The organism is Sutcliffiella tianshenii (genome assembly GCF_016908565.1).
In the GTDB taxonomy this organism is placed as follows: Bacteria; Bacillota; Bacilli; order Bacillales; family Bacillaceae_I; genus Sutcliffiella_A; species Sutcliffiella_A tianshenii.
Genome location: NZ_JAFBED010000003.1, coordinates 173015 through 230685, shown reverse-complemented (window position 1 = coordinate 230685; position 57671 = coordinate 173015). Strand labels below are relative to the sequence as shown.

54 protein-coding genes (2 of these 54 running past the window's edge) are annotated in these 57671 nt (G+C 43.0%); 32 read left to right on the top strand and 22 right to left on the bottom strand.

Features of this window, described 5'->3' with window-relative positions; genetic code table 11:
• The 3 genes in view from JOC95_RS08115 to JOC95_RS08105 are tightly spaced (at most 27 nt apart) and all read left to right on the top strand, a layout consistent with a single transcriptional unit that may run on beyond the window.
• On the top strand, positions 1-1007 hold the 3' portion of the coding sequence (locus JOC95_RS08115; protein WP_338083080.1) for an exo-beta-N-acetylmuramidase NamZ family protein. The gene continues 148 nt to the left of window position 1, outside the view; the window shows 1007 of its 1155 coding nt (coding positions 149-1155); its start codon lies off the left edge, out of view; it ends in the stop codon at positions 1005-1007.
• A 27-nt stretch (positions 1008-1034) separates the two neighbouring features.
• A complete protein-coding gene (gene nagZ / locus JOC95_RS08110) occupies positions 1035-2645 on the top strand; it encodes a beta-N-acetylhexosaminidase (RefSeq protein WP_204415059.1) in 1611 nt (536 codons plus the stop codon).
• Entirely contained in the window at positions 2642-3817 is a 1176-nt protein-coding gene (locus JOC95_RS08105) for an anhydro-N-acetylmuramic acid kinase (RefSeq protein WP_204415058.1), read from the top strand. Before nagZ ends, JOC95_RS08105 begins: the two co-directional genes overlap by 4 nt.
• Before the next feature lie 52 nt (positions 3818-3869).
• Here JOC95_RS08105 and JOC95_RS08100 read toward each other — a convergent pair whose 3' ends face one another.
• The 9 genes from JOC95_RS08100 to JOC95_RS08060 all read right to left on the bottom strand — a co-directional run bounded on the left by JOC95_RS08100 (position 3870) and on the right by JOC95_RS08060 (position 15975).
• Positions 3870-4718 carry a protein-glutamine gamma-glutamyltransferase gene (locus tag JOC95_RS08100; RefSeq protein ID WP_204415057.1) on the bottom strand — a complete coding sequence of 283 codons (849 nt, stop codon included), beginning with the start codon at positions 4716-4718 and terminating at the stop codon, positions 3870-3872.
• A 101-nt stretch (positions 4719-4819) separates the two neighbouring features.
• Complete coding sequence (locus JOC95_RS08095; RefSeq protein WP_204415056.1) at positions 4820-5536, bottom strand: DUF459 domain-containing protein; 717 nt, start codon at positions 5534-5536, stop codon at positions 4820-4822.
• A 494-nt stretch (positions 5537-6030) separates the two neighbouring features.
• Positions 6031-6960: a nuclease-related domain-containing protein gene (locus JOC95_RS08090; protein WP_204415055.1), complete on the bottom strand. Its 930-nt coding sequence runs from the start codon at positions 6958-6960 to the stop codon at positions 6031-6033.
• Between the two features lie 23 nt (positions 6961-6983).
• The gene (locus tag JOC95_RS08085; protein ID WP_204415054.1) at positions 6984-7751 is read right to left on the bottom strand and encodes a hypothetical protein; all 768 of its coding nucleotides are present in this window, start codon (positions 7749-7751) and stop codon (positions 6984-6986) included.
• A gap of 299 nt (positions 7752-8050) precedes the next feature.
• A complete protein-coding gene (locus JOC95_RS08080; protein ID WP_204415052.1) occupies positions 8051-9760 on the bottom strand; it encodes a transglutaminase-like domain-containing protein in 1710 nt (569 codons plus the stop codon).
• Positions 9761-9935: 175 nt separating this feature from the next.
• Positions 9936-11273: a (Fe-S)-binding protein gene (locus tag JOC95_RS08075; RefSeq protein WP_204415051.1), complete on the bottom strand. Its 1338-nt coding sequence runs from the start codon at positions 11271-11273 to the stop codon at positions 9936-9938.
• Positions 11270-12682: a glycolate oxidase subunit GlcD gene (gene glcD / locus JOC95_RS08070; protein ID WP_204415050.1), complete on the bottom strand. Its 1413-nt coding sequence runs from the start codon at positions 12680-12682 to the stop codon at positions 11270-11272. Before glcD ends, JOC95_RS08075 begins: the two co-directional genes overlap by 4 nt.
• A gap of 102 nt (positions 12683-12784) precedes the next feature.
• The gene (locus JOC95_RS08065) at positions 12785-13885 is read right to left on the bottom strand and encodes a CdaR family transcriptional regulator (RefSeq protein WP_204415049.1); all 1101 of its coding nucleotides are present in this window, start codon (positions 13883-13885) and stop codon (positions 12785-12787) included.
• Between the two features lie 260 nt (positions 13886-14145).
• Positions 14146-15975, bottom strand: coding sequence for an L-lactate permease (locus JOC95_RS08060; protein WP_204415048.1), 1830 nt, complete (start codon positions 15973-15975; stop codon positions 14146-14148).
• 243 nt (positions 15976-16218) lie between these two features.
• Between JOC95_RS08060 and JOC95_RS08055 the strand changes: the two genes are divergently transcribed.
• From JOC95_RS08055 to JOC95_RS08040, 4 genes are all read left to right on the top strand, one after another.
• Positions 16219-16938 (top strand): FadR/GntR family transcriptional regulator, encoded by a 720-nt coding sequence (locus tag JOC95_RS08055; protein WP_204415047.1) that lies wholly within the window; start codon positions 16219-16221, stop codon positions 16936-16938.
• 172 nt (positions 16939-17110) lie between these two features.
• Complete coding sequence (locus tag JOC95_RS08050; RefSeq protein WP_204415046.1) at positions 17111-17827, top strand: (Fe-S)-binding protein; 717 nt, start codon at positions 17111-17113, stop codon at positions 17825-17827.
• Positions 17828-17847: 20 nt separating this feature from the next.
• Positions 17848-19293 (top strand): LutB/LldF family L-lactate oxidation iron-sulfur protein, encoded by a 1446-nt coding sequence (locus JOC95_RS08045; protein ID WP_204415044.1) that lies wholly within the window; start codon positions 17848-17850, stop codon positions 19291-19293.
• Entirely contained in the window at positions 19274-19981 is a 708-nt protein-coding gene (locus JOC95_RS08040; protein ID WP_204415042.1) for a LutC/YkgG family protein, read from the top strand. Before JOC95_RS08045 ends, JOC95_RS08040 begins: the two co-directional genes overlap by 20 nt.
• A gap of 56 nt (positions 19982-20037) precedes the next feature.
• Here the strand turns inward: JOC95_RS08040 and JOC95_RS08035 are convergent, their stop codons facing one another.
• The gene (locus tag JOC95_RS08035) at positions 20038-20457 is read right to left on the bottom strand and encodes a pyridoxamine 5'-phosphate oxidase family protein (RefSeq protein WP_204415040.1); all 420 of its coding nucleotides are present in this window, start codon (positions 20455-20457) and stop codon (positions 20038-20040) included.
• A 146-nt stretch (positions 20458-20603) separates the two neighbouring features.
• Between JOC95_RS08035 and cax the strand changes: the two genes are divergently transcribed.
• The 4 genes from cax to JOC95_RS08015 all read left to right on the top strand — a co-directional run bounded on the left by cax (position 20604) and on the right by JOC95_RS08015 (position 24365).
• Complete coding sequence (gene cax, locus JOC95_RS08030) at positions 20604-21665, top strand: calcium/proton exchanger (RefSeq protein WP_204415525.1); 1062 nt, start codon at positions 20604-20606, stop codon at positions 21663-21665.
• A 332-nt stretch (positions 21666-21997) separates the two neighbouring features.
• Positions 21998-22606 carry a YczE/YyaS/YitT family protein gene (locus tag JOC95_RS08025; RefSeq protein WP_204415038.1) on the top strand — a complete coding sequence of 203 codons (609 nt, stop codon included), beginning with the start codon at positions 21998-22000 and terminating at the stop codon, positions 22604-22606.
• 353 nt (positions 22607-22959) lie between these two features.
• On the top strand, positions 22960-23772 hold the full coding sequence (locus JOC95_RS08020; protein ID WP_204415036.1) for a YfkD famly protein: 813 nt from the start codon (positions 22960-22962) through the stop codon (positions 23770-23772).
• A gap of 209 nt (positions 23773-23981) precedes the next feature.
• Positions 23982-24365 (top strand): hypothetical protein, encoded by a 384-nt coding sequence (locus JOC95_RS08015; protein ID WP_204415034.1) that lies wholly within the window; start codon positions 23982-23984, stop codon positions 24363-24365.
• Between the two features lie 35 nt (positions 24366-24400).
• Here JOC95_RS08015 and JOC95_RS08010 read toward each other — a convergent pair whose 3' ends face one another.
• Positions 24401-24889: a hypothetical protein gene (locus JOC95_RS08010; protein WP_204415032.1), complete on the bottom strand. Its 489-nt coding sequence runs from the start codon at positions 24887-24889 to the stop codon at positions 24401-24403.
• 110 nt (positions 24890-24999) lie between these two features.
• Complete coding sequence (gene yfkAB, locus JOC95_RS08005; protein WP_204415030.1) at positions 25000-26124, bottom strand: radical SAM/CxCxxxxC motif protein YfkAB; 1125 nt, start codon at positions 26122-26124, stop codon at positions 25000-25002.
• 150 nt (positions 26125-26274) lie between these two features.
• On the opposite strand from yfkAB, the gene JOC95_RS08000 reads away from it, so the two are divergent.
• Positions 26275-26457: an SE1561 family protein gene (locus tag JOC95_RS08000; protein WP_204415028.1), complete on the top strand. Its 183-nt coding sequence runs from the start codon at positions 26275-26277 to the stop codon at positions 26455-26457.
• A gap of 119 nt (positions 26458-26576) precedes the next feature.
• Complete coding sequence (locus tag JOC95_RS07995) at positions 26577-26930, top strand: hypothetical protein (protein WP_204415026.1); 354 nt, start codon at positions 26577-26579, stop codon at positions 26928-26930.
• A gap of 653 nt (positions 26931-27583) precedes the next feature.
• Here JOC95_RS07995 and JOC95_RS07990 read toward each other — a convergent pair.
• Positions 27584-28090: a VanZ family protein gene (locus JOC95_RS07990; protein WP_204415025.1), complete on the bottom strand. Its 507-nt coding sequence runs from the start codon at positions 28088-28090 to the stop codon at positions 27584-27586.
• 68 nt (positions 28091-28158) lie between these two features.
• Complete coding sequence (locus tag JOC95_RS21515) at positions 28159-28287, bottom strand: hypothetical protein (protein ID WP_275580528.1); 129 nt, start codon at positions 28285-28287, stop codon at positions 28159-28161.
• A 199-nt stretch (positions 28288-28486) separates the two neighbouring features.
• Here JOC95_RS21515 and JOC95_RS07985 point away from each other — a divergent pair, with 199 nt between their 5' ends.
• Positions 28487-30028, top strand: a complete 1542-nt coding sequence (locus tag JOC95_RS07985; RefSeq protein WP_204415024.1) for a fumarate hydratase — start codon at positions 28487-28489, stop codon at positions 30026-30028.
• Positions 30029-30660: 632 nt separating this feature from the next.
• Here JOC95_RS07985 and JOC95_RS07980 read toward each other — a convergent pair.
• Positions 30661-31494 (bottom strand): undecaprenyl-diphosphate phosphatase, encoded by an 834-nt coding sequence (locus JOC95_RS07980; protein WP_204415023.1) that lies wholly within the window; start codon positions 31492-31494, stop codon positions 30661-30663.
• Between the two features lie 107 nt (positions 31495-31601).
• On the opposite strand from JOC95_RS07980, the gene JOC95_RS07975 reads away from it, so the two are divergent.
• From JOC95_RS07975 to JOC95_RS07955, 5 genes are all read left to right on the top strand, one after another.
• Positions 31602-31739: a hypothetical protein gene (locus JOC95_RS07975; RefSeq protein ID WP_204415022.1), complete on the top strand. Its 138-nt coding sequence runs from the start codon at positions 31602-31604 to the stop codon at positions 31737-31739.
• Positions 31740-31850: 111 nt separating this feature from the next.
• A complete protein-coding gene (gene pdaA, locus JOC95_RS07970) occupies positions 31851-32669 on the top strand; it encodes a delta-lactam-biosynthetic de-N-acetylase (protein ID WP_204415021.1) in 819 nt (272 codons plus the stop codon).
• Positions 32670-32798: 129 nt separating this feature from the next.
• A complete protein-coding gene (locus JOC95_RS07965) occupies positions 32799-33680 on the top strand; it encodes a DNA-3-methyladenine glycosylase family protein (protein WP_204415020.1) in 882 nt (293 codons plus the stop codon).
• Positions 33677-35092, top strand: coding sequence for a 23S rRNA (uracil(1939)-C(5))-methyltransferase RlmD (gene rlmD, locus JOC95_RS07960; protein ID WP_204415018.1), 1416 nt, complete (start codon positions 33677-33679; stop codon positions 35090-35092). The genes JOC95_RS07965 and rlmD overlap by 4 nt, the downstream gene beginning before the upstream one ends.
• An 859-nt stretch (positions 35093-35951) precedes the next feature.
• Positions 35952-36380 carry a hypothetical protein gene (locus tag JOC95_RS07955; RefSeq protein ID WP_204415016.1) on the top strand — a complete coding sequence of 143 codons (429 nt, stop codon included), beginning with the start codon at positions 35952-35954 and terminating at the stop codon, positions 36378-36380.
• Positions 36381-36856: 476 nt separating this feature from the next.
• Here the strand turns inward: JOC95_RS07955 and JOC95_RS07950 are convergent, their stop codons facing one another.
• Complete coding sequence (locus tag JOC95_RS07950; protein ID WP_204415014.1) at positions 36857-37060, bottom strand: hypothetical protein; 204 nt, start codon at positions 37058-37060, stop codon at positions 36857-36859.
• Between the two features lie 162 nt (positions 37061-37222).
• Here JOC95_RS07950 and JOC95_RS07945 point away from each other — a divergent pair, with 162 nt between their 5' ends.
• The 3 genes from JOC95_RS07945 (at position 37223) to JOC95_RS07935 (ending at position 40713) form a co-directional block, all read left to right on the top strand.
• Entirely contained in the window at positions 37223-37819 is a 597-nt protein-coding gene (locus JOC95_RS07945; RefSeq protein WP_204415012.1) for a hypothetical protein, read from the top strand.
• A gap of 349 nt (positions 37820-38168) precedes the next feature.
• Positions 38169-39368, top strand: a complete 1200-nt coding sequence (locus tag JOC95_RS07940; protein WP_204415010.1) for a type I restriction enzyme HsdR N-terminal domain-containing protein — start codon at positions 38169-38171, stop codon at positions 39366-39368.
• 16 nt (positions 39369-39384) lie between these two features.
• Positions 39385-40713 carry a hypothetical protein gene (locus JOC95_RS07935; protein ID WP_204415009.1) on the top strand — a complete coding sequence of 443 codons (1329 nt, stop codon included), beginning with the start codon at positions 39385-39387 and terminating at the stop codon, positions 40711-40713.
• Positions 40714-40875: 162 nt separating this feature from the next.
• Here the strand turns inward: JOC95_RS07935 and JOC95_RS07930 are convergent, their stop codons facing one another.
• Positions 40876-42069, bottom strand: a complete 1194-nt coding sequence (locus JOC95_RS07930; RefSeq protein ID WP_204415007.1) for a DUF3800 domain-containing protein — start codon at positions 42067-42069, stop codon at positions 40876-40878.
• Between the two features lie 164 nt (positions 42070-42233).
• On the opposite strand from JOC95_RS07930, the gene JOC95_RS07925 reads away from it, so the two are divergent.
• Together JOC95_RS07925 and JOC95_RS07920 are read left to right on the top strand one after the other, a co-directional pair.
• On the top strand, positions 42234-44321 hold the full coding sequence (locus tag JOC95_RS07925) for a DUF262 and DUF1524 domain-containing protein (protein WP_204415005.1): 2088 nt from the start codon (positions 42234-42236) through the stop codon (positions 44319-44321).
• A gap of 594 nt (positions 44322-44915) precedes the next feature.
• The gene (locus JOC95_RS07920; protein ID WP_204415003.1) at positions 44916-45623 is read left to right on the top strand and encodes a M48 family metallopeptidase; all 708 of its coding nucleotides are present in this window, start codon (positions 44916-44918) and stop codon (positions 45621-45623) included.
• A 6-nt stretch (positions 45624-45629) separates the two neighbouring features.
• Here the strand turns inward: JOC95_RS07920 and JOC95_RS07915 are convergent, their stop codons facing one another.
• Complete coding sequence (locus JOC95_RS07915; protein ID WP_204415001.1) at positions 45630-46097, bottom strand: DUF2975 domain-containing protein; 468 nt, start codon at positions 46095-46097, stop codon at positions 45630-45632.
• 200 nt (positions 46098-46297) lie between these two features.
• Between JOC95_RS07915 and JOC95_RS07910 the strand changes: the two genes are divergently transcribed.
• The 4 genes from JOC95_RS07910 (at position 46298) to JOC95_RS07895 (ending at position 50190) form a co-directional block, all read left to right on the top strand.
• A complete protein-coding gene (locus JOC95_RS07910; RefSeq protein ID WP_204414999.1) occupies positions 46298-47152 on the top strand; it encodes an SDR family NAD(P)-dependent oxidoreductase in 855 nt (284 codons plus the stop codon).
• The gene (locus JOC95_RS07905) at positions 47149-48723 is read left to right on the top strand and encodes an AMP-binding protein (RefSeq protein WP_204414997.1); all 1575 of its coding nucleotides are present in this window, start codon (positions 47149-47151) and stop codon (positions 48721-48723) included. The genes JOC95_RS07910 and JOC95_RS07905 overlap by 4 nt, the downstream gene beginning before the upstream one ends.
• Positions 48710-49093 (top strand): nuclear transport factor 2 family protein, encoded by a 384-nt coding sequence (locus JOC95_RS07900; RefSeq protein ID WP_419096231.1) that lies wholly within the window; start codon positions 48710-48712, stop codon positions 49091-49093. Before JOC95_RS07905 ends, JOC95_RS07900 begins: the two co-directional genes overlap by 14 nt.
• A 128-nt stretch (positions 49094-49221) precedes the next feature.
• Positions 49222-50190 (top strand): NAD(P)-dependent alcohol dehydrogenase, encoded by a 969-nt coding sequence (locus JOC95_RS07895; RefSeq protein WP_204414995.1) that lies wholly within the window; start codon positions 49222-49224, stop codon positions 50188-50190.
• A gap of 78 nt (positions 50191-50268) precedes the next feature.
• On the opposite strand, the gene JOC95_RS07890 is transcribed toward JOC95_RS07895, so the two are convergent.
• From JOC95_RS07890 to JOC95_RS07880, 3 genes are all read right to left on the bottom strand, one after another.
• Positions 50269-50883: a TasA family protein gene (locus JOC95_RS07890; protein ID WP_204414993.1), complete on the bottom strand. Its 615-nt coding sequence runs from the start codon at positions 50881-50883 to the stop codon at positions 50269-50271.
• A gap of 74 nt (positions 50884-50957) precedes the next feature.
• Positions 50958-51500 (bottom strand): signal peptidase I SipW, encoded by a 543-nt coding sequence (gene sipW, locus JOC95_RS07885; protein ID WP_204415523.1) that lies wholly within the window; start codon positions 51498-51500, stop codon positions 50958-50960.
• Positions 51484-52023 carry a hypothetical protein gene (locus tag JOC95_RS07880; RefSeq protein WP_204414992.1) on the bottom strand — a complete coding sequence of 180 codons (540 nt, stop codon included), beginning with the start codon at positions 52021-52023 and terminating at the stop codon, positions 51484-51486. Before JOC95_RS07880 ends, sipW begins: the two co-directional genes overlap by 17 nt.
• A 281-nt stretch (positions 52024-52304) precedes the next feature.
• Here JOC95_RS07880 and JOC95_RS07875 point away from each other — a divergent pair, with 281 nt between their 5' ends.
• Both JOC95_RS07875 and JOC95_RS07870 read left to right on the top strand, forming a co-directional pair.
• Positions 52305-53963, top strand: a complete 1659-nt coding sequence (locus JOC95_RS07875; RefSeq protein ID WP_204415521.1) for a M4 family metallopeptidase — start codon at positions 52305-52307, stop codon at positions 53961-53963.
• A gap of 126 nt (positions 53964-54089) precedes the next feature.
• Positions 54090-55427, top strand: a complete 1338-nt coding sequence (locus JOC95_RS07870) for a helix-turn-helix domain-containing protein (protein ID WP_204414991.1) — start codon at positions 54090-54092, stop codon at positions 55425-55427.
• Here JOC95_RS07870 and JOC95_RS07865 read toward each other — a convergent pair whose 3' ends face one another.
• Positions 55428-56063: a lysoplasmalogenase gene (locus JOC95_RS07865; RefSeq protein WP_204414990.1), complete on the bottom strand. Its 636-nt coding sequence runs from the start codon at positions 56061-56063 to the stop codon at positions 55428-55430.
• Positions 56064-56255: 192 nt separating this feature from the next.
• Between JOC95_RS07865 and JOC95_RS07860 the strand changes: the two genes are divergently transcribed.
• A complete protein-coding gene (locus JOC95_RS07860) occupies positions 56256-56522 on the top strand; it encodes a hypothetical protein (protein ID WP_204414989.1) in 267 nt (88 codons plus the stop codon).
• Positions 56509-57671, top strand: the 5' portion of a protein-coding gene (locus JOC95_RS07855; protein WP_204414988.1) for a S8 family serine peptidase. Its footprint extends 2278 nt past the window's final position; 1163 of the gene's 3441 nt are visible here — the first part of the coding sequence; the start codon lies at positions 56509-56511; its stop codon lies off the right edge, out of view. Before JOC95_RS07860 ends, JOC95_RS07855 begins: the two co-directional genes overlap by 14 nt.

Sequence of the window (57671 nt, the reverse complement as noted above, 5' to 3'; positions counted from 1 at the left end):
CAAAGCTTTTCGCCTGTGAACACGGAATCAGGGGGGACGTCCAGGCAGGCGTCCATGTGGAGGATACCACTGACCCAAAAACCTTGCTTCCCGTGTACAGCTTATATGGACCAACCAAGAAGGTATCTACAGAATTGCTCGAGGATGTAGATGCCATTTTTTTTGATATTCAGGATGTCGGGGTGCGTTTTTATACGTTCCTTGCAACCGTAAAAAATGTGATGGAAGCATGTGTCGAGACAGGGACTTCCTTCGTCGTACTGGATCGGCCGAACCCGATTGCACCGCTCGTGTCCGGGAATGTGCTGGACATAGCTTACACCTCTTTTGTAGGACCGTACGAGCTACCGGTGAGCCTAGGGTTGACTGTTGGGGAATACGCACGATTGCTGCAGAAGGAACATTATCCTGATGCAGACCTTCATGTATATGAAGTGGGAAACTGGAACCGCTCGATGTGGGGCGAGGATTGGCAGCAGCCGTGGATCCCGCCATCACCGAATATCCCGCATTTTACCACAACACTCTATTATCCTATCAGCTGCTTCATTGAAGGAACGAACCTATCAGAAGGCCGCGGAACAACGAAGCCATTTGAATGGATCGGGGCTCCCTGGTTCAAGCAGGAAAAGGTGATGGAGCATTTCTCCCGTAAGGAGCTGCCTGGAATGGAGCTTGTGCCGGCATTTTTCACACCGAACATGAGCAAGCACCAGGGAGACTTATGCAGAGGGTTGCAATTGGTTATCACGGACAAAGAGGAGCTCGATGTTGCAAGGCTTGGTTATGAGCTTTTACATAGCATTTTTGCCGTTCACAGCGGGGAGGCACAGTGGCTTGAGCCGTTCAAGGAAGGCATGCATCCTTTCATCGACCTTCTGTGGGGTACGGATGAGGTGAGAAAGGGGATTGACCAGGGCCTTTCCTTTAGAGAGGTTGCTGTTGACTGGCAAGCCGGTTTGGAAGATTGGAAGAGAAGGACAGATTCAATTTTGCTTTATTCATAGACTTTTTTTAAAAGGGGAGAAAAGCGTATGAAAAAGATTCATGATATGACGCTTGAAGAAAAAGTAGGCCAGCTGTTCATGGCAGGTTTCCAAGGGACAGAGCCAAGTGAAAATATTACGAAGCTGATCCGCGACTACCATATAGGCGGAGTGATTTATTTTACCCGCAATGTGAAGAACACAAAGCAGGTATATGAGCTATCCCGTGATCTGCAGAAGGTGGCTGTGGACGCAGGCAAGCTGCCCTTGTTCATTTCGATTGATCAAGAGGGCGGCATGGTTGCGCGCATTACCGAGGGTGTAACATTAAGCCCCGGCAATATGGCAATGGGCGCAGCAGGCGATAAAGATGCAGCATACAGGTTGAGTGAAATTGTCGGGAAAGAGCTGCGTGCACTTGGAGTGAACATGAACTTTGCACCTTGTGTGGACGTGAACAACAATCCGTTGAATCCAGTGATCGGCGTCAGGTCTTATGGCGAGGACCCCCGCGTGGTTGCACAGTATGGGGTGGAAGCGGTAAAAGGGCTGCAGGCTGAGCATGTGTCAGCGGTAAGCAAGCACTTCCCGGGGCATGGTGATACCAATGTCGATTCCCACTTGGACCTGCCAGTGATTGCACATGACCTCGATAGATTGGAAAGCCTGGAGCTAGTCCCTTTCAAGGAAACATTTGCTCATGACGTGGATGGCGTGATGGTTGCACATATCAACTTCAAATCCATTGAACCCGATAATGTTCCTTCTACTCTATCCAAGCGCATCGTAAGCGGGTTGCTGCGTGAAAAGCTTGGCTATGAAGGTGTGGCGATGACCGACTGCATGGAAATGAACGCGATCATCGAGTATTACGGAATCGAAGAAGCATCAGTCATGGCGATTGAAGCGGGCATTGATATTGTGTTGATCAGCCATACATTCGAGCGCCAGTACAAAGCGATCGAGGCTGTGAAAAAGGCTGTGGAAAGCGGCCGGTTGACACTGGAGCAGGTGGATCGTTCAGTGGTGCGGGTGTTGAAGCTGAAAGAAAAGAGGAAGCTTGCGGAATCAGTGGCTACTTGGGAAGAGACAGCGGCGCTTGTCGGGCAGGATGAGGACTTGGCGGTTGCCCGTAGTGTGAGCGAAAAGAGCATGACGCTTGTAAAGGATAGCGGGACGTTTTTGCCTTTGAGTGCTTCTGAAAAAGTGTTGGTGATAGCGGTCGATCCGAATGTGGCGACAGAGGTAGATGAGACGTTGGCTACAAAGGTGACGGTCGGAACGTATTTGAAGGCGGCTTTGCCATATGCTAAGGAAGTGTCCGTGACGGTGGCACCTACTGAAGAAGAAATCGCCCGGATTCTTATGCAGGCTGGGAGTTTTGATAAAGTGTTGGTTGCGACATATCAGGCAGTTGCGAACCCTTCACAGGCGGACTTGGTTCGAAAGCTTGTTGCATCCCTTGGCGATCAGGTTGGCGTTGTGGCCATGCGCAGTCCTTACGATATCGGAAAATTCCCTGAGGTGGCGACGTATCTTGTCACTTATGAAAGTCGCGCGCTTGCATTGGAATCTGCAAGCAAGGTGCTGCTAGGTCGGATTGAGGCGACCGGCAAACTGCCTATCACTCTGCTCGATGCCAAGGTGAACAACGGATGATCCAGCTTTTACAGAAGCTTGCTGAAAAAGAGGAAAGAATCGGGATCGGCCTGATGTCCGGTACCTCGGTCGACGGTGTGGATGTTGCGATTGTGTCGGTAAAAGGTGCCGGGGAAACGATGTCTTATCGTGAGCTGGCGTTTGAAAATATTGAGATACCTGGGGAATTGCGCGAGCGTATCTTCCGGCAGTTCGACCCCGGGGCAAGCTCGGTGGACGCCTTGTGCAGCCTTAATTTTGAGCTTGGGGAGATGTTCTGCAAAGCGGCAGAATCAGTTGTGAAAAAACATGGTTTCCGGCTTGCGGATATTGATTTTATCGGATCTCACGGCCAGACTTTATATCACATTCCTGTGGCGGAGCCTGGCTTGGTGCGTTCAACCTTGCAGCTCGGGGAGGCCTCCGTTATGGCCGAAATGTTTGGCTGCCCGGTAGTTTCGGATTTCCGTGTGCGTGATATGGCTGCAGGCGGAGGCGGTGCACCGCTCGTTCCTTATGTGGACTATCTGCTTTTCAGGTCAGAATTCGAGAGCATCGCCCTGCAGAATATCGGCGGCATCGGAAATGTCACATATTTGCCTGCGGGATGCAGCCCTAGTGAGGTGGTCGCTTTTGATACAGGGCCCGGGAATATGATCATGGACGAAGCGATTTCGATCCTGACGAAGGGCCAGGCCCATTATGATGATGGAGGCCGGGTGGCTTCAAAGGGAAGTGCGGATGAAGAAGTGTTGCGCGAATTACTTGCGAATCCGTACTTCAGTATGTCGACTCCGAAAAGTACGGGACGTGAGCTGTTTGGCGTTGCGTATACACGTGAACTTGTCGGGCGGTTGCAGTTGAAGGGACTACCTGATGCGGATATCATGGCGACGGTGACTAAGTTCACTGCGTTGACGATTGTGGATCAGTACAGTCGATTCTTAGGCGGTCCTGTTGATACGCTGATTGTCAGCGGCGGAGGGGCTTATAATGAGACTCTTCTTGGATATTTGCGTGAGTTGGGTTCTTTTGAGGTGAAGACACAGGAGGATTACGGGTTTTCCAGTGATTCGAAGGAAGCGGTGGCATTTGCCCTGCTTGCGAACGAGACGCTATTTGGAGTGCCGAACAATTTGCCATCAGCGACCGGGGCGAGGAAGCCTGTGGTGCTTGGGAAGTTGACGATGTAAAAATGATTGTTGGATCGATTTCCCTTTTTGATGGAGGAAATCGATCCTTTTTTTACCTGTAATAAGGTTTATACAAATAACACAGATATCGATAAAACGAAATGGACGTCTTATTATGGTGAATGATGAAATGTTGAGCCTTATAGCCCCGGTTGAAACCTCGTGGCAGCTTCGAAAGTTCGTACAGATGTTTAATGGACGGTCTTGCCACAAGATTGATCAAAGCCGCAGGGGTAGTACTGTCCGGCTGCCTCACGCTGTTTAAAAAGTCAGTGATTTCTTGTGCGGTCTTAATCCCGATTCCGTGTCCAAAATACATCCCATCCCCCATCACAATGGCATTTTCCCCTCTCCACCAAGGAGTCTCCGGATGATAGTCGGGATTATTAAAATAAGCAACATCCCCAGGGATAAGGTGCTTGGTCAGAAGGGATTGGACGCCAAGGTCGACGTCAGTGTGCCAGCTGTATAGGTAGAGATTTTCGAATAACTGATTAAACAGCTTTTCACCGATAGTCATCAGTGCCGCGTGATAATAGATCATTATCATTGCAGTGGCACATTCATACGCATATAGGGAACTATTCTTAAAAATATCTTGAATGGCTGCAGCCGGCTCCGCATCATCTCTCAACTGGAAGGCACCCCTAGTGGTCATCCCCCAATAATCCGGGTTCCCAACTGATCCGGCGAAGGTCTCAAACCGGGCCTCTCCCTGACTCATCAGCTCCGCACTCGAAATGATATTCTTCCTGAACGTAAGCTCAAATTGCAGTTCTTCCATTGAATCATAGGAATGGGTTTCCGGGTCATCCATCAAGGATTGGACAATTGTTGCATCCATGCTTCCGGGTGGCCACAGGTCGGTTTGGTCAAATGGCTTTCCTGATAGTTGAATCATGGTATTCCTCTTTTCTTAGTGGCGTTGTATTTAGGGTATTCGAGAGGTGGGCTGATGGGAACAAAAAAACCACATCTCCTAAATGGAAATGCGGTCCCTGCTTAAAAATCGTATTCATCTAATATTTTCTTTGTTATGAGGTCATATCCCTTTTCATTTGGATGAAGGGAATCACTGAAATAATCGGTTGATTTCTTTTTGAAAAGATCGTTCGTGGAAATGAATTTTACTTTCTCATAGTCATCCACAATTGTTTGGCTTTTCTCGTTCCATTCGACGATTTCTTCCTCTATTCTCTGCGAATCCGGATAAGGATTATAAAGTCCGAGGAACAGTATAGGTACATCCTTATTCTCATTGCGGATGATATCCAGGATTTCTCTTAGGTTTCGCTCATAATCGGCCTGACCCTTTGCAATCTTCTCTTCATTGATTTCCTTCAGGTCGCCACCGTTACTCTCTATCAGGTCGTTGGTTCCTATAAATAAAGTGACATAATCTGCATCCTGCAAATCACTTCTTACTTTTGATTTCTTTACCTGCTGCAAGAGCCCGTCCGTCTGCTGGTCGGGGATCCCGTGATTTTCTACAGTGATAATGGCATTCTTTTCTTCCTTCAGCTGCTTTTCCAGGTTTTCTACAAAGCCCTCGCCTGATTCATCCCCGACCCCATGGGTGAGGGAATCTCCAAGCGAGACCATTTTCTCCGATTCATTTGGAACAGATAAGGCTTTGTTTTGTTGGGTTAAATTTAAAACACCGACAGCAATCAGGATGACTACTGCCAAGGCGGTGGCAATGATGATTGTTTTTTTCATGATGGACCTCCTTGTGATAGTGTAGTTTTCCCTGTGGGGTAGGTTGTTAAACTTTTTGGGGGAGTGTGGGAGGGGCAGGGGTGGGATGATAGCCTTACCCACAACTAATGGAGTGAGTGAGGGAATCAAAAAGGTGGAATGATACCCTCACTCACTTGAAAAGAAGGAAGGTAGGGAATCAAAAGGGTGGAATGATACCCTCATACACCTAAAAAGAAGGAGGCGAGGGAATCAAAAAGCGGTAATGATACCCTCACACACCCAAAAAGAAGGAGGCGAGGGAATCAAAAGGGTGGAATGATACCCTCACCCACCCAAAAAGAAGGAGGAGAGGGAATCAAAGGGTCGTAATGATACCCTCACTCACCCAAAAAGGAGGAGTAGAGGTAATCAAAAAATCGTAATGATACCCTCACTCCCCAGAGAAAAGGGAGTAAATGTCTTCAATCACAACAGCAGTATGTCCCTCTCTTAAACTCTCATCCCGTGATGGGTTAATTTGAATCAATATAGTAGGAAACTTTCCCTTGGTTTACCCGCTTAAAATTCTTGGCAAGTATCTTCCAAATTGTTTTTTTACTTTTAAACACCCCACACCACTCAAACACCAAATTTGTAGTGATCTTCACCCCAGGAAAAAGCATTCGAATCTCCGCGACACTCCGCAATACCGCAGTTTCATAAGGCTCCACCATACCACATCCATTACAAATCAAATGTGGCATTTTAAATGAACCAGCACCATAAAACCCCTGACAACCCGGACAAACAATCCCTTTCTCCAACCCATCATACCGATACTTCGGAACGCGGGCATACGGATTATCCTCCATATGCAAAGAGAGCAGCTGTTTGGCCAGTTTCCTATTTGAAGCCTTCAGAACCGCAGATCTGCTTTTCAATTTTTCCCTAAACCGACTCAGCTGTGATGGGTAAATGATAGGTTGATCGGCTGGTGCCTTATATAGATGGAAATTCGGGTTTATAAAGACTAGGTGGGCTTCTATGGGGAAGGGGGACCCGAGTTCTTGAAGCAGTTGTCGCAATAAGGATTCGGTTCTTTTTAATTGTAGTAAGGGATTTTTAATTTCTTTTCGCATGATTCCGATTGAATACCATTTCTCGTCATCGATGATAAAATCGCCTTCAAAGTTTTTTACTTCGAAAAGGTGGAGGCTGTTAGAGAATTGAAACAAGGAGTCTATTTGAAAGATTGTATTTTTATATTCCAAGAGTAGGTCGTTGAGGATCAGATTGTTTTCATTTGAGACTTCCTTCATGTATTCATCAAACATGATTTCTCCGCGATAGCCTTTATCAAGATTGTGGAAATGGACGGAATCGGTGGCATTCAAGAGCGAACGGGCATTCAATGTTTTTAAGATGGTTAATTCGAGTGGTTCACTTCGCTGCTTTATCAGCATGAGACATCCCCCTTCCAAAGGCATTAAACGAGTGTGCTAGTGTAAAGGTCTGTCTCAGAGGAAAGCAGGTACGATTTAGACTCATTCGGGTATACAGATGAAGTGAAAATCCAATCCCAAGTGTCCTGGCTGTAGTGTTTCCCTATGGTGCCCGATAGGAGGAGGTTTGGTTGAATGAGCTTTACGGGAAGACCTTTGAAGTAATAGTATTTTTCCGTTTCACAGCACTTGGCAACCGTATATTTCCCCATAACACCGGTGACTTCAAACAAGCCATCTTCGGTAACGGGATAGCTGTTCAGACGGTTTTCTGATTCAAAAAAAGAGCGTTTGTAGTCCCAGTCCTTATCATGAAAATCCCCCCAGTGGCTTTCATAAAGGGAATTAATCACTTCTTCACATAGCTTCAGTTCCGATTCATAGGCATGGATGCGTGACTGGATCTTTTTAAGAAAAGAACCTTTATGTTGTTTTTTCAGCCAGCCAGCAAACTTTTTCAGCTCATTACATAAAATCTCTACCTCATTTTTTTGTGGCGTTAAGCGGATGTAATGGATGAAATAGGTAGAGATCAATTCATCCCAGAAGCTGAATGTACAATCCTTCCAGGAATTTAATTTTCCTTGATCGTTCTTTTGGTATAGAAAAAGAGAGAAAGGCTGAAGGAATTTATAGGTGTCGTCACTTACTGATGAGGAATTCTTGACATATGAAACAAGATCCTTCCCATAAAAGAGGAGGTGCCCGCGCATCGGCATTTTAAATTTTGAGGCGATTTCCACGTTTTCCATGAAATCCTGTCGCTCTTTTTCATTGGAAAAGGGGGCAGTGAAGACTCGGACATGAGAAGAGTTTTGACAACAGGATATAAATGTTTTTCCGCTGCCACAGGGACAAATAAGTGTGTTTAGCATGAAATGATCAACCAACTTTCTCTTGAATTTTTTAGAGGTGAAGTAATTCAAGATTATAAGGAAGAGGTAGGTTTTTGTCACATGGACAAAATGATGTTTTAGTAGGAAAAAAACAGAAAATACCCCCAAAAACACACATTATATGGCGTTTTTGAGGGCAATCCCCTATTCAAAAATCAATATTTGACTCCTGTCCGGCTATGCGTTTTCTTAAACTCCGCAGGCTTAGGATCGAAGTATTCTTCTTTGAAAGCAGCGACGAACTTGTCGTCGTTATCAACATACCCTGCTCCCCATGTAGGATCCATGGTGATCCACTGGCCGTCGAGGTTGGCTTCGACCCAGGCATGCCGGCCAGGCCATGGACTTCCTGCCATCCCCTCGACGTATCTTGCTTCGATGCCGGAAGCACGAAGGAGGGCGATGGTGAGGTAGGCATAATCCTGACATACGCCTGTCTTCTTATCAAGGGTTTTCAGGGCACTGTCATCCCATTCAAAAAGATCATTATTGAATTTGTCCACATCATAAGTGACATTCTTGGCGACATAATCATAAATCGCCTTTCCTTGATCGCGCTGTGTGGTTTTTCCCTCAGTCAATTCCTGGGCAAGACTTATGATTTCTGGTGCATCGGATTGCACACCGCGGGAAGGGAGGAGGTCGCGCTTATCTTCCCCTGTGGATGTCACTTCGAACTTGGCAAATCCCCAGTAGCGGAACGTGTCGCTGTTCTCCTCCTTGATTTCCGGGACACTTAGTGTAACTTCATAGGTTCCGGGACCAAATCTCAGGTGGAAGGAACCATCAAATTGAAAGTCCTCGACTGGGATGACATCGAGCGCTTCATCGCCATCCTTTTTGCTTGAGATAAAGATATGGGAGGTTTCTGGTCCAAATTCGGCTTTCGGATCGATGCTACCTTTCACGGTGTAGATTCCATCCGTCTCATCTCCGCCAAATTGCGGCGTATCCAGGGTAACGCCCCGATCACGATATATATCGGAAAAGTCGATGGGACTCATCATGCGGTCGGACTCGTTATCGATGTAAAGGGTGGTGGCAGTCTGATAGTAATTCTCCCGCTCTGCATCAGGCACCATGACTTCTAGTTTATGGATCCCCTTTCCATATAGGAGCGGAATATCATAAGAGAATGCACCGTCTTCCACAGGAATCACATGGGTCCAGGATTCCGTGTCCTTGTTCAGGCGGATCATTATAGTCTCACTATTGTTTGCAAGATTACCAGCCTTGCCCTCTAAAAGGAACACTTCCTTTCCTTTTAAAAAGCCTTCCTGACTATCAAGCTCTAATTCTGCATCATAAGCAAAGGGCGTATAGGCCACCGGATATTCCGCATCAGGGTTCACATTATGCACCGTAAAAGTCGCGATGTCATAATAGTAGTTTTCCTGATCGGTGCTTGGAAGCTGGACGGTAACCCGGTATTCCCCCTCGCCGTTAAAGAAGGGAAGGGACTGCTTGAACTTTCCGTCCTTGATGGGGGTGTAGTATTCCATTTTGTTGCCTGTCGGGCCGTCTTCATCCGATTGGACCTTGATCCAGACGAAGTCCGATTTCAATTCAGAGTGCTTCTTTATGTTCCCTTCGATGTCGACTTTTCCGTTCGCATAAAACTCCTTATACACTGGGGCTTTCATGGTAGCGCCGACTTCCTCGCTGTAGGTGGTCAGCTGCAAGGGCTCAAGCTCGAGTTCTTTGTTCTTTTCTTTTACAAGCTTTTCGTATATATTTTCTTCCTTCTGTTCTGCCTGTGTTTCCTTTTTTGGGGTGCTGGCGTTCGTGTCACTGCATGCCGAAAGGATCAGCGTACTGCTGATGACAAGAAACAACGTGTGAAAATATCTTTTTTCTCGCTTCATTTTGTCCTCCTGTGTTTAAATTGCTTCAACTGTTATGTACGAATGTAGACGGAAATCGTTTCTGATGCCATTTTACTATTTTTATAGAATGGGAAGTATAAAAATGGCGAAATAAAACTTGGGACATTATTCCAAAAAGAAAAGCCTGGGCTATGCCCAAGCTCTTGAAAAAGACCTAAAGTTTATCAGTTTCCTCTACCGCCTCCAACAAAAAGTCTGCAATATGCACGGCCCTCATCAAACCTGAAAGTCCCTCACGCTCAATCCCGAGTTTCATCTGCAGGAGACAGCCGGGATTCGCTGTCACTATCGTTGTTGCCTGGCTTTCCTCGACTTTTTCCATCTTGTGGTCAAGGATCTTCATCGACATTTCCGATTCGACGATGTTGTAGATACCGGCGGATCCGCAGCAACGGTCGGCATCTTTCATCTCGATGAACGCCGCACCGTCGACAGCCTGAAGGAGCATCCGTGGTTGCAGGAACGTTCCCTGTACATTCTTCAAATGGCAGGAATCCTGATATGTCACCTTTTGAGGGCGAACGTGTAATTTCATTTTCTTATGAAACTCCAATTCTACCAAAATCGCGGACATATCCTTGATTTTTTCTTTAAAAGCCACCGCGCGGGGGTACCATTCCGCGTCATCCTTCAATAGATGGTCATAGTCGACTAGAAAAGCCCCACACCCACCCGCGTTGGTGATGATATAGTCGACCCCGATTTCTTCAAAGGCGGCAATATTGCGCTTTGCCAATTCCTTCGCGCCGTCCTTTTCACCGCTATGGCCATGAAGTGCGCCGCAGCAGGCCTGGCTTTTCGGAATCACGATTTCACAGCCGGCATGCTGCAGGAGTTTCATCGTTGCATTGTTGGTGTCGAGGAACATCGTATCCATCAGACAGCCGGAAAAGAAGGCGACCTTTTTCTTCTGCTCCGCAATCGAAGGCAGATAGGAGGGGCGGTCCTTCATTTTCTTCAGGCTCGGAACCTGTGGAAGCACTCTCTCCATCGTTGCCATACTCTCTGGTAAAAGCTTCATCATCCCGGAATTCTGCACTACCTTTTGAACCCCTGAACGCTGATAGATGCCAAGCATCCCAGTCATCATGCGCATCCGGTCCTGGTGGGGGAAGAGGCCGTTGAAAACGGTCTTTCGCAGCACCCTGACAGGTAGGGAATGCTTTTTGTGCTGGTTGATGATATCGCGTGCTTCTTCGAGGAGGTGCCCGTACTTCACACCGGAAGGACAGACAGGCTCACAGGCGCGGCAGCCAAGGCAAAGGTCCAGTGTGCGTTCGACATCCTCATCAGGCTCGATCAGCCCATCGACGACACCCTTCATTAACGCAATCCTTCCGCGAGGGGAGTGGGACTCCTTGAATCCTGATTCCACATAGGTGGGACAGGATGGGAGGCAAAATCCACAGCGCATGCAATTTAAAAGTTCGTCTTCATCCATTCGTTTTTGGAATTCAGATTGAATAACTTGCTTTTCTTTTGCGGTCGTCATCGGGAGATCACCACCCGTTTGCGGGATTCTTTTGCAAATACCTTGCCTGGATTCATGATGTTATTCGGATCAAATGCCTGCTTGACAAGCTTCATCGCCGCAATTCCTTCCGCCCCGAGCTTCCACTCCAAGTAGGGGGCCTTCATCACGCCGACGCCATGTTCGCCGGTAATCGTTCCGCCAAGGTCGATGGCAGCTGCAAAGATTTCTTCAAATGCTGCTTCGACGCGTTCCATTTCCTCGTGATCCCGTGCATCGGTCGGCACAGTAGGATGGAGGTTTCCGTCTCCGGCATGGCCGAACGTACAGATCTTGACGTTGTGGCGCACGGCGATTTCATTGATCGCCTTGACCATTTTCGCGATTTCGGAGCGTGGCACCGTGGCATCCTCTAAAATCGTCGTCGGCTTTAGGCGTGCAAGGGCGGAGAGGGCGGAGCGGCGGGCAGTCCGCAATGCTTCCGCTTCGATTTCCGTCTCTGCCACCTGAACGGAAACGGCCTGCTCCTGAAGACAGATGCCCTGGATCTTTTTCATGTCACGTTCCACGACTTCCAATGGTCCATCCTGCTCGATCAGGAGCACCGCTTTTACATCGGTAGGCAAGCCGATCTTAGCGAAATCCTCGACCACTTCCAAGGTTGGCTGATCCAGGAACTCGAGCGTCGCCGGAATGATCTGATTTGAAATGATCTTCGAAACGGTCTTCGCCGCCGCCTCGATATCCTGATACAACGCAAGCATCGTCTTTTTTGTCTCCGGCATCGGCACAAGCTTCAAGGTTGCCTCCGTTATGACACATAAAGTACCTTCTGAACCTACAAAAAGGCGGGTCAGGTCATAGCCTGCCACATCCTTTGCCAGCTTCCCGCCGGTCCGGATGATATCACCGTTCGGAAGGACCGCCTCCAGTGCAAGCACATAATCCCGTGTGACGCCATACTTCAGGCCGCGAAGCCCACCGGAGTTTTCGTTGATGTTTCCACCGATCGTCGAGATTTTCATCGAGCTCGGGTCAGGAGGATAGAAAAGGCCTTTAGCCTCCACGGCATGAATCATATCCAGCGTCACCACACCAGGCTGCACCGTCACGGTCAGGTTCTCTTCATCTATTTCCAGAATCTGATTCATGTGTGTAAAAAGTAGGACAATCCCGCCCTCTGTCGGACAGGTCCCTGCGCACAGGTTTGTTCCGGAGCCGCGCGGTACTAAAGGAATGCGATTTTCATTGCATAGCTTCACAATCATTGAGACTTCCTCCGCATTGCGGGGTACGATCACCGCATCCGGCATCGATTGGAAGTTCGGGGTGGCGTCGTAGGAGTATACGAGTTTCTCCGCTGCGCTATCACGGTAATTGTCCGCGCCGACTATTTGAATGAACTGATCTTTTAAGCTTTTTGAAATCATTGGAACGAGCCTCCTCATGGGTCAATTCTTTCTTCCATCATATAAAATAAAGAACCCTTTCTCTATGTGTATTTATCTAAAGAGAAAGGGTTTATATCCGTTTTATTTTGTATGTTCATCCAAAAAAAGAAGGGATAGATAGAGTGAAGTCACATCGCGGACTTCCTTCAGGTTTAAATTGGTGAGTGTTTCGAACTTTTTCAGCCTGTAGTGCAGCGTGTTGATATGAATATGCAGTTCGGCTGCAGTTTCTTTCAGGGAAGAATGCTTTTCCAGGTAGACATGTATCGTATCCATCAGTTCTTTTTCTCCTAGCACCTGACTGAGGATGCGTCCAGAGAATTCCTCCTTGATTGGCTTTGGGATGGATTGCAGGATCATTTCCAGCCGCAGGTTCTCTTCCAGGACGATGGGGAGGTCGCAATTGCAAACTCCCAAGGCTCTTTCTGCTTCCAGGTAAGACTCCTTTACAGATGACATGGTGCTGTCTTTCCCTGCACCAATAAATACTGAAGTGACAGCCAGCCTCTCCAATATTTTTCTCAATCTTTCCAAGAAAGGCAGGATGTTTTTCTCCCGTTTTTCCAATAAGAGAATCATCCGGTTATGTCCCCACTGCACCAGAATATCGTCTTCATTAAGGCCGATATTCTGTTCCGAGAAATTCCATCTCTTCGGCTGCAGGAGGGTGCTGTCGCCTTGAAATTCGATTAACACAACCTGACGGCTTACCTCCATATTGACCCCGAGGACCTCTGCCCGCTTTTGGAGGGCGGAAGATGGCCCGTCTTTTAGCAGCCAATCAAATACAAAGGTTTCAAGCGATCTTGCTTCCCATTCGAACTGGTCCTGGTAGTAGTTTTCCTGGATGAGAAGCTCGGTCATCTTCTTGATCAGTTCTCCGTAGGGCAATACTTTCTCCGGCGTTCCAGTGATGCCGATCACTCCAACTACCCTTTGCTGATGGAAAAGGGGTAGAGTGATCCCGGCCTTCACGCCTTCGAGCACCTTCTCGTCCGCTTGGGTGATTATTTTCATTTCCTTTTCGGAAGCAGCGATAAAAGCACCCTCATGATAGTTGCCGATTCTCGCAGGATCGGTGCTTGCAATAATGGTGCCTGATGTATCGACCATGATCAGGTCTTCTTTTATAAAACTCTTTACTTCTCGTATGATTTTTTTTGCAAGTGAAGTGCGCAGCATGTGGATCCTCCTGGTATAAGAATGCTGTTTTCGCATACATTGTTACTTATGACGTATTCAACGTAAACACGTTAAATTACTTTCATTCGTGCTCTTTTCCCATGTGACTGATTATTCCATTTTGAATATTACTTGGATAAATGCTATAAAAAATCCAAGTGCCGATTTTTTCGGACTTAAGCATCAAACTTTACGGAAAAGAGCTTAAAAGAAAGAAAACAACCTTGGAAAAGCTTCATCCAAAGTCGTTTTCTTCTTCATTAAGCTCCTATGTTACGTTCGACAGATAGAGAGCCTTTTCCTTTATAGCTTACCATATAATAGATGAAACTCATGAGAACAACCCCATAGATGATGAACCAGACATTCAGCCCACCATTGATGATTGCCATGCCTAGGGTTCCGCCGGCAAGAAGATAATAGCTTAGCGGGAACAGGACTCTGCGGATCAGTGCGCCTTCTTTTCCGACAAGCCCAACGGTAGCGGATGCGGCAACGACATTATGGACACAGATCATATTCCCGGCTGCACCACCGATTGCCTGAAGTGCCACTACCATCCCGGCCTGATGGACGTCCAGACCGACACTTTCTGCCGTTCCGAACTGGAAGAGGGAGAACATCATATTGCTGAAGGTGTTGCTTCCAGCCACAAATGCGCCAAGAGCCCCGATGACTGGTGCGATGACCGGCCAGAAGTCGCCCACCATATTGGATATTCCAGCTGCGAGGACAAGCGGCATGTTTTTTCCGACAAGTTCTTCAGCGGCGGCTGCCACTTTATCTGCACTCAGTGAAGTCAACAGGAAAATCTTGATCATCGGGACGGCAAAGATGAGTGCTGCACCTGCAGCGACGACTGTTTTAAATGAATCTTTCCAGGCTTTTTGATAGTTTGCCTTTTTCATAGAGTGAAGGAAAAAGGTCAGAACCGATATCGTGACAAAAATGAATCCTGGCAGGAAGAGAGGGCTCGTGGCAGAATCGATGCCGGAGCCAAAGACATTTTTGAGCTTGATGGTCACTGCAGGGTCTTTCAATAGAGTGCCCAACCAATCTACCGTTCTTGTTAACACCAAAAGTCCCGCAACAAGCACATATGGAAGCCAGGCCATCCAGATGCTGATGCTTTTCTTATCCTTTTGAACTTCCAAGGTCTGATGGTTGAGGGCTCCAAGCCATTCAGGCTCCCAACGATTTTTTGCCTCAAATTCAAAATGCTCTCCTTCTTTAGGAATCAAGAATCCAGCTTTTGCTGCCGGTACGACAATCAATAGTCCAATCAACGAACCGATCAGGGAAGGGAATTCCGGCCCTAAAAGAAGCGCAATCAAGTAATACGGAATCGTGAAAGCTGCCCCTGCAAAAAGAGCGAATTTCCAGACCTTCAAACCTTCACGGAAAGAGCGTTCTTTTCCAAAATAACGTGTCAGCATCGCGACCATGAATAATGGGATAAGCATTCCGATAATCATATGGAAGAATCCGACATTAGCAGCGATTTGCAGTAGATACTGATCAAAGGTCATTCCTGTTCCTTGCAAAGCGTTAGTTACAGCGGCCTGATCGCGAAGCCCTGTGTTTACGCCAACCTGTATCGGTGTCCCGATTGCCCCAAAGGAAACAGGGGTACTTTGGATAATCAGGGCAACCATGACAGCTGCAAGTGCAGGGAATCCGATGGCAACTAGCAGGGGTGCGGCAATTGCTGCCGGTGTTCCAAAACCGGCTGCACCTTCTATAAATGCCCCGAACAGCCAAGCGATGATGATGGCTTGAATGCGGCGGTCTGGCGAGATGCTGATGAAGCCCTGCCTGATGGTGTTGATTGCACCGCTTTCTTTTACCGTGTTAAGCAAAAGTACGGCCCCAAATACAATGAATAAAATATCCAGTGCAGTAAAAATACCATTTACAGCAGCTCCGGCCACCACATTCACCTTTGTGCCCCATAGGAAAATGGCGGAAAGAATAGTGACGATAAGTGCGACCGGCATGGCCCTGCTGGCTGGCCAGTTCAGGATCACGAGAAACAGCATGATGGTGATCACCGGTAAAATAGCGATAAGTGAAAGGATTCCTAAGCCCATTCGTGTACCTCCAGATAAAGTGACTTTTTTAAAAGCGTTTTCATTTTTTGTTAGTAAAGGATAAGTCTGTTAATCATTTGGTCATCTGATGATTATACGTATATGTTAGTGTAAGCGCAAACAATATTCAATCTATTTTTTCTATTCTTACGAATTTTCTATATCCGATCCGTAGAGATTCTTTTATTTTTCCGGGCATCATTGATACAATAGTACTAATGGAAGTAAGACATGAGGTGCAGGATGATATACAAAAAGATAAAACCGAAAAAGATATACGAAGAAGTGGCCGACAGCCTGCTTCAAATGATTAAACAAGGAGAATTTCACCCTGGAGACAGATTAAGCTCGGTTGAGCAGCTTTCAGAAAGCTTCCAGGTAAGCCGTTCTGCGGTCCGCGAAGCCCTATCCGCCTTGCGTGCAATGGGGATTCTGGATATACGCCAGGGTGAAGGGACATTTATAAAAGAGTTCCATGCCGATATGCTTTCCCTTCCCGTTTCCACAGCAGTCCTGATGAGGAAGGACGACTTGGCGCATCTTCTCGAGATCAGAAGGATCCTGGAAGTGGGGGCGGTGGCTGCTGCAGCACAACGGCGCAATGAATCCAATCTTGCTGACATGAAAAAATCCCTGCAGGAAATGAAAGATGCTTTCGGGAACGAGGAGCTCGGAGAACAGGCGGACTTCGCGTTTCACCTGGCAATCGCAGAAGCTTCGCAAAATCCTTTGCTGGTCAGCCTGATGAATAGCGTATCAGGCATCATGGTGGAAACGATGAGGGAAACAAGGCGATTATGGCTATACGGGAAGCAAGTCACATCCGAGAGATTGTACCATGATCACGAACAAATCTATGAAGCGATTGAACAGCAGGATGAGGTCCTGGCGCAAAAAAGAATCCTGGAGCATCTCGGAGCGGTCGAGCAGGTATTGAGCAAGTTTATCCGTCCAACTGAATAACAGAAAATCAGAAAGCAGCCTCCCCAGGAACGAAGACGACTCTAGGGGAGTTTTTTTTCTGGATTTAATACTTCTTAATCATCAGATGACCGGTTGACTAATTTAATGGATTGTAAGATGATAAGATTACTATAAAAGTAAACGCTTTCTGCAAAAGAGGGGAGTTTTCGGAATGAAAGTAAGTTTGTTCGCGACATGCCTTGTGGATATGTTCCAGACGAATGTAGGAAAGGCGACCGTTGAAGTGCTGGAGAGATTCGGCTGTGAGGTGGATTTTCCAGATGGGCAGATCTGTTGTGGACAGCCTGCCTACAATAGTGGATATGTGAATGAGTCCAAGGAAGCAATGAAAAGGATGATCCGCACATTCGAGAGGTCGGATTATGTGGTCACCCCATCAGGATCCTGTGCTGTGATGTTCAAGGAATATCCCCATGTTTTCAAGGATGATCCGGTCTGGAAGGAGAAGGCGGAGAAGCTCGCTGCCAAAACGTACGAATTCACGCAATTCATTGTAAGGGTGTTGAAGGTGGAGGATGTCGGTGCAAAGCTTTCGGGCCGCGCCACCTATCACACGAGCTGCCATATGACGAGATTGCTCGGCGTAAAAGATGAGCCGATGAAGCTGCTCGCAAATGTCGATGGATTGGAATTCACGCCACTTCCGAATGCCCATAATTGCTGTGGATTTGGCGGGACATTTTCTGTGAAGATGGGCAATATCTCCCAGCAGATGGTGGATGAAAAGGTTCACCATATCGAAGAAGTGCAGGCGGACTATCTCATCGGAGCGGATTGCGGCTGCCTCATGAATATCGGCGGACGTTCAAAGCGCCTGGAAAAGCCGGTAAAAGTGATGCATATTGCGGAAGTGTTGAATAGTCGTTAAGAAAGGAGGCGCAGAAGACAATGGCATTGAAAATCGGGAATGAATCTTTTAAAGACAGATCGAAAAAAGGCATAGAAGACCAGTTCATGCGCGGTGCTGTAGCAAGCGCACAGGAGCGGCTCCGGACGAGAAAGATAGAGTCGACCGTCGAGCTTGGCGACTGGGAGGAGTGGCGTTCGCATGGCGAGGAGATCCGTCAGCATGTACTTGATAACTTAGATTATTACTTGCATGAGCTAAGTGAAAACGTGGCAAAACGCGGTGGACATGTGTTTTTTGCGAAAACAGCCGAAGAGGCAAACACGTATATCCAGGACGTGGCGAAGCGAAAAAATGCCCGTAAAGTCGTGAAATCCAAGTCGATGGTGACAGAAGAGATCTCGATGAACGAAGCATTGGAAGCCATCGGGTGTGAAGTGATTGAAACGGACCTTGGGGAATACATCCTGCAAGTGGATGACCATGATCCGCCATCCCATATTGTGGCCCCTGCCTTGCACAAAAACAAGCAGCAGATCAGGGACGTTTTCAGGGTTAAGCTTGCCTATCAGAAAACAGAAAAACCGGAGGAGCTCGCCCTGCATGCCCGTGAAATGCTGCGAAAGGAATTTCTCACTGCAGACATCGGGATCACCGGCTGTAACTTTGCCGTTGCGGAATCCGGTTCTATCAGTCTTGTAACGAATGAAGGAAACGCAAGATTAGTGACAGCCCTGCCCAAAACGCAGATTACCGTGATGGGAATGGAGAGACTCGTTCCGACCTATGAGGAGCTCGAGGTGTTGGTCAGTCTTCTGACACGCAGTGCGGTTGGGCAGAAGCTTACGAGCTATGTGACTACTTTGACGGGACCTCGCGAAGAAGGAGATGTCGATGGGCCGGAGGAATTCCACCTCGTCATCATTGATAACGGCAGATCGAAAATTCTCGGTACGGAATTCCAATCCGTGCTGCAGTGCATCCGTTGTGCGGCCTGTATCAACGTCTGTCCGGTATACAGGCATATCGGTGGACATTCCTATGGCAGCATCTATCCCGGTCCGATCGGGGCGGTCTTGACTCCATTGCTTGACGGGTATGACGACCACAAGGAGCTTCCCTATGCTTCGACACTATGCGCAGCCTGTACGGAAGCATGTCCGGTAAAAATACCGTTGCATGAACTCTTGCACAAGCATCGTCAGAAAATAGTAGAAAAAGAAGGGCGCGCCCCCATTTCAGAAAAGCTAGCCATGAAAGCGTTCGGCCTTGGTGCTGCTTCGCCTCTCATGTATAAGGTTGGCTCCAAGCTGGCACCGTCCGCCCTCAACCCTTTTACAGTAGATGATTCGATTTCCAAGGGGCCTGGCCCCCTAAAAAGCTGGACGGCTATCAGGGAATTCCCGGCACCTGACAAAAAACGATTCCGTGACTGGTTCGATGAGCGTGACAAAGGAGGGAAATCCAATGAACGGAACGATTCATAACAGAGACGCCTTTTTATCGACCATCTCAACAAGCCTCGGCAGGCCGGTTCGAAAGGAGGGCGTGGTGCGTCCATCCTGGAAGCATCAGCCACAGTGGAAGGTGTTGAAGGACGCCACGCAGGATGAGCTCGTGGAGGTGCTGAAGAAGCAGTGTGCGCATATTCATACTGACATCGTGAAGACCGGGGTTGCGGGCTTGCCAGATACACTGAAAAAAGTGATCGACGGCTATGGTGGCGGTCAAGTCATCACTTGGGATGATCCGCGGTTTGAGGAGTTTGGCTTGAAGGGAGAAATGGCATCAGATGGGGTCGATGTTCATGTATGGGACCCGACAATCGGCAAGGGGAATATTGCAGTGGCAGAACGCTCCAATGTCGGCATCACCTTCAGCGACCAGACGCTCGCCGAATCAGGAACAGTGGTATTGTTCAGCGGAGCAGGAAAGGGCAGATCGGTGAGTTTATTGCCTGCCACCTACATTGCGATTATCCCGAAAAGCTCGATTGTCCCCCGGTTTACACAGGCGGCGCACGACATTCATAACCGTGTTGCGGACGGGGAGAAAATCCCAAGCTGCATCAACTTCATCAGTGGCCCGAGCAACTCGGCTGATATCGAGATGAATCTGGTGGTCGGGGTGCATGGCCCGATCAAGGCTACTTATATTGTGGTGGAAGATAAATAGAAACTGTTAGGGAAATATAAAGACCTGCTCGCAAAAGCAGGTCTTATCGTGTTATCTTATTCCGTCCAAATCTCCGCCTCACTGCCTGCCTTCTCGTAATAGCGAATCGATGTTGGCGAGAGCTTTAACAGGAGATACTCCGGGTCTTCAGGACTCTTGATCCATTCGGAAAGCTTATCGTCCCAAAATTTGTTTTTCAACTCCTGACTTTCTTCCACAATAGCCTCCGCCTCTATTTCCGCGTATGGCTCATTCCAGCTTGTGTTTTCCATCCCGAGCAGTATATGCACATGGGGATTGGCTTTGATGTCCTCGATTTTATGGGTGTGCTGATTGGTCGCGGTGTAGAGGGTCAGGCCCTCATGAAAAAAGATCATGAATCGGGAGTACGGACGGTTTTCCCTGATGGTTGCCAAGGTTCCTACTTTATGGTCACTGAACATTTTCGTTAGTTTGTTTTTCAAGCTTTCACTCATGGTTCTATCTCACCTTTCTTCATTCGTCTGCTCATGGTTAATGTGTCATGTTTTTATATTTTTTAATCAAGAATGTATTTGAAATAGGGCAATAAAAGTAGGAAGGTGGGTATATTATTAGAATCTGAACAGAAAAAGAGGGTGAGATCTTGTATAAGATATTTTTACTTATGATTGCAGTGGGGCTGCCGATGAGTATTCTCGGTAATGTCCTGCACTGGCCTGTTGTCATGATGTTCATCATCTTCAGCTTGACCATCGTTGCTTTGGCAGGCTATATGGGACGCGCCACAGAGAGCATCGCCATCCATACCGGGCCAAGGATAGGTGGACTCATCAATGCGACTTTTGGGAATGCAGTAGAACTTATCATTGCCTTTTTTGCCTTAAAAGCTGGGTTGATCACAGTGGTGCTGGCTTCTTTGACTGGATCTGTCCTTGGGAACCTGCTTCTTGTTATGGGATTGTCCTTTTTTGTTGGGGGATTAAAATTCAAACGGCAGAAGTTTAACGTTTTTGATGCGAGGCATAATTCCGGACTTCTAGTATTTGCTGTACTGGTCGCCTTCGTTATTCCGGAGGTTTTTGCCCAGGAGATGGGGGACAGGGATACCTTCACCTTCAGTGTGGGCATATCGGTAATTCTGATTCTCTTGTATTTGGCGGCACTGTTCTTTAAACTGGTGACCCATCGTGGGGTATATCAGAGTGACCATGCAGAAGGGTCCGGCCATGAAGATGAAGTGGCCGAATGGGGGAAAGGAAAAGCAATCCTTATCCTGTTGCTTGCCACCCTTGCTGTAGCGTATGTTTCTGAAAGTCTAGTCCACACCTTTGAAGAGGTGGGAGAAGCTTTCGGCTGGTCCGAGCTGTTCATCGGGGTCATTATCGTTGCCATCGTCGGTAACGCGGCGGAGCATGCTTCAGCCATCATCATGGCCTATAAAAATAAAATGGATATAGCAGTGGAAATTGCTGTTGGCTCCACATTACAGATAGCGATGTTTGTTGCACCTGTCCTAGTATTGGCATCCATCTTTTTTGAAACACAAATGCCTTTGGTGTTTACTTTGCCGGAACTCATTGCCATGGTCACTGCGGTGTTGCTTGCCATCGTCATATCAAATGACGGAGAGACGAACTGGTTTGAGGGTGCGACCATCCTGGCGGCGTACTTGATTATGGGGATTGGATTCTTCTTTCTATAAAAATGTACAAAAAAAAGACTCTGTGCTGGTAGGCTCTGCACAGAGTCTTTGACATGTAGGACAAACAAAAACCATTCTAAGTACGATTTTTAGGAGGTAAAACATAATAAACTAAGGAATGAAAAGCTTTGTAAGTAGGGGGAGATCCCTCCTTCACTCTTGGATGTAGGGGCTTTTATTCCCTCCTTCATTATAGGGTTAGTATACTATATAAGCGGAATGTTGTAAATATTCTGATTTATTTTATCTTTTTTTCTTTTTCATATTTAACGGGTTCTTGGATTACAATGGTAAGAGCAAGGACAAGTTTTTATTATGAAGGAGACATTGGTTTGATTACTCGGGTATTATTTTATTTAATTGGATTATTTATCCTTTCCTTTGGTGTAAGTTTAACCATAAAATCAAATCTTGGAGCGGGAGCTTGGGACGCCCTGAACGTTGGATTATCCGAGACAATCGGATTGACAGTAGGAAGCTGGGTATTTATCGTCGGAATCATTCTGATCATCGTGAACGCCTTTCTTGGTAAGAAAAAACCTGATTATTTGGCGGTCATTACGATATTTCTCGTTGGAACATTCATCGACTTTGTGCTTCTCTTTTTACTTAAGGCTTGGCTGCCGGTAGATATGATTGTTCGATTCATCGCTTTATTGGGTGGGGTTGTGGCTTTATCTTTAGGAATAGCCATCTATCTGCAAGCTAAATTCCCGCTCGTGCCGATTGATAATCTGATGGTATCGCTGCAGGAGCGCTTTCACATCAAGCTGATGACTGCAAAAACAATCGGTGAAATCTTGGCATTGATCTTTGCTTTTATCTTCAAAGGCCCAATTGGAATTGGTACGCTGATCATCACATTCGGTATCGGACCCATGATCCAAGTGTTCTTCCCTAGTGTGGAAAGAGTGTATAAAAAACTGCGACACGAGAGCTGATGAGCTTTCGTGTTTTTTTGTTCTTTACTTGGGAGAACCTTGGAACTGAAATTGAAAGCGTGAGGTTAATGAAGAGTTATGTGAGAATAGGTGCGAGTTACGTGAGAATAAAAAAGCACAACGTGAAGAATTACAGGAGTTACGTGAGAATAAAACCGAGTTATGTGAAGATATCCATTAAATTAAGTTCCAAAAAGTATATAACATCAAAGGGCACCACTAAATTAAGACGCTAAAATGTGAAATTCCCCCTCTTTTTCTAAAAAATATCCCTAAGCGTGGATAATCTCAAAAGGGTTCGAAAATGATAACAGTACAAAGATTATTTTAGTGACTGAAGGGAGTAAGACATCATGCGAATTCTTCAACTATTTTTTCTTCTGTTTCTTTCTTTTGGCCTTGTAACCACCGGTGCCCATGCGGAGCAGGCGGCGAAGGGGAAGAAAGATGATAAGGCAATTGTGGTACCGAATTCCGTTTTGGACATATCAAAGGATAATACGTACCCAAATCCTGCAGAAGATGTTCCGTATCTGCAACCAAGCGAATTGACGCAAGAACTAATTGATTCTTCCAATGTGAAAATTGAAAATCCGAACCTGATCAAAATCATGAACGAGTCCAGCATCAACCCATCTCCTGTTGCAATCGGATATCGTGCGACCATCTATCTCGGACAATGGCCGCTATACTATGAGTCCAATGAAACAAGTGTGAATTGGGAATACCAGAAAATCAATACCAACTATGCGGACAACCGCGGAGGGAATATCCCTCAGCAGATCTATTATCGTCAGGATGCACAGAAAAATGTAAAAGGCGGACTGACCTCCAAGGTCGCAAGCTCCGAGGAAGTAAAACAGATGATGATGCTGAAGGCGATGCAAAAAACGAAGTTGCCTCTATCCTTCCAAACGATTATCGGCGCAGGGACCAAAAAGGATCAGATCTACAACATACCGGTCAAAAAGCTCGGATACCTATATGCCTTCTCTCCGGCAGTCAACGAAAAAGGAAAAATCACCTACGGAGAAGTGTACCTCGTCCTTAAAGGCAAACAAATGAAAATCGTCGTCAAAAACGTAACCTCCCAAGGAATCGGCGCATGGATCCCAGTGCAGGACCACGTATCCTTCATCTTTGCGGCATCCGATCGACCACGATGATAAAAAGGTGCCTGACCCCCTCTGCGTTAGTGCGTTAATGCGGAAGGGGGCAGGCACCCTTTGCGTTAGTACGTTAATGTGGCAGGGGTCAGGCACCTTAAAAAGGCCCTTAAAATTTGTATAAAAAACCTCTAGGTATGTTCACCTAAATAGATTTATGCCGAAATAACTAGTAGTGCTAGTTTTTTCTGGGGGTAGGTGGATTCAAGGTGGGGGTACATTATATCTATTTTTTATTGGTTTTACTTGCTGTTGTGTTGTATTGGCTGGCCAAGCGGAATGCGAAGTCAAGTGTGGGTCGTACCATTTATAAATCAACGGGAATTCATACAGAGTACTTGAGCATTGATCTGGAAAAAGGACATGTAACAGGAAGGGTCTCCTATCAAGGGAAGGTCTATATGCTGGTATACGTGGATGTGGCAGCTGACACAGTCAAAGTAAAAGGAAGCATTCAAGACCTTATACACTTAACGGACAATATGAAAGAAGAAGACTACATAGAAGTAATTAGAACGACGGCAAAGTTCTATATAGAGAATGGAATCAACAACCCGGACGTCTATTACGAAGCTCAAGCAAAATCCAATTAAAAATGGAGCCAAGAGAGATTTCCCTCTCAAGGCTCCTATTTATTTCGTCCAGGATCAACATTCTGTCTGAATATCCCTTCCTGCCATTTGTAGAATCCATATAGCACAACAGAGAATATGACAAAGAGGAAAAACCGTTCCAATGCAGAGATGTTGATCAGTTTGTATATCCCTAGTATCTCCTGAAACACGTAGTGAATAGGAAAGACGGCAAACATGAAATCGATAACAATATTGGTTAGCAGATAAGAGCCAAACCTACCGTAAGTAAAATGAAAAACCCATAATGCGATAACAGGAAAGGCTCCAAAAACGCCAGAAACAAACAGCGGATCCAACCAAGGTAGGATGGAATCCTTGAGTTCCCAATGAGCTTGATTATACGCGAAGATGTTATAAATGGTCATGAGGAATGATGCGGAAATTGCAGCTGGCATATAGCGTTTGATTTCATCTTTTTTCAAAAAAAACAAGGTGAACCATGGAGCAATAAGTACAACCCAAAGAACAATCTTGTTTAGCATTCAATCCCACCTTTATGATGCCAATTTCTTAAACACTAGTTTTCTCCCCGACTAGATTCCCTATACACCAACAAAAAAACTTGAGGTATACTCCCCAAGTTTTTTAATGTCTATTTTGCCAACTTCGTTTCTCTTACCGTAAAATCCATTTTCGGATAGTAGGCATTCTTCACGAGAATATTCGGACCCAAGCATGCAACAGCCGGACAGTGACAATCCAATTCCTTTGCAATCGAGGTCTCTTTCCATTTTGCATATGCTGATGGAAGATCGGTGGTCTGGATATTGCCAAGCGGCGGCGTGTCGCCAAAGTCCGTCACGATGATGTCTCCGTTAAAAATGTTCACATTCAGACGGGAGCGGCCATCCGGATCATTTCGCATCGTCACGTTCTTCGCTTCATAAACCCTCTTCAACAGAGAAAGGTCTTCCGGGTTGTCGCTGCACGGATAGAATGGCAGCGTACCAAACAGCATCCACACATTTTCGTCGCGCATATCAAGCAGGCGGTGAATGGCAGAACGCATTTCATCCAGCGTGAGCACTTCCATGCCGCTGGCGAAATCACTAGGGTACATAGGGTGCACCTCATGTCTCTGGCAGTTCATCTCCTCGACAATCTGTTTATGGATATGCTCGATGTGAGGCAAGGTACGCTTATTCAGCATCGTTTCCGCCGAAACAATGACGCCAGCCTTCGTAATCGCCTTCGAGTTCTCGATCATTCTTTCAAAATACTTCGCACGCTGCGCATAGGTCGGTTTGCGTTCCATCATGGCGAAGCCGCCTTCGACGAAATCGTCCATCGTGCCCCAGTTATGCGAGATATGCAATACGTCCAAGTAAGGGATGATCTTTTCATATCGTGCCAAATCAAGCGTCAAATTCGAATTGATCTGTGTACGAACTCCCCGTTCGTGGGCATACTTAAGTAAAGGCACCACATATTCATTGACCGATTTCAACGACATCATCGGCTCGCCGCCGGTGATGCTGATCGAACGCAGACGTGGAATCTCCTCCAAGCGCTGCAAAAGCAAGTCCAAAGGAAGGGCCTGCGGATCCTTTGGCTGGAGCGTATATCCGACTGCACAGTGCTCGCAGCGCATATTGCAGAGCGTGGTTGTGGTGAACTCCACATTCGTCAGGTCCATCTGGCCATATTCTTGAACATCTAAATAAGCTTCCCATGGGTCATAGGAAGGCGTAATTGGCATTAAGGTTGTTGTTTTCATCTTTACTCCTCTTTCCATAAAAACCTACCCAACATTGTATCACGATTTCGGGGCGGAGAGCTTGGAAAATTCATATTTGGTTGAATGTATGCATGGAGTAAGGTACGATAGAATCAAAACTTTGAGGAAATAAGGAAAGGTGAGGAAATAATGGGTAAAGCAACAGAGAATAAGGATTCACAAGTAGATTACCTGAAAAACCGCTTGAACATGTTCTTGGAGGTAGTGGATTCCCTGGATCCAGAATCAACAGACCTAGAGGACATCGACCGCTTGATCCAGATGCTTGATGACTTGGAAGGTAAATATAATCAGTTTAAGAAGGATTGGTAATAGATATTACCTGTCCAGAATATATGAATGAAAGAACCTGGGGATTCCTAGGTTCTTTTTTAATATGTAACGTTCTTCTCCTGGGTGAATATCATGAGCTGAAAGGAGATGAGTTCAAAATGAGTTTGGAAAGTCATAATTATAATTATCAATTCAGGAATTTACAGGAAAAATGCAGACAACACATGTATTATCTTGTTACGATGACGATGATAGATGGAAGTTCAATGGATGGAGTCATTGAAAAAGTAGATAGTGATAGTATCTCCATGTTGGTTGGCGAGGATGTGGTTGAACAAGAAAGTGGAAATCAAATGGACAGTCGGGAATTTGGTGCTTATGGTCGTCCTAGAAGACGTTTCCGACGTTTTCGACGTCGTACTTTTCCAATAGCTACGATAGCAGCTTTAGCACTATTACCTTATATCTCTCCGTATTCATATTATCAGTATCCTTACTATCCCTATTATTAAGGAATACATTTATATAAATTGGCAGGAACCTGAAAAGACTTCGGGTTCTTTTTTTATATACAAAGTTTACTAAACCCATTAAAATATAAATTGGTAGAATATTCAAAAATGGAATGGAGGAGTATTGGTGTGACAATCATATTCGGTGCGGTTCTGGGACTTCTTTATCTTATACTCATAGATAGATTGCTTGCTGTTTCGGAACGTTTTATGGATAAAAAGGGAGTTGTGGATAATTGTCTAAGAATGTTTCCCATTTCTGTATTCGCTTTTCTATCTTGTATGCTACTAGCTTATTTTGTTCCTGAAGTAATCAGAGATTATACTCGTGTATTTAAAGTTTTTGCCCTTTTTGGTGGGATTGCAATTATCTTTTTGATAGTAATGTACCTGATAGTGAGACCAATAACCCCGAAGTTTTATAACCGGATTTTGAAATAGATGTAGAGGATGGAAGAGACGGTACAAAAGCGGTGGAATCGTACCGTGAGCACGTGGAAAAGAGTGTAGAGATGGTACGAAAGCGATGGAATCGAACCGCGAGCATGCGGAAAAGGGTGGAGAGACGGTACGAAAGCGATGGAATCGAACCGCGAGCGGGCAGAAAAGAGTGAAAAGACGGTACGAAAAACAGTGAGTCTCCATCTCTAATTTTATTGATTTTTAGTAATTACCTGCAATCTGGCTCTTTTAATCGACTGAAGAAGCTTCAGAGCAAATTTTACAGCAAAAAAACCTATAATTCCTCCAAGTGTATTCAAAAAAATGTCGTCTACATCGAAGCTTCCGAGCTTAAATAACAGCTGAGAGACTTCAAAAAATAGACTTAAAAAGAATGTAGCCATTCCGATTTTTAGTGTTGACATAAATTTTGTGAAAAGAAGAGGTAGTATAAATCCAAATGGGATAAATCCAACTAAATTACCTCCCACATTCTGCAATCTGATGTTCAAATGAAGGTCATTCGAGTAAAACAGATAAGAAAAGAAGGTATGGAACGGGATGAAATTATGAGTATTCCAGTAATAGCTATCATAAGTAAAGTTGAAATGGTCCTTGATATTACCTATATAAAAGAACTTAAAGAGAACCAATTGCATCAGAATAAAAAAAAAAATTGCAAAGATAAGAGATAACGAAATTTTTAAGTACACATTCATATATATAACTCCTTATTTTTTTATAAATAAACAAATCTAACTATACCTACTGATTCCTCCCAGACTAACTATAATCCCAATAAGTTGCATGAAATCATAAAAAGTAAATCTTCTAATTGCTCCATATCCATTCTTTTTGCGAGATCTTTAGCCTGTTCAAAATCTCCGTTTCTAAGTACCTGATCCAATTCCTTCAAGGAAAACACTCCTTAAGTCGTTCTATTTATTTATACTAGCATAATTATCCATTTCCCCGCCATCTATTCTTGAAATCGATTACAAATTCCTTTAACAACTCCACTAGAAGCAGTATAATAATTATTGTGAAAAAGAATAGATAATTCCGGATTTTGTAGATAATAGCTTTTCAACCAGGGGATAGGAGAGGGTATAGAGATGGAAAAATTATTTGAAAGTATGTATCAGTTGATTGTGGAAACTTCCACAAAGCTTCCTAAAGATGTGCGTCGTGCGATTGCGAAGGCAAAGCTTAGCGAGAGCGCCGGGACGAGAGCGGCGATGTCCCTTGCGACGATTACAGAGAACATTACGATGGCGGATGAAAATGTGTCTCCGATCTGTCAGGACACTGGACTTCCTACATTTAAAATAAAAACGCCGGTTGGAGTGAACCAACTGGAGATCAAAGAGGCGATCTACACGGCAATCGCCCAGGCTACTAAGGACGGAAAGCTGCGTCCGAACTCTGTGGATTCCCTGACAGGAGCGAACAGCGGGGACAATCTCGGGGTGGGTACGCCTGTGATCAAGTTCGAGCAATGGGAGAAGGACTATATAGATGCGCGCCTTATTTTAAAAGGAGGCGGCTGTGAGAACAAGAATATCCAGTACAGTCTGCCTTGTGAACTTGAAGGGCTTGGCCGTGCGGGCCGTGACCTGGATGGCATCCGCAAATGTGTGATGCATTCCGTATACCAGGCGCAGGGACAGGGCTGTAGTGCCGGCGTCATCGGTGTAGGTATCGGCGGCGACAGAACGTCTGGCTATGAGCTCGCGAAGGAGCAGTTGTTCCGAAGCCTTGATGATGAGAATGCGATCCCTGAATTGAAAGAGCTTGAAGAATATGTGATGGAAAATGCCAACAAGCTTGGAATCGGTACTATGGGCTTCGGTGGCGAGACGACCCTGCTTGGCTGTAAGGTGGGCGTGGCGAACCGCATCCCAGCGAGCTTCTTTGTATCTGTTGCATACAACTGTTGGGCTTACCGTCGCTTAGGTGTGAAAATAAACGCTGAATCCGGCGATCTGATGGAATGGATGTACCAGGAAGGCGAAATGATCGATTTTTCAAAAGAACTGGCAGAGCAGGAAGAGGTTGCTGCTACGTCTGATTCCCGTGAAATCGTCTTGGAAGCACCGATTACGGAAGAAAAAATTCGTTCATTGAAGGTTGGGGACGTGGTACGCATCAATGGCCGCATGTTTACAGGCCGTGACGCCATCCACAAATACCTGTCCGACAATGATTCCCCGGTGGACCTTGATGGCCAGATCATCTACCACTGCGGTCCTGTTATGCTGAAGGACGCGGAAGGGAACTGGGAAGTGAAAGCGGCAGGACCGACTACGTCCATCCGCGAGGAGCCTTACCAAGGAGATATCATGAAGCGCTTCGGAATCCGCGCCGTCATGGGCAAAGGCGGTATGGGTGCGAAGACGCTGAAAGCATTGGGAGAGCACGGCGGCGTGTACTTGAACGCCATCGGCGGAGCGGCGCAGTACTATGCGGACTGTATCAAGGGTGTCGACGGAGTGGACCTGATGGAATTCGGTATTCCGGAAGCAATGTGGCACCTTCGTGTGGAAGGCTTTACAGCGGTTGTAACGATGGATTCACACGGAAACAGCCTGCATGCCGATGTGGAAAAGTCCTCATTGGAAAAGCTGGCGCAGTTCAAGGATCGTGTTTTTAGCTAAAGAATGAGGTGTTGGGCAACCCGGCTGTGTGGCTGGGTTGCTTTTTTTATGCAGGTGTTTACATTATTTGTAAAATTGACAGATTAGTTGGCATTTTGGACAGATTACGCCGTGAAGTCGATAGATAAATCGGAAAAGTGGCTAGATTAATGCCCAGTCTGGACAAAATAACCCTCAAAGTGGACAGAATAACGCTACCAGCCAGCAGTACCAATGACATTCCATCCCATCCCAGGACAATCTTACATCCACATCTTAATCCTGCTCACAAAATAACTCACAAAGACCGAAACTGCAATCAAACCGGCCCAATGAAGCAGGTTGAAGTCAATAAAATAATTGTAATGATCAGCATAAGCATTCGTAAACAGAAAACAAACTAATCCGATGAACCCACCTCTTAAAAACAAATAATTGAGTGAAGGAAGTTCCTTTTTATGAACCAAGAGAATCAGGACTCCAGCGAAGATGCAGCTACATAAGTAAAATAAGAACAAATGAATTTCCCCCAGACAATAAAAACAATTCTTACAATTATTCGTCATAAAATGACAAATCCCTTTTATTTGGTAAAATTACCTCAAGAGCATTCAAAAAAGGCATCACCATTTTGGCAATGCCTTTTCAAATACTTAGAAATATAAGAAATAAATAGCACCCGCCAACACAATCCGGTAGATCGCAAATGGCATCAGCTTGATTTTATTGATCAGCTTCAAGAAGAATCGGATGGATACCAATGCAAAAATGAATGCACTGATGAATCCTGCTGCGAAAAACGGCAAAGCCTCGATCGAGAAATACTGCCAGTTTTTCAATAAGGATAGGAAGCTTGCACCTGCCATGATCGGAACGGCCATGATGAAGGTGAAGTCTGCAGCGGCACGATGACTCATGCCAAGCAGAACGCCGCCTGAAATGGTAGACCCTGAGCGGGAAAAACCAGGCCAAAGTGATAAACACTGGATAAGACCGACTGATAATGCCTGCTTGTACGTGATCTGGTCGATGCTTTCTGTTTTAGGTTCCTTTGAACCGAAAAGGTCTGCTGCAATCATGAGGAATGCCCCTACTACAAGCCCAATCAAGACGGTTTCAAGTGAAAATAGGTATTCATCAATATAATCCTCAAAAAGTACGCCGAGGACTCCTGCTGGAATCAGACCGACAATGACGTGGGTCAGCTTCAAGCCTTTTTTACCTTCGGCCGTTTTCTTGTCTTCCAATTTCTTCAGTCCCAATAAGTCGTAGAACCTCTCCCTGAATACAACGACAACCGCCAAAATCGAACCAAGCTGAATGACTATTTTAAAGGTATTGGCTACATATTTGGTCAAAAACTGTTCGGATTGCAGCCACATATCATCCACGATGATCATATGTCCTGTCGAGGAAACAGGGGCAAATTCGGTCAAACCCTCCACAATTCCGAGTATGATTGCTTTTAATATGGTTAAAAAATCCATTCTATTATCTCCTTATAACATGGTTTTCAAGTATACTTTAACTGTACTATCATATACCAATTTGTTCGGTTAGAAAATAAATATTATACGGAAATGGGGAAATTCAAATGGGTTTTATGGCATGGATTGCATTTGCAGTAGCAGCTGGCGCATTTTATGAAGCAGAAACGACCAAACGGAAGCTTGATAAGAGGATGAATATCTTGGAGGCGGAAATCGAGCTGTTGAAGTCCGAGAAAAGGTAAAAAATTGAAACTTCCCATCAATAAAATCAACCTAATTGGAAAACAATACAGAGTATCATTCCGTCCTTCCAAACGAAACCTATATTTACAACGGTTCCTGGAAAGGAGGAAATGGTAATGTGGACAAAAATACTTATCGTGATGACTGCAATAGCACTATTTTTGATTCCAGAGGTGTGCATCGCTTCTGATTATTCTCATACAACCCTGCATTGGGGATTTAAGAAAAGCCGTGACCATCTCCCGGCGGATGCCGGCAAGCAACTGAATGACCTGTTAAAAGAAAACGATGCATTTTATTTAGGAAATACCTCGAAAAAAGAGATTTTCCTTACTTTCGATAATGGGTATGAAAATGGCTATACCTCACAGGTTTTGGATGTACTGAAAGAAAAGAAGGTACCTGCCGCATTTTTTGTGACGGGTTATTATCTGAAGGATCAGCCGGACCTTATTAAACGTATGGTCAAAGAAGGGCATATTGTCGGGAACCATTCCTGGCACCACCCGGATCTTACAAAGGTCAATGATGTCCGTTTCAAAAAGGAACTGGAAATGATTCGCGAAGAATATAAGAGCATTACCGGGCTTGATAATATGACATATCTCAGGCCGCCGCGAGGGACGTTCAGTGAACGGACTTTAGTGCTTGCCAATAAGCTTGGCTATCAGCATGTTTTCTGGTCAGTGGCATTTGTCGATTGGAAGACCGATCAGCAGAAAGGCTGGAGATACTCATACGATAACATCATGGCGCAGATCCATCCCGGTGCCATCATCCTTTTGCATACCGTATCAAGTGATAATGCAGAAGCGCTTGGAAAAGTGATTGACGACCTTAGAAAACAGGGCTATGAATTCAAAAGCCTCGATTATGCGGCTGCTCAAAAGAATATCCCGGACCCGATGCTTTTATTGCCGGCAAACTAGCTCTTTGACTTCGCTCAGAGGGCTTTTCCTTTTTACCCTCCCCAAATAAGCCGGATCCTACTCGTTTGGCAAGTAACCGGAAAGCCGTTATAATTGGGAAAGGATTGAAAAGGAAGGCGGGCGGAGAGAATGTTGAATATTAATATAGAAGGTCCATATCAGTTTGACAGAGTGCTGCAGCGTTTATCGATTGACCCGTTGATGGTGATCGATCAAGCGGAAAGATCTGTGAAAGTGCCATTGTATAAAGGAGACACCCCGATTGTCATAAAAGTGAAAGCGACAGGTACGACCGATCGTCCGTCATTCGAGCTTACAAGCAGCTCCACTTTTACAAATGAGGAAGTCGACAAGCTAAGGGCAATTTTCCAATGGGACAAGTCTCTTAAGCCGATAGGCGACCACTTTTCTTCGACCGTCCTTGCGGATATTTTTGAGGAGCATAAAGGAACCCCGCTTGTATTGGATTTTGACCTGTATCACTGCCTGATGAAGTGCATCATCCATCAGCAGGTGAACATGAAATTCGCCCATACCCTGACAAAGCGATTTGTCCATTCCTTCGGGTTCGAGGTGGAGGGAGTCTGGTTTTATCCAAGACCTGAGGATGTGGCAAAGCTTGATTATGAAGACATCACGGCACTTAAAATGAGCCGTCGCAAAGCGGAATATATCATTGATACATCAAGGCTGATTGCAGATGGTGAGCTGCCTCTGTACGACCTTCATAATAAATCCGATGAAGAAATCTTAAAAGAGCTCATCAAAATAAGAGGAATTGGCCCATGGACCGTACAGAACCTGCTGTTGTTCGGGCTTGGGCGTCCAAACCTATTCCCGATCGCAGATATCGGCATCCAGAATGCCTTGAAAAAACTAAAAGGGCTCGACCAGAAACCAACAACCCTCCAAATGCAGGAATGGAGCAAGGAATGGGAGCCATATTTAAGCTATGCTTCCCTTTATCTATGGAGAAGCATCGAACCGCAAGTTGAGGAGTTAGTGAAATGAACCAGAAATTTAAATCAAGAAAACCAGCACCACAGCAATCTCAAGTCACGATGACAGTTGGACAGACTTTTCCCTTGACCATCAAGCGCCTTGGAATCAATGGGGAAGGGGTCGGCTACTTCAAAAAGCAGGTCGTGTTCGTACACGGTGCCCTGCCCGGTGAGGAAGTCGTCGCCGAAGTGACCAATGTTAAACATAAATTTGCCGAAGCGAAAATCAAGAAGATCCGCATAAAGTCGCCTCACCGAATCACGCCGCCATGCCATGTGTATGAACAATGTGGCGGTTGTCAGCTGCAGCACTTGGAGTACACCCAGCAGCTCGATTACAAGCGTGATATCGTGATTCAGTCCCTTGAGCGCCATACAAAGCTGAATGTGGAGAAGCTTGAAATCAGACCGACTATCGGCATGGACGACCCTTGGTACTATCGCAACAAGAGCCAGTTCCAGTTAGGCCTGCAAAAAGGGAAAATCATCGCCGGTCTTTATAGCGAGAATTCCCATAGGCTGATCAATATTAACGAATGTCTCGTGCAGCACCCATCGACCATCGAGGTGACGAACACGATCAAACAGATCCTTCAGGATTTCAACATCTCTGTGTATAACGAAAAGAACCGTCAAGGAATTGTGCGTACGATCATGACAAGGGTCGGCTTTTCCACAGGGGAAATCCAGGTTGTGTTGATAACGGCTGAAGAAAAACTGCCGAGGAAACAACTGATTGTGAATGAAATTCAAAAACGTCTTCCGAAAGTGAAAAGCATCCTGCAAAATGTAAATGGGCAAAAGACATCACTCATCTTTGGGGAGGAAACCGTGCACTTAAGCGGTGAACAGGTAATTCAGGAAACATTGGGGGACATCAGCTTTGAGCTGAGCGCCCGTGCCTTTTTCCAGCTTAATCCGGTGCAGACAGTGAAGCTTTATGATGAAGTGAAAAAAGCTGCTGAACTGACTGGTAAAGAAAAAGTCGTCGATGCCTACTGTGGTGTCGGGACAATCGGACTTTGGCTGGCAGATGGAGCGGGAGAGGTCCGCGGCATGGACGTCATCCCCGAATCCATCGAGGATGCGAAAAAGAACGCAGCCAGACACGGCTATGACAACATGCAATACGTCACAGGGAAAGCCGAGAAATGGCTTCCGAAATGGGTCAAGGAAGGGTGGAAGCCCGATACGATCGTGGTCGATCCGCCAAGAACAGGCTGCGATGAAAAATTCCTGCAGACCGTCCTCGAAGTGGAACCGAAGCGATTCGTATACGTTTCCTGTAATCCATCCACACTTGCAAAGGATATCCAGTATGTGAGCAAGAAGTATAAAGTGGAATGGATTCAGCCTGTGGATATGTTTCCTCAGACTAGCCACGTGGAGACAGTAGTAAAGTTCAAATTAAATTGTAACTAACCAATATTCTCACTAACCCGTTACAAAAAAACCGTCCGATTTCTCCACCAAGTGAGAAAAAAGATTTCGCAAAAAAGCGTGAGAAAAGCAGGGCTATCCCTTACGGGATAAGCCTTTCTTCTTTTTGTAGACTAAGACGACTTTTTTAATGTTTGAGAAAAAGCGTGAAAAAAAGCGTGAAAAAAGAGCGGGGAAAAGTGAATTTTTGAGGAGAAAAAGGGAAAATGTGAGATTGAGAAAACATTTTTATGACTGGAAAAACGTAGGAATGCGGGTTGCGGTATGGTAAAATCGGTAGTGAATTTTGCAGATGTACATAGTAGATAGCAAAAAGAGAGAAAAAATTAATTTTTTCTCTTTTTTTGCTAAGGATTAAGAATTCAGGAAAATCAGGTGTGCTGATATTCCAAGTGATTTTTGAAAAAGGTTTACTGTAGAGTTGAGTTTGTTTTAGATGATGCAGTTGATGGCTCTCCGCATTTTAGTTATTCCCCATGTAATGCCAGTTTCCACATGCTGTAATTATGTTGGTATCTGAACAAGAGAGAAAGGGGTAGCAAACCCTATGTATATCTAAACTCCAGAAGATCGGGGAACGTATTGTTGGTACAATTTCTCGCTTCTTTTTTGTTTGACTGTAACATCTTTGGTCTGATCAATCGTTTGAGTAAATTCGGAAGGAATAAAAAAGGGTATGACAGGGGTACGACACCAAAGCTATTGCCCTGCTTTTTAATCCATAATAAAATGAATACATAAGCGAAAGATAATTTCCTCATGAATTTGCTAATCCTTCCTTCAAAGCAATTCCGTCTGACGCTTACCTCAAACTAAACCTCATATAAAGGAGACCTCATTTATGAAAAAATCCACTTACCAAATTGCAAAATCAGCAATATCCAATCTTGAAAACAGCATCAATGTCCTAATATCAGAAAGCTCCCTACCTAATTACGAACTAATTAGCATTAGTGCAACCTTGCTTAAAAATGTTATTCCATTAAATTATGAAATAGACAAGTATTATAAGGAAAAGTTGCCATTCAATAGTTTTGAAAAAGGAATAAGTCAACACATATCGTGTATAAGTAAAACCCTATATGGGGATGAAGCGCTTTTTATCTTTCAAGATGACCTACTAAATTACACTCAACGACAGGTATCGGAAACTCAAAAGCTATTCAAGTTTATTGCAAGAGATGTAATATTAGACGAAGTAATAAAAATGGAAAAAGAACAAAAAAACAAATTGATAAGTTTTGATGAAGATAGTGAAATACCTTTTTAACGCAAGACAAAGAATCGTGTAGTCTACCTTTGGTGCGCTAAACGATTCCTTTTTTTGTGCTGGTTAAAAAGAATGAATAAAAGGGGATTTTACGATATGAAACAACGTATGAAGAAGGTGTGAGGCGATTTTCGAGATAGGAAAGTTGGAGTAAAATAGGAATAAGTTTTGTATAGCTAAATAAAAGAACACCAAACAGTCAAAAAAACTTTTTCCACAACTTATTAACAATTGAAATAAAGTCTTGACCAAAAAGTGTAAGAAAAAGTCCATAAAGCCTATATATCCACAATCGTGAAAAAGCGTGTGGATTTTATGGGAAAAGGTGAAAGGCGTGAGAAAAGGAAAGTCTTTATTTGAATCACAAAACCAAGGAATGCGGGGGTGAGATGTAGGAATTTAAAATTGATATCACATTGATAATAACAAATAATAAATATGTTAGTTTTAAAAAAAGCTGTCAAATAACAGCTTTTTCACAGATTTGTTACTTCTTCAAAGAAATCTTCATCTTCAAACCAGGTTAAGGCAGATTCAATTAATTCTTGCTTATCAGGTAGTGCAATTGGCGATCCCACAGGTAAGAATTCAGCCATTGTTTCTTTATACATTCTTAATCCTTCCTCATATGCACTAAATTTTTGCCCTGTTAATTTATGTACAAAATATCTATCATCCATGTTCATTCCCCCAATTTAATTGTATACTTTATTTATACCATAATTTAAATAATGTGGATATGATTACAAGTTTAATAATATAAAGTCTTTAAGGTGATTGGTTATTAAGGAAAAGTAGATAGTAGTGAAGTGTTCTTAAAACAATGTAGGGGTGTAGAAGAAATGGCTAAGATTCCGATAAAACCAATAGTCCAATCGCTAAAAACTAATGGGCCAACTTTTATTAAATTCGTTAAAAATAATTGGAAAGAGCTTTCAACTACAGCAGTTACTGTATCTGAGTTTAGTAGACAAGTAGTTGATCGTAAGAAAAATAAGAAAGAAAGTAACCAAGAGAATATTCATTATAGAAAAGCTCGTTATACTCTGTACAAAACTGACATAATGAATAATTTAGATGCTAAAAAAAGGACTGAGCTTTTTCAATATAAATTAGAAGTAGAACAGTTTCTACAACAAATAAAAGATGAAGAAAAAATAGAATTGGCTATGAAGAAACCAATCCATTCCAAACGAATGAAGAATTGGGATCAAATTCTAATACAAATAGAAGGTAAGATGGTAATTAAAGATTATCAAGAATATTTGTTAGTTTATCATTCCCCCAATTACCAGAGTGCTTATTTTGAAGGTTATGAAGGACAATTGGAAAAATTCAAAAGACTTATAAAAAGTGACAATACTGATGAACTGTATGATTTTTTTATAACAAATACCAAAAGAAGTAAAGAGGACATCCAGAAAGATTTTTCGTTATAGCAATACACTCAAAAAGAGAGGCTTCTTATATAATCTTTAAAGAAAGGGTGTGACTACTTCCTAATTTAGCGATTTTTCATCATAATAATGAAAAATAATTAGTTATCATAAACAATTGCTTTGTAAAATAGGAAGCAGAACTTAATAATTTGGAAGTTTTTTAAGTCACTTGAATGAATATGTCGAGTGACTTTTTATTACCCTTCATAATGTTTCTTCTTTAATGATTTTATAAAGGTAAAAATATATATAGTAACCTTTAGTATATAATGGAAATGCTCTTTATAATACGGAGGTTGAGTAATGCAAATGATTAAAAATCTACAAAAAATAGAAGGTGTTATATTATATGTTACTCGAAAAATATCCGCTTCCCTTTGAATATATGAGGAATAATAAATATTGTTTTCTTGATCCAATTAGAAATATTTTAATTCAAAAAACCCCAGAAGAAATTGTACGCCAAAAGATGGTCTCATATCTTCAAACTGATTTGGGAGTTCCAAAAGAAATGATAAGGCTTGAAGAACCTATGTCATATTTCGTAAAAGGTGCTAAGGGTAGAGCGGATATAATCGTTTATCGCAAGAAGAAAGACGGGTTATATGCAGTTATTCTTATTGAATGTAAAAGTCCTAATGTGGAATTGACAGATGATGTCTTTGACCAAGTTGTAAAATACGATCAGATAGTTATGGCTGATGTAATAGTGATTACAAATGGAGATAAGACAGAATGGTATGGATGGGATGAAGACGAAGAGAAGTATTTTCCCCTTTCCGCAATTCCAACATACAAGGAATTACTTGAAAAGACTCCTTTAGACTATAACATGAGCGAACCACATATTTGGGAAAGACCAACCTTTAATTCTCTGAATATGGAAGAAACGTTTGAACAATTTTTAAATTATGGATGGATAGGTGAGGAGACAGATCGTTCTCAGCAAGGGTTTATTATGAATCTTGCAGGTTGTTTTCAAGATTCAAGAGAAATAATAAAACCAGGTATTTATCATGGAATAAAAATTATTAGAGACGGTGGTATTAGATATACTGGTTACGGTAATGTAGCAGGTGGTAGTTGGATTGGAGATTATAGGTATATTTTAGTGGAAGATGAAATGAATAACACACAAATCATTAGCTTTTCAGTATTGGGGCAAATGAAAGCTCAGAATCATCCCGTTTTTGGAAATTCCAAAGGTCATAGTTTCTTTATAGTAGCGATTGATGATTTTGATAAAAAACATAATTCTCTACAACTTAATTTAGATAGGTTTATTAAAAATGATGGAGAGGTGGTTTATACAATATCGCATGACGGTAAACTAACAAATGGGAAAAAAGGAAGTGTGAAAAAATCAGTAGTAATTGATTACGTAAGAGAGCATGCACCAGAATTACTTGATGAAAATGATCGAGTTTTTCTTGGAAGGTTTGAACATTCACATAATATTAAAATATCAGATGGCCCCATGATTGAATTTATAGGAAGAGCAATAAAGTATGCTTTAGTAAGAGATAGGTTTCGTAAAGAAAATAGTTGAAGAAGGGAATGAAAAAATGAATATACCAAAAGTTTATGGTACTTTCTTTAAAAGAAGAGGTAAGATTTATCGGAAATCAACGTATATTCAGTGGGGAAACTCCGAAAAATCTATTGGAGCTTGTCTGTTGCTTAATCCTGGTTCAGCTACACTTGATATAAACCTGAAATCCATACTTGATACAGCAGGATTAGCAAGTGGATTAATAAAAACAGAAGACCCGACAATGGAGCAACTAATCTTATTTATTAATAGAATTTATGGTGAAGATAAGCCAGTATCTGGACGACTACATATCTATAACCTTTTCAATTTACAGAATACCAAATCTGTAAATGCAATAGATGAATTTGAAGAACTTATACTGTCTGGAGAGTATGATATTAATGATTCTTTAGTAGAAATAAATGAAATAAAGAGCCATCCATGGATACTAATAGGATGGGGAGTCAAACAGGAAAAACGGTGGAAAAACTTACAATTCATCAAAGAGAAGTGGTTGGAATTATTAGAAAAATCGAGAGTTCCCGTTTTCGGAAAAAAACATTTAAAGCAGAATGATTATTATCACCCGTGTCCTCGGATTCAAACCAAAAGACCCTTAATTATAGAAGAACTCGTTGAAATCTATAAACAAAAATTTTGTGTTCAACGATTTCCGCAACATGCAACTAAACCAAACTTAATTATCGAATTAGAAGCAGTAGAAATGTATGATATTGAAGCAAGATACAGAAATGGTTGGCATAAGTCAACCAATAACCCTGAATCAATTGTAAAGAGTTTTTCACACCTTGGTATGAAGGAGGGTTATAAACTAAGAGCGTATCAGTATATCTCTGGAGGTAATGGTAATGGAGTTGTATGGGCATTGCCTAAAGATAAGGAGTTGCCAGATCCTTCAGAATGTGAGTATTTAGATAGCTTCTTGTCATCACCAAGACCTACCTTTGCTTTACCAGATTTTATGGAAGCTATTGAAGGAGATAGGACTCCCCTATCATATTTGCAGGCATCCATAGTATTTCATAAATTACATGAATTTGGAGCGATGTGGCATGGTGTATCATGGGGGAGAGATGTGATATTACCTGTAAAAGAAGATATGGTGATACTTTCTAATCAATATGAATGGGTGTTTGAAGATGGAGAGTCAGAGCCAGAAATAGTTCATCCTCACTTCTACTATAATGAGGAGGGAAACGCTGTTGTAGTATTTTATACTGTTAATGATATTGGAACAGTTACTCTAAACAGATATGAGCATATTTTTAATAAAGATAATTATATATTAAGTGATAAAAGAACAATTATTGCTACAGCAGGGGGAGGAATAATATTTTAATTAAATAGACATGTGTTTTAGTTCTCCACCCCCCCATATTAGTGATTGTCAAATTGTTTTTTTGCTATAGAATGTATGACTTTATCTGAATGTGCTAAGGGGAAATAAACTAATCGCACCCACATAAAGCAAAGTTTTATTTATGAGGGTGCAGTATAAATATTAATTAAAAAGATATAAAACTGCCATATCATTTTCGGTCTTAACCTCGGTAATGTCCTGGAAATTTTCTGCATCCAATTTTATGATTTGGAGATTTGTTAGGCTTAGAATATAATCAGCAAGAGCATCTTTAGCATTCCTATTTTTGTTGTTTGGCTGGAAGTTGATTATACGGTTAATACTTGCTGTAAATAAATCAGCCACTTGTAGATAACGCTCCACTCTTGAATCTAATGGGAGATATGAATTTAAACGTAAGTTATTTTCATAGTGTGTTTTGAGATTATCAATGATTTTTTGTGACATTTGTTCTATTAGAAAACGACTTTCATTTCCTTCCAAGTCTTTTACATAGCTAATTTGTTTAGGTAAGGCAATGCGACCTGTTTTTATTTCATGGTTTACTCCTAATCTCAATAGTTGGTAGTATAGCTCCTCTAAAAGCCCTTTTTGTGCTTCTCTTCTAATTTTTCTCTTATTTACTCCTATGGCTTTAAAACTTATTGAATCTCCATTTCTTATAACTGTGTTGATAAACTCTTTATATAATTCCATTTGAGAACCATCATTCTTAAACTCTTTGAAGTGAAATTCTGATGGGAAAGAACGGTGTCCAGTCTTTTTTTCATTAATCCAGTCCACCATTTGTGTTTTAATTTGCCCATGTCGAGTATTTTCTAAAACCCAGAAACTACCTACAATTAAATAATCGTCTGTTTTTCCAGTTTCATCTGCATAAATATGAATGATTGGTAGTTCAGGTTTTGTTGCAATCTGGTATTCAGCCTCAACCTCAGATAATTCTTTTCTTGCCCTTCTAACTTTTTCACTTGTGGATAAAAATAATTTGAATTCATTTTGGATTTTAGCCCTTGCTCTTGCAATGGTTGTTAAACGTTCAAGTTTAAATAAATCTTCATGACCAACCGAGGTTCCACTATGGTTTTCGAAAATTTGCCAATACTTTATCATAAGAGCAATATCAGAGTTTCGTGTTTCATCAAAGCGGTTTAAAATAGAGGCAACTTTCTGGCTGATGTTCTTTGTTTCTCCATTTTGGATAGCTTCCCAAAGTGCCTCTGCTTTTTTTCGTTTTTCTGCTTCCTTTTCTTCATCAAAAACTTCTTCCTCACTTTCACCATCATTTAGTATTTCCTCTTCAATTTCTGCAATCAATCTTTCATTCTCTGACAAATTATCCTCCCCCAAAATAAGTATTATAATGATATTTCGACAAATATTTCCTTTTTCCTTTTCATATATACTCTTTGTAATATAATGGATTATAATGTTTTGGTAATTTTAAAATAAATATATTTCTGTCAATTTAGTAAACCACTATAAATTTGGAGGTACACATGAAAGCATCTGAAACGAATTTTTTAAAGTTTCTTCAAGGAACAAAACAATTTATTATTCCAATCTATCAGAGGCAATATAGTTGGACAATTGAGCAGTGCAAACAGCTATGGAACGATATTGTCAGGGCATCGACTGATGAAGATGTAAAAGGTCATTTCGTTGGCTCAATTGTATATATAGAAAAAGGGTTATACCAAATATCATCCGTACCTCAACTCTTGGTTATTGATGGTCAACAAAGGATGACTACCCTTACACTTCTTTTGCTTGCATTGGCCAATAAGATAGATGAAAACGGTGGTAAGTTTGAGATTACAAAGAAAAAGATATTAAATTATTATCTGTTAAATAGTGAAGAGGAAGATGAACTATTAAATAAGTTGTTATTAACACAAACTGACAGAGAAACACTGATTAGCTTAATTGAAAAGAAAGAACTTCCTGAAGAATATTCAACCAGAGTATATGAGAACTATCAGTTCTTTTTGGATAGTATTCAAAAGAGTGGATTAAATCTGAATTTCATTTATCGTGGCATCTCAAAACTTATCATCGTTGACATAGCTCTTGATCGAGATAATGATAATCCTCAGCTCATATTTGAAAGTCTCAATTCAACTGGATTAGACTTATCACAAGCTGACTTGATTCGAAATTATGTATTGATGAAACTTGAAACTAAAGAGCAAGAGGTACTTTATAAGAGTTATTGGAGGCCAATGGAAAAAAGTTTTGGAGACGTAAGTGGTTCCTCTTTATTTGACCGTTTTATGCGTGATTATTTAACAGTAAAAACAGGAAGGATTCCTAATATAAACAATGTATATTCCAGCTTTAAAGAGTACGTTAAAACAAAAGCCGAAACACCAATACAAGAGGTTTTGCAAGAGATTTATAAATACTCAAAGTTCTTTGTGAAATTAGCATTTCAGAAGGAGCAAGATAAAGAAATCAATCAAATATTGAAGGATATTAACACTTTAAAGGTTGACGTATCATATCCATTCTTGCTGGAAGTCTATCATGATTTTTCAGAAGGATTAATCGAAAAAAAAGATTTTATGGCAGTGTTGAAGTTGGTAGAATCATATGTATTTAGAAGAGCCGTTTGCGGAGTACCAACAAACTCTTTAAATAAAACCTTTGCTACGCTAATTAAAGAGGTGAATAAGGATACTTACTTAGAAAGTATCCAGGTTGCGTTTCTTCTAAAAGATTCATATAGAAGACTGCCAGATAATGATGAATTTATTCGAGAAATATTAGTGAAGGATATGTACAATTTTAGAAATAGAAATTATGTACTTAGAAAATTGGAAAATCACAATCGGAAAGAAATTGTTGATATTGAGAGTTATACTATAGAACATATAATGCCCCAAAACAAAAACCTTTCAAGTGAGTGGAGACAAGAATTAGGCGACAATTGGGAAGAAATTCACAATACGTTCCTCCACACATTAGGAAATCTTACTTTAACAAAGTACAATTCAGAATTAAGCGATAAACCATTTATAGAAAAAAGAGATATGAATGGTGGATTTGCAAATAGTCCGTTGAATTTGAACAAAGGATTAGGTCAACTTAATAAATGGAGTGAACCAGAAATATTAGATAGAGGGAATCGACTTGCAGACCTTGCATTAAAAGTATGGGTATGTCCAGAGCTATCACAGGATGTTATCTCTAATTACTTGCCAAAAGGGTCAGATGACAGCCAAGTCACATATTCATTAATGGATTTTCCAGAATTGAACGGAGAGATGTTAGGACTATTCCAAGAGTTAAGAAAGCGTATCTGTAATTTAGATAGCTCAGTTCGTGAAGAGTTTAAGAAACTTTACATTGCATATAAAACAACCACAAATTTTGTAGATATTGTTCCTCAAAAGAGAAGGCTTCGCCTCAGTTTGAATATTGCATTTAATAAGATAGATGATCCAAGAGGCGTTTGTAGAGATGTATCAAATGTTGGTAGATGGGGGAATGGAGATGTAGAGTTTGGTGTTGATAGTGCTAAGGATATAGATTACGCAGTGGAATTAATAAGGCAGTCATTTGAAAAACATCGAGAAGAAGATTGAAACTGAGAACTCAAAGAACGCAAAGGAATCTTATTAAAATGCTGTTTGGTCAAAATTAAATAGTTCAATGATTGAGGAAAGAAAAAAGATAATGAATCAAAGGTTTATACTTTTAAAGGATTATATAAAAACCAGTCTTAGTGAAATCGTTGAATTTCCTTTATACCCATGATTCTGTAAAGTCCTTCGTCTTAAACCTTTGATCTACTATGTAACTAAAAATTAAACTTCCTAACCCGTCACAATAAACCCGTCCGATTTCTCCACCAAGTGAGAAAAAAGATTTCGTAAAAAAGCGTGAGAAAAGCAGGGCTATCCCTTACGGGATAAGCCTTTCTTCTTTTTGTGGACTCGGAAGACTTTTTTAATATTCGAGAAAAAGCGTAAAAAAAAGTGGGGAAAAAGAGTGAGAAAAAGAGGGGAAATAGGATGAAGAACGGGTGATTTCGGAAAACTTTATTATGACAGCCAACTATGGAATCCGAATTTGAGTGTGGTAAAATCGGAAGAGAATATTTTAAAGGTACAAAAATAGACAGCTCAATCTTGTTCCTGTTATCTTGGATGACAGGAACTTTTTAAATAGGTGATGAGATGATACATACTTACTTAGGTGAGACGATACGTTTTGAAATCAAATACAAAAATCGGACTTCTATCGGGATCGCAATTGATAATTATGGAGATCTTGAGGTGTCGGTACCGAAAAAAACACCGGATGAACAGGTTATTCGGTTGTTGGAGAAAAATTGGGATGCCATTTTGCAAAAAGTTAAGGAAGTGAAGGCCCGGCTGGATGGGCCAAAAGAAAAGGTGTATGAAAATGAGGAGCAGTTTCTTTATTTAGGAAACACATATCCGATTAACATTATACAAGATCAAAATATTAATCGGGATCATGTGGTGTTTAAAGAAGACATCTTACATGTCTATGCAATGCAGTTGGATGAAGAAAAGCTGAAACAATCATTGAAAAGGTTCTATTACCAGCAAACCAAAGCTTTAGTAGAAGAGAGTATTGCCTCCTATCAACGGCATTTCAAAAAGAAACCACGTTCGATACGGATTACTGATAGTAAAACCACATGGGGAACGTGTGATTCAAATCTTGGATTAACATTTAATTGGAGACTGGCTATGGCGCCACGTGAAGTGATCGACTACGTAGTCGTGCACGAAATGTGTCATATGGTCCATCTGAATCATGACCGCTCCTTTTGGCGTCTTGTCGGCAAAATCATGCCGGACTATAAGGACAAAGAAAGATGGTTGGCGCTGTCAAACTGGAAAATGACAGTGTAGAAGTCATCATACATTCAGGGAATTTTTGATTGGTATTTGAAGAACACTTATAAAAGCTGCAACGATACTTGTCACTAAAATCCCCATTAGACTTAGTGATATAGGACCTGCTGCGTCATCTCCTGTGGTTTTGGCAAGCACCATTAAACTTACTATTCCTAACAGAAAGAGAAAAATGACTGTAAAAGCACAATTTTTTATAACCCTCAAAGATTTAAGGGATAATTCAGAGAAAGCATTGTTCTTTTCAATGTAGGTTAATAGTTTAAATGCTTGATACAACGCAACAGAAAACGCAATACAGAATCCGTATGCACATACTAAGAAGGGGATGAGGAAGTAAGCTGTATCTGGATGTACCCTTGCATCTCTGACGGCTATCACAGGTAACCAGATACACAATGCAAGCACTCCAATTCCAGCCAAAAAAATAATTACCTTTAAGAAAGTTGTTGAACCTTGTTTAACATTCATTCAAAGCACCTCACGATTTAATAATAACTTGAATTTAACATGAAATTTATCGTTTTTCAATAAAATAATATTGTTTTTAATTGTATTATTATTGTTATAGATATATTCTTTTGCTTTTTTTCCCTTAATAAAAGTTAAAGAATTCAGTCAAGAAATGTAATAGATTGCTATAATAGTATAAAAAAGAAAAGGGAACCCATATGCATAACTATACATGGAAGGAAAAGCTGCTATTTGGATCTATTCACATCAACTTGAAAAAGCTTCAAAAAGAGTTGAGGGGGAAGACGGTGCTGATTACGGGGGCAAGCTCCGGGATCGGCGAGAGGTTGGCGTATTTGTTGGCTGATACGGAAAGCCACCTGATTTTGGTGGCAAGAAGGGGAGACAAGCTTTCTGCCATGAAGGAGCAAATAGACAAACGGGCAGCACAGGTAAGTATTTTCTGTGCCGATCTGCGGAATGAGGAAGAAATGCGGAGCTTTCTTTCTTTTCTTCATACATTTCCACAGGGGTTGGACGTGGTTGTCAGTAATGCGGGCATTTCCATCAGGAGATCCATTTTCGAATCGTTGGACAGGCTCCATGATTTCAAACGGACGATGGCCATCAATTATTTTGCACCGGTAGAGCTCTTGCTTTCTGTCATTCCAATGCTGAAAAAGAACAAGGGACAGATTATCAACATATCCACGATTAATATGTGGATGATCCCACTTCCGTTTTGGTCTGCCTATCAGGCGTCCAAATCTGCCTTTGACACATGGTTGCGTTCGGCTGGACCCGAGCTGAATGCATCGGGTATAACCACGACTACGATCTATCTTCCTTTGGTAAGGACACCGATGATCCTTCCGACTGCATCCTATCGGGATACGCCTGCAATGAGTCCGGATCATGCTTCTAAGATCATTGCCAAGGTGATGTATACGAAAAGAAGAATATACACGCCGTGGTGGCTGGTTTTTGCGCAATGGGGCTCTGTCCTTTTCAGATGCTTCTGGGAGCGTATGGCACCAGCAGCTGTAACAAGGAAAAAAGGTGACAATAGATGAACATTCTGCAACTATTTTCTGTTCTTCGTAAAATGAAGGTACTTACACCAAAAGGGATTTTCCATTTGACTGCATCCTTCCGGCATAACGGATTCAATGTCATGGCCCTGCTGGATTTTGCTGCAAGCGTTTATCCACAGCATGCTGCTTTGGTCGATGACAGGGAATCGCTGACTTATCAACAATTGTCTATCGAGTCCCATCAACTCGCACTTATTTTCCATGAAAAATATCAGGTGAAAAAAGGAAGCAAAATAGGCTTTTTGTGCAGAAACCACACCTCGCTCGTGAAAGCTATTTTCGCTGCCTCAAGACTCGGGGCATCGCTCTATATGTTGAATACCGGGATGAGCAAAAGCCAGATAGAGCAGGCTTTGGGGCAGCATCGGTTTGATCTGTTGATTTATGATGAGGAGTTTGAGCCTGTCTTAGATGGGGCAGGTGGTAGGAAGTTGCTGAGCTATCACAATAGCCGACAGGCAATTAATCGTTTGCAAGTAGTTCAAAATCGTACACTAAAAAAGGTGTCAGGCAGCAAGATCATGCTCCTGACAGGAGGAACAACCGGAAAGCCAAAAGAGGTCGAGCATAAGCAATCCATATCCCGTTATCTTAGTCCTTTTTTGGGTCTGCTTAACAGATTAAAGCTATTAGACTATCATACCGCTTATATTGCAACTCCGATCTATCATGGCTATGGTGTCGCAATCCTTTTTTCTTTCATGGCTTTGGGTAAAAGGGTGGTGATCAGCGATGTTTTTGATGCAGAGAATGCTTGTGCACTTATTCGTAAGCACAAGGTGGAGGTCATGACCGCTGTTCCATTGATGGTGAAGAAAATGCTGAAGGTAGAGGGTGCCGATTTATCATCCCTTTCGTGTATTGCATCGGGTGGGGCGTTGCTTCATGCCAGCCTGGTGAAAGAGGTCAGCTCTAAGCTTGGCGATGTGCTTTACAATCTATATGGCACAACTGAAACCGGATTGAATATCATCGCCACCCCGCAGGACTTAAAAGCTGAACCACAAACGCTTGGAAGAATAATTGACGGGGTTCAACTCGGGATTGTTAATCAGAATAAAGATGCAGTGGTAGCTGGTGAAGTCGGGGAGATAAGCCTGAAAACAAAAAACGGGTGGATCGGGACGGGCGACCTTGCATATCAGAATCACAATGGGTTGATTTTTCTGAACGGAAGGAAGGATGATATGATCATTTCAGGAGGGGAGAATGTTTATCCCATTGAAGTGGAACAGGTTTTGATCAGTCATCCACAGGTGGAGGAAGTTGCGGTCGTAGGTGTATATGACGAGGATTTCGGAGAAAGATTAAAGGCTTTTGTTGTACCGATAGAAGGTGCTGACCTTACTGATGAGAAGTTGACTCAATGGCTGAAGACGAAAGTTGCCAGATTTCAGGTGCCTAAGGAAATTGCCTTCATAGATTCTATGCCCTATACAGCAGTTGGGAAATTGGATAAGAAAAGATTGAGAGAAGAATACGAAATAGATTATGCTGGATTATTAGTGAGTCCCACAAATAGAGAGGATGATGAACATGGAAACGAATAATAATTCCCGCAAGGAAAAGGCAGTAGATTTTCTTAAACTAGTAGCATCCGGAAGCGTACGTGAGGGATTTGCACAATACATAAGTGATGACTTCACTCACCACAATCCTTTTTTTAAAGGCGATGCAGAGTCCATCATGCTCGCGATGGAGGAAAACGCCGAACAGAATCCGGACAAGGTCTTCAATGTGAAACTGGCATTGGAAGAAGGGGATCATGTGGCCGTTCACTCCCATGTCAAACAGAACGCCGAGGATCTAGGAGCAGCGGTCGTTCATATATTCCGCTTTGAAGGGGACGTGGTCGTGGAGTTGTGGGATCTGGGTCAGGCGGTCCCGGCGGAATCCTTGAATAAGAACGGGATGTTTTAATAGGAGCAGGAAAAGACACATTCTTTATGCGGTGTGTTTTTTTTATTCTTAAATTTGTCATAGAAGACGGACAAGATTTTAATGCATTCAGAATATCTATTAATGAATAGGTTTATGGGGGGATTCTCATGAAGGCAGTCATTAGTAGGACATACGGAACACCGGAGGTACTGGAACTAATTGAGGTTGAAAAACCAGTTCCAAAGGACAATCAAGTGCTTGTCAAAGTCCATGCCACTTCCGTTAATTTTGGGAATCTCGCTCTTTTGGTTGGAAAGCCGTATCTGGTCCGGTTTGCTTTTGGTCTCACAAAACCTAAATATCGCATTCCAGGTGGGGACATGGCAGGCCGCGTGGAAGCGGTTGGACCGGATGTGAAGGCGTTCAAGAGTGGAGATGAGGTGTTTGCCGACCTGTCTGGTTCTGGATGGGGAGCGTTTGCTGAATATGTGTCGGTACCTGAAGATGTTTTGGTCCAAAAGCCATCCGGCATATCCTTTGAGGAAGCGGCGGCAGTCCCGATGGCGGGAGTCACTGCCTTGCAGGCTATCAGGGATAAAGGGGAAATACAACCCGGGCAGAAGGTGCTGGTCTATGGTGCATCGGGTGGTGTAGGGACATTTGCCGTACAGCTTGCGAAATCATTCGGAGCTGAAGTCACCGCTGTGTGCAGTACAAGGAATGTGGACCTTGTCCGCTTGATGGGGGCAGATCACGTGATCGATTATAAGCGGGAGGACTTTCGAAAACAAACACAACAGTATGACCTGATTATAGGTGTCAACGGTCATCAGCCGCTCTCAGTGTATAAGCGTGCATTAAAAACAGGAGGCAGGTTTGTCCATGTCGGCGGCTCGGGTCTGCAATTATTCCAGACCATGACCGAGGGACCTTGGATCTCCATGGCAGGTAAAAAGAAAATGGGAGCCTTTCTACACAAACCCAACCCCACAGACCTGCGCTATATGAAAGAACTCATCGAAAACGGGAAAGTGAAGCCTGTCATAGACAAAACCTATAAAATGAACGAGATCAGAGAAGCATTCAACTACTTTGCCGAAGGCCATTCGCAAGGGAAAGTGATAGTAACAGTTTAAGTGAAATGTGTGAGGGGCCAGACCCCGTTATGGTAAACAAGAAGAGCCACGGGATCTGTCCCCGTGGCTCTTTCTTGTTTAGTTGTTATCCGGATCTGTGTCGTCGTAGTAGGTTGAAGGTGTTTGTGATGCGTTGAGTTTCCAGTTGACGAGGAGTTTGTCGCCCTGGAATTGGTTTTGGTCCTGACCGTTATCGACGAACTGGAAGAGTACGAACATTTTTTCCTGCTGGCCAGCCGGGATCCCATCTGGTCTTTGTGTGCTGCCGACAAACTCATCAATGGCGGTAAGGTCCGGTTGCTGCTCTTTTAACTGTGCCAATGTTGTTTCCACTACCGGTACTGTGGCTGAGCTTGTGTTGTAAAGAATCGTCACCTTGATATGCTCTGCGAAGTCCTCTGTGTTGTCGCCTTTCCAGTCCTCCACCGTGTAGTCTGTATCCAAAAGTACTTGATAGATGTCGAGCGTTCCATCATTTTTCAGCGTGAATTCACGATAGATTTCATCGCCTGGCTTGATGTTGTTGATGTTTACCACTGCATTGGGGTTAACGGAAAGATCTAATGTACCGGATGCAAAGGTGTTCTGCGTTGAGACGCTGTCACTGAAGTAAGCGTATGTTCCTCCGCTCATCAAGGATAATCCTAATGCTGCTGTCATTACACCTTTTGTCACTACTTTTGTAAAACTCATTTCCTCATCTCCCTTTTTATATGTAACTTTAAATTTATTTAAACTTTTATATATCACAGGGATATATAGAAGATTTAACCTTTAGTATCAAGCTTTTTGATTTCAAGTTCCTTTGCTGCGACAATGATAGAACGGATTGCACTGACCAGGAGTAATAATCCCGGGACAAATAATAGCAGCGCAGTACCGGATTTGGACTGGGCGATATTCATGGCATAGCCCGCATACGGGATAGTAAAATCCACATACTTTCCGACCACGTTTTCTGCAGGTACGGTCCACAAGTCAGCAGCATCGTTGTTATCCCCTTTGGTTCGATACAAGACTTGTCCATTGTTTTCAACGGCTTCTGTAATTCTATGGGTAATCAGTTTATCCTCGATACGAAACGTAATGATATCGCCTTTTTCATAAGAAACGGAATCTTTGGCAAGCTGGATGGCAATCACTGAGCCCGTTTGAAATACAGGCTCCATTGAACCGGAAAGCACCGTTTTGATCTGGTGGCCAAGAATGGCTGGTTCCCCTCCTGATAATCTTGCAACAAGCACGATAACAACCAAGAGGCAGGCAGCGACCACCACTAAACCTTTTAAGACCCTATAGACTATCTTCATGATTTTCATCCGCATCCACTCCTTCCTGTGCTTTTTCCTCTAGTTGAACAATTTCATTGAGAATTGCAGTGCGCACCTCTTCCAATAGAGTAGAAGAGACATCTCCATGCATCTCTTGAATCCTTGAATATCCTTCTATTACAAAAGGGTAAGCGGCCGACTCTGAAGCAGGTATCAGTTCATGATAAGCAGTGACCTCACCCCTAATGGAAGAAAACTCGGATACTAGCAATCTTCTTTCCAGTTCGATTGTTGCAACCTCTTGTAGACTTTGTTCCAATTCCTCAAGTGTTCCTTCCCTAGGAAAAGTAGAAAGCTTCTCATCCAGCTGTCTTATTTTTTGATGTACATCCTCTGCGTCCTGGAGCATCTTTTCCATAGTAGACGGAAAAATGACAGCAGCAGATACCTCAATCGCATCCATCGTATGCGGATCGGTGAAACGCGCTTCCGTCTCACCTATTGATTGAAGACCGGAATATACTGCAAGTGATAAAAGTAGCTTGCACCATGGGTTCTTCATATTCACCCTCCTTTTCGAAGGAACTTGTCCTCATTATTGCAGAAAGCCAAAGAGATTGTTATCGGGTTAATTTAGCGTCGACCATGCATGATTCTTGTCGAAGTAGAGGAGGAGACACCAATAATGCCGGTTTTCAAGCCTAAAATTAACCCGATTGACCGTTTTCTAAAGATTCTCAATAATTAGAACTGCTAGGCCAACCCAATTTGAACAAGAGGTGAAGCGAATTGAAGAAGAACAAAAAGAAGCATCTGAAAACGAAGGTTGTGCTTCCAACTGTCATGGCACTATCCCTGGCTTTTGGAGGGGGAGTATTGCCTTCAGGGTCTACTTTTGCCCAAGAGTCACAGGTATTGTTTCAAGCGGAGGGGTTAAGCAAGCATGAGGTTGTGCAAGCTTATCTTCAATCCCAGCTGACAGGTGTCCAGGCAAAATCGTTGGGAACAGGAAGTCAGTTCAAAATTATCAGCGAATATACGGATAGTGCGACCAATACATACCATGTACGTACTATCGAACAGTACAAAGGCATTCCAATCTATGGAACAGGACAAACTGTTGCGCTGAATTCAAACAACGATGTTTTTGCCTCATTTGGAAAAGTGACACAGAACCTTGGCCGCAGCCTGATCCCGACTGAAGCTTCCATTTCGGAAGAGGAAGCGATTGACATTGTGAAGCAAGGTGTAGAAGCAGAAATCGGAGAGGTAAAAGGGTATGACGGAATCGAATCTGAGCTGATGATCTTTCAAAACCGTTTGGCATATGTGATCACTGCTTCCACTTCCATTCCGGCTCCAGGATATTTCCACTATTTTATCGATGCAACGACAGGGGATGTAATCGAGGAGTTCAATGCATTGCATGAGGCTGAACTGCCGGATGTAGAGCCGGTTCCGGTAAAGGGTTTGAATGTATTCGGTAAGATGCAGAACTTTATTGCAGTAAAAGACGCTACGACGAATAAAACGTATATGCACACACCGCATATCAGCGGAGGCACAACTACAAACCCTAATATTGTAGGAGTCAGCACCTATGATGCTCGTCGTATGGGAGAAACACCTTTCATACTCCTGTCTGCGCTATTTGGATTCACCGGGTTTGAAGTGGAAACAGGCAACAGCTTCTTCGCCGACCCTGCAGCTGTTTCCGCCCACACCAATTCTATGAAAATCAATGACTACTTCCAGAAGATCCATAAGCGCAATAGCTTGGATGACAAAGGGATGAGACTGATCAGCACGGTTCACATCGGCTCCAAGTGGAATAATGCGGCATGGAACGGGAAGCAGATGCTTTATGGAGATGGCGATGGAATCATCCTGGGCTCCCTTGCTGGCGGATTGGATGTTGCCGGCCATGAAATGACGCATGGGGTGATTGAAAATACTACTGACCTCATCTACCAGGATGAGTCAGGTGCTATTAATGAGTCGCTTGCGGATATCTTTGGGGCATACGGTGAAATGTACGCAACAGGCACAGTGGATTGGGATATGGGTGAGGATATCTACACTCCGAATATACCTGGGGATGGTGGTCTCCGTTCCTTGAGTGATCCAACATCCGTTCGTTTAAGTACTACCTATCTACCATCCGGACATTACCCGGATCATTATGACGACAGATATCTTGGAACATTGGATCGTGGTGGGGTCCATATCAATAGCAGCATCAACAATAAGGCAGCCTACCTGATTACAGATGGCGGCACCCATTACGGAGTGACTGTGCAAGGTATCGGACGTACAAAGGCGGAAAAAATATTCTATCGTGCCTTGACCCTATATCTTACTCCGAGTTCAGGATTCAAGGACATGCGTGAAGCGGCGATCCAAGCTTCAAGAGACCTGTACAAGGACCGAAACGGACAGCCTTCCCCTGAAACAGCGGCAGTTATCGCGGCATATGATGCAGTCGGAGTTCCAGCAGAATAAAGAACGTTTTCCACGGGAGTTTACTCTCGTGGATTTTTTTGTCACTTTCGCGTGTTCCAAGTCATGAGGACGGACTTTTGACCTCTAGTAAGGAAGTAGTGTTTTTATTTTTAGGAAGGAAGTTTGATGTTTAGGGAAGAAATTAATCTAGTCATGGAGGTCTTTAGACCCGAATACCGTATCTATCATCTAGAGGAGGAGACAATCATGCATGAAGGGGAGATAATCCGTTATTACAGAAAGAAGGCTGGTCTATCTCAGGAACAGCTGGGCAAAGATATTTGTACGGCAACACATGTAAGTAAGATAGAACGCGGACAGACGAAATACTCTCCGGAACTGGTCTCTTTATTTTCTGCACGTCTTGGAGTGGATATTGCGCAAGAAATCCACTATATGAGAGATGTTAAATGCAAGCTAGAAAAGTGGCATATCTCCATCATCATGCAAAGGATGAAGGAAGTAGAAGAAAGGAAGGAGGAGCTGGAAAAATACCCTTCCATTCTTTCGAGCAAGAGTGCGCTATTCTATCAGCTGCTCATGGCCAGATATTATCTTCTGCATAAAAAAGAGGAGAAGGCAAGCATGCTGGTGAAATCACTGCAAAATCAAACAAAAGAAATGGACGCATTCGAGCAGAATTTGTTCAAGCATGTTTCAGGACTATGCTATCTCGAAAAATATAATTCCTTCCTAAGTGAAAATCGAAAAAAAGCGATAGAGATTCTGGAATCCATAGATGGAGAAACTTATAAAAATGAGGAGTATCACTATCATCTTGCCATCGCCTATCAATGGGTAGGATATCACACGATGGCATACATCAACGCGGAAAAGGCCTTTCATTATTTTAAAAGGACCAACGCTTTCAGAAGGGCCATTCAGGCCGAATCGGTCATGCTTCTGCAGTATGGAAGTGTAACCAAAACCGAATTCAAGCATGTGGAGGAAAGATATAAGAGCCTTATCAGTGATTGTGACTCCCTCAATGAACCGTCCATTAAAGCAATGCTCCTGCATAATCTTGGGTTCGAGTATTTCAAACGTAAACAATATCAGCAAGCAGAAAAATTTTTCAAACAGGCTTTACTGATGGCTCCAAAACAATCCTCGCTTTATTTAAATAGGCTCTATAACTATCTGGATAGCTGTATAGAAGGTAGTATATTGCAAAAAGCCGACATGTACACCAAGGCAAGGGATGGATTCCACCTCGCTCAAAAACTGAAAAACCCTTTATATCAACATATTTTTAGTTTGCTCTTATTGAAATTGGAAGAAAAGTATGAGGATTACTACCAATATATCGAACAGATAGCATTGCCATTTTTTCAATCAAATGACCATTTCACCATGCTGAATAAATTTGGACAGCAACTCTATGACCACTATGCAGCCACAAAGGATTATGAAAAAACAGTTAGAGTGGGAGAGATTCTGAAGAAGTGGCATCTGGTTCGATAATCAATGAAAATAGACAGTACAAGCGAAAAGATACTGCGCAGCAAAGTAAGTAGACATGACAATGTAGCTTCTAAAAAGCAGCGGTTTAACAAAACGATCCCATGCAAGCGCAGCATCTGAAAAGTAAAAAAGAATGGCAGCAGTAATCATCCATGGATTGAACGTCAGGAAAGAAAACCACACCATGGAAGAAATAAGCAGAATGTAAAACGTAACGGCAAAAAACAGCCTCTTGCCGCCTTGAGCCAGCACTCCTTTGTGCAAACGATGGAGAAAAAGAAGTGCGATGACTGCAAGCATTGCTAAAAGCAGATAGTTACCCTCCCCCAAAGAGGGAAACTGAAGGAATGCGACCATATAGAAGGCATGGGCAAGCAGAAAGGATACCAAACCATACAGAAAACGGTCGCTCTGAAGCATTAAAAATACATCCCCGATCAAGGAAAAAATTAGACCGATGATCATCCACATTGCGAAGGCAGTCCAGGAAGTTGCAGCACCGTTTACAGCAAGGGATATGATAAAAAGCATGGTAAGCGGTTTGTGTAAATATAGTAGTTTCTGATTCTTTGTTTTGATTCCGAAGAAGTAGAGAAAAGCTGAAATAAGGGTGAAAATAGATAGAATGGTAAACATAAAAGCAGCACCCCCGGATATGATAATGTGTGAAAGTAATAAAAAGTTCAATGTATGTCCTCTCCCTTTTCATTGGGAGGGGTATTTTTTTGTCAGTAAGCATCTATATTTTTTACCTATCTTATCATCTTCCACTATTGCAAAATAGAGCCTTTTCATAGGTTGGATGTCTGTTATGTAAATTTGGAGTACATGATTCATTATTTTGCAAGTAAGATGATTTGGGGTAATTTTTTAATAAAATATTTAATGGTAGTATCATATTTTGCCAAAATGAGGTCTTTTGTAGGGTGGTATTCGGAATTAAAACATGAAAAACAGGAAAAAGGACTTTATAAATCAGGCAGAAATGACCAAATAAAACCCCAATTTACTTCTAGTATCTGCACACCTAATATTAATAGTGTGAATAGTAAGAATTCAATTAATGTTGGGGGAGGGCGTAATGATGAAGGGTAAGAAGAAAAAGATTTTCTCCGGTTTATTTGCAGGTGTCTTGCTTTTAAATGGAGCAGCCGCACCGGCAAGTGCCGGTTTCCAGTTGCCTGAAGGTGGAGCGGTCCAATCGAAAGCGTTACAGAAGGATGCACAAGTCCAAAATGTTCTTGACATGTTTAATGAACAACTTGCCAATGATCCGTTATATGGAGAGAAACTATCCAGTTTCAATCCGAATGAGAAAGTGAGATTAGTAGTAGAAGTAGATGTGGACGAAAAGGCAAAAACACTTCCTGAAACACAGATAGAGGAAGTGAAAAACAGGCTTTCCAAAGCAAGAACTTCCTCTTCAAAAGTAAGACATACATACACAGAAGGTTTCCATGGATTCAGTATGGAGTCGACACTTGCTGATGTGGAGAAGGTGAAGGCGTTAAAAGGCGTCAAGGATGTCCGTATCGCCAAAACCTATGAACAGACCGTCGTCAACAGCAAAAACCTCGTCGAAGCGATGAATGTCTGGACAAAATACAATTATCGCGGTGACGGAATGGTAGTCGCGATTGTCGATTCAGGAATCGATTACCGCCATGAGGCCATGACTTTATCGGAAAATGGGAAAAAGAATGCGAAGCTCTCAGAAGATAACATTCAAGCATTATTGGATGCTACAGAAATCAATGATACCTGGTATTCGGACAAGGTCCCTACAGGGTATGACTGGGCGGATAAGGACAATGATGTTATTCCATCCAAGGATTCACACGGGACACATGTAGCCGGGATTGTAGGTGCCTTTGAAGAGTCACAGAAAAAGGCCGTTGGAGTAGCACCGGATGTGCAATTAATCGCTGAAAAGGTATTCTCTGATACAGCTGGCTACGCTTACGATGATGACATTGCAGCTGGAATCTACCATGCTGTTGAGGTGGGAGCGGATGTCATTAACTTAAGCCTGGGATCGGAAGCTGGAAGTGTCGATGCCAATGATCCGATTCAACGAGCCATTCAATATGCAACAGAAAACGGTGTATTGGTAGTCGCTGCTGCAGGAAATGCAGCGTATAGCACAAAGCAAAATCTACTGGAACGCTCTCAGCTTCCATTAGCTAAAAATCCTGACATCGGCCTTGTTGGTGATCCTGGGGTGACGCCGTACGCACTTCAGGT

What these genes read in the sequence shown, in the direction of transcription:
- JOC95_RS08055 (WP_204415047.1), top strand. Translation starts at nt 16,219, where the DNA reads ATGATATACAAAAAGATAAAACCGAAAAAGATATACGAAGAAGTGGCC.
- JOC95_RS07900 (WP_419096231.1), top strand. Translation starts at nt 48,710, where the DNA reads ATGGAAACGAATAATAATTCCCGCAAGGAAAAGGCAGTAGATTTTCTT.
- JOC95_RS07950 (WP_204415014.1), bottom strand. Translation starts at nt 37,060, where the DNA reads ATGGATGATAGATATTTTGTACATAAATTAACAGGGCAAAAATTTAGT.
- pdaA (WP_204415021.1), top strand. Translation starts at nt 31,851, where the DNA reads ATGGTAATGTGGACAAAAATACTTATCGTGATGACTGCAATAGCACTA.
- JOC95_RS07935 (WP_204415009.1), top strand. Translation starts at nt 39,385, where the DNA reads ATGAATATACCAAAAGTTTATGGTACTTTCTTTAAAAGAAGAGGTAAG.
- JOC95_RS07965 (WP_204415020.1), top strand. Translation starts at nt 32,799, where the DNA reads ATGTTGAATATTAATATAGAAGGTCCATATCAGTTTGACAGAGTGCTG.
- JOC95_RS07905 (WP_204414997.1), top strand. Translation starts at nt 47,149, where the DNA reads ATGAACATTCTGCAACTATTTTCTGTTCTTCGTAAAATGAAGGTACTT.
- JOC95_RS07895 (WP_204414995.1), top strand. Translation starts at nt 49,222, where the DNA reads ATGAAGGCAGTCATTAGTAGGACATACGGAACACCGGAGGTACTGGAA.
- JOC95_RS08060 (WP_204415048.1), bottom strand. Translation starts at nt 15,975, where the DNA reads ATGGGCTTAGGAATCCTTTCACTTATCGCTATTTTACCGGTGATCACC.
- JOC95_RS07925 (WP_204415005.1), top strand. Translation starts at nt 42,234, where the DNA reads ATGAAAGCATCTGAAACGAATTTTTTAAAGTTTCTTCAAGGAACAAAA.
- JOC95_RS07975 (WP_204415022.1), top strand. Translation starts at nt 31,602, where the DNA reads ATGGGTTTTATGGCATGGATTGCATTTGCAGTAGCAGCTGGCGCATTT.
- JOC95_RS08075 (WP_204415051.1), bottom strand. Translation starts at nt 11,273, where the DNA reads ATGACGACCGCAAAAGAAAAGCAAGTTATTCAATCTGAATTCCAAAAA.
- JOC95_RS08020 (WP_204415036.1), top strand. Translation starts at nt 22,960, where the DNA reads ATGCGAATTCTTCAACTATTTTTTCTTCTGTTTCTTTCTTTTGGCCTT.
- JOC95_RS07995 (WP_204415026.1), top strand. Translation starts at nt 26,577, where the DNA reads ATGAGTTTGGAAAGTCATAATTATAATTATCAATTCAGGAATTTACAG.
- JOC95_RS07880 (WP_204414992.1), bottom strand. Translation starts at nt 52,023, where the DNA reads ATGAAGAACCCATGGTGCAAGCTACTTTTATCACTTGCAGTATATTCC.
- JOC95_RS07990 (WP_204415025.1), bottom strand. Translation starts at nt 28,090, where the DNA reads ATGAATGTGTACTTAAAAATTTCGTTATCTCTTATCTTTGCAATTTTT.
- JOC95_RS08065 (WP_204415049.1), bottom strand. Translation starts at nt 13,885, where the DNA reads ATGCTGCGCACTTCACTTGCAAAAAAAATCATACGAGAAGTAAAGAGT.
- sipW (WP_204415523.1), bottom strand. Translation starts at nt 51,500, where the DNA reads ATGAAGATAGTCTATAGGGTCTTAAAAGGTTTAGTGGTGGTCGCTGCC.
- yfkAB (WP_204415030.1), bottom strand. Translation starts at nt 26,124, where the DNA reads ATGAAAACAACAACCTTAATGCCAATTACGCCTTCCTATGACCCATGG.
- JOC95_RS07870 (WP_204414991.1), top strand. Translation starts at nt 54,090, where the DNA reads ATGTTTAGGGAAGAAATTAATCTAGTCATGGAGGTCTTTAGACCCGAA.
- JOC95_RS07865 (WP_204414990.1), bottom strand. Translation starts at nt 56,063, where the DNA reads ATGTTTACCATTCTATCTATTTTCACCCTTATTTCAGCTTTTCTCTAC.
- nagZ (WP_204415059.1), top strand. Translation starts at nt 1,035, where the DNA reads ATGAAAAAGATTCATGATATGACGCTTGAAGAAAAAGTAGGCCAGCTG.
- JOC95_RS08000 (WP_204415028.1), top strand. Translation starts at nt 26,275, where the DNA reads ATGGGTAAAGCAACAGAGAATAAGGATTCACAAGTAGATTACCTGAAA.
- JOC95_RS07910 (WP_204414999.1), top strand. Translation starts at nt 46,298, where the DNA reads ATGCATAACTATACATGGAAGGAAAAGCTGCTATTTGGATCTATTCAC.
- JOC95_RS08085 (WP_204415054.1), bottom strand. Translation starts at nt 7,751, where the DNA reads ATGGAAAACGTGGAAATCGCCTCAAAATTTAAAATGCCGATGCGCGGG.
- JOC95_RS07980 (WP_204415023.1), bottom strand. Translation starts at nt 31,494, where the DNA reads ATGGATTTTTTAACCATATTAAAAGCAATCATACTCGGAATTGTGGAG.
- JOC95_RS07945 (WP_204415012.1), top strand. Translation starts at nt 37,223, where the DNA reads ATGGCTAAGATTCCGATAAAACCAATAGTCCAATCGCTAAAAACTAAT.
- JOC95_RS07985 (WP_204415024.1), top strand. Translation starts at nt 28,487, where the DNA reads ATGGAAAAATTATTTGAAAGTATGTATCAGTTGATTGTGGAAACTTCC.
- JOC95_RS08035 (WP_204415040.1), bottom strand. Translation starts at nt 20,457, where the DNA reads ATGAGTGAAAGCTTGAAAAACAAACTAACGAAAATGTTCAGTGACCAT.
- JOC95_RS08090 (WP_204415055.1), bottom strand. Translation starts at nt 6,960, where the DNA reads ATGCTGATAAAGCAGCGAAGTGAACCACTCGAATTAACCATCTTAAAA.
- JOC95_RS08045 (WP_204415044.1), top strand. Translation starts at nt 17,848, where the DNA reads ATGGCATTGAAAATCGGGAATGAATCTTTTAAAGACAGATCGAAAAAA.
- JOC95_RS07875 (WP_204415521.1), top strand. Translation starts at nt 52,305, where the DNA reads ATGGCACTATCCCTGGCTTTTGGAGGGGGAGTATTGCCTTCAGGGTCT.
- JOC95_RS07940 (WP_204415010.1), top strand. Translation starts at nt 38,169, where the DNA reads ATGTTACTCGAAAAATATCCGCTTCCCTTTGAATATATGAGGAATAAT.
- JOC95_RS08080 (WP_204415052.1), bottom strand. Translation starts at nt 9,760, where the DNA reads ATGAAGCGAGAAAAAAGATATTTTCACACGTTGTTTCTTGTCATCAGC.
- JOC95_RS07955 (WP_204415016.1), top strand. Translation starts at nt 35,952, where the DNA reads ATGAAAAAATCCACTTACCAAATTGCAAAATCAGCAATATCCAATCTT.
- JOC95_RS08100 (WP_204415057.1), bottom strand. Translation starts at nt 4,718, where the DNA reads ATGATTCAACTATCAGGAAAGCCATTTGACCAAACCGACCTGTGGCCA.
- JOC95_RS08010 (WP_204415032.1), bottom strand. Translation starts at nt 24,889, where the DNA reads ATGCTAAACAAGATTGTTCTTTGGGTTGTACTTATTGCTCCATGGTTC.
- JOC95_RS08050 (WP_204415046.1), top strand. Translation starts at nt 17,111, where the DNA reads ATGAAAGTAAGTTTGTTCGCGACATGCCTTGTGGATATGTTCCAGACG.
- glcD (WP_204415050.1), bottom strand. Translation starts at nt 12,682, where the DNA reads ATGATTTCAAAAAGCTTAAAAGATCAGTTCATTCAAATAGTCGGCGCG.
- JOC95_RS08040 (WP_204415042.1), top strand. Translation starts at nt 19,274, where the DNA reads ATGAACGGAACGATTCATAACAGAGACGCCTTTTTATCGACCATCTCA.
- JOC95_RS08105 (WP_204415058.1), top strand. Translation starts at nt 2,642, where the DNA reads ATGATCCAGCTTTTACAGAAGCTTGCTGAAAAAGAGGAAAGAATCGGG.
- JOC95_RS07860 (WP_204414989.1), top strand. Translation starts at nt 56,256, where the DNA reads ATGATTCATTATTTTGCAAGTAAGATGATTTGGGGTAATTTTTTAATA.
- JOC95_RS07915 (WP_204415001.1), bottom strand. Translation starts at nt 46,097, where the DNA reads ATGAATGTTAAACAAGGTTCAACAACTTTCTTAAAGGTAATTATTTTT.
- JOC95_RS08095 (WP_204415056.1), bottom strand. Translation starts at nt 5,536, where the DNA reads ATGAAAAAAACAATCATCATTGCCACCGCCTTGGCAGTAGTCATCCTG.
- JOC95_RS07890 (WP_204414993.1), bottom strand. Translation starts at nt 50,883, where the DNA reads ATGAGTTTTACAAAAGTAGTGACAAAAGGTGTAATGACAGCAGCATTA.
- rlmD (WP_204415018.1), top strand. Translation starts at nt 33,677, where the DNA reads ATGAACCAGAAATTTAAATCAAGAAAACCAGCACCACAGCAATCTCAA.
- JOC95_RS07920 (WP_204415003.1), top strand. Translation starts at nt 44,916, where the DNA reads ATGATACATACTTACTTAGGTGAGACGATACGTTTTGAAATCAAATAC.